Here is a 57,671-nt window from a genome sequence, read left to right on the forward strand (position 1 = left end):
GAAGCTATAATCCACGCCACCATCTGTCATTTCGACTATAACTTCTTGAATTGGGCGATCATAATCTGCAGGATTCACAAAATCAGTCGCTCCCATTTTTTTAGCGAGTTCCCATTTTTGGGGATTCAGGTCAACTGCAATAATTCGGCTTGCTTTTGCTTGAACCAATCCTTGAATAGCTGCTAATCCAATCGCTCCTAAACCAAATACAGCTGTTACAGCTCCTTCTTCAACTTTTGCAGTGTTGTGTACAGCACCAATACCTGTAGTCACACCACATCCTAATAAAGCAACTTTATCTAACGGAGCGTTTTCATCGATTTTCGCTAAGTTAATCTCATTAACAACTGTATATTCACTGAATGTACTAGTTCCCATGTAATGATAAAGGGGCTCTCCATTATAAGAGAAGCGAGTTGTTCCATCAGGCATTAAACCTTTACCTTGTGTTTCTCGTACAGCACTACATAGGTTTGTTTTACCAGAACGACAGAATTTACATTCTCCACATTCAGGTGTATATAGTGGAATAACATGATCCCCAGGTTTTACTGAAGTAACTTCATCACCTACTGAAACGACAACACCAGCACCTTCATGGCCTAATACAGCAGGAAATACTCCTTCTGGGTCGTCACCTGATAATGTAAAAGCATCTGTATGACAGACAGAAGTATATAGTATTTTTACTAATACCTCTTTTGCTTTTGGCTCTTCTACATCGATTTCTACGATTTGAAGTGGCTCCCCTGGCTTAAATGCAACAGCAGCTCTACTTTTCAATTGAATCCCTACTTTCTTTTTTTATTGTTTACACCACTATAATTACACTTTATAATTTTAATTACAATACTGACAAATTTGTCACTATAAACATTTTTTTCGCGAGAGGAAGGTCAAAAATTATGGTTATTCATTATAAGGACAAGGAATTTTTCACTGGAAAAGATTTAGCTTTATCTGTGATAGGAGGGCGTTGGAAAATAGCAATTATATGGTGTTTGTTACAACGTTCGCCATTAAGATTAAGTGAAATACAAAAAAAGCTGCCTGAAGTTAATCAACGTATGTTGATTAGACAATTAAGAGAATTAGAAGACGATAAAATAATTACTCGATGTGTATACCCCGTAGTGCCTCCTAAGGTTGAGTATGAACTTAGTGAAATTGGTCATCAACTAGAGAATGTTGTAACAGCCATCTGTGATTGGGGAGATGACTTTAGTGATTTTGTAGAAAAAGATTCGGACGAACTTAGTTGAAGAAACAAGTAAATATCGATTCATTAAAAATAGTGCGTAATTGTATGACTTAATCCATAAATTTGCATACAAAAAACCGATAACTTTGCATCGAATGCTGTAAAGTCATACGTAACGACTAGTTAAGATAATTAACGAAAATATACGCTAAGTAAATTTCGACATAAAATGAGCCGAATTTCCTACTCTAAGGAATATTCGGCCCATATGCTTTATTTAGGTTGTAATTTGTTCTCTTCATATTCTTTTAGTATTTTATAAAAAGTATTTTTCTTAAGTCCTAATAGTTCCATAAATATAACGCTCGTTATCTCTCTTTTTTTCCACTGTTCATAAGTTTCTTCAATTATAATTAGTTGCTTTTGACTTAATACTGAAAGGGTAAATGGAGGACGCCCTAAATGCTTACCTTGGGATTTAGCAACTGCAATCCCTTCTGCTTGTCGCTGATGGATTTTTTTACGCTCTTGATCTGCAACATAGGAAAGTAAAGATAAAAACTGATCTTCCATTAATCGACCCATATCACCCATCTCTCGAAATTTACGACTATCAAACAGTGTTTCATTTTCTAAAACAACAATATCAGCTTGTAATTTTCTTGTTATGTACTTCCATTCTGAAATTACCTCATCATAATTGCGGCCCATACGATCTAAAGCATCTATGTAAACAATATCACCTGTACTCAATATTTTTCGTAATAATTGATATTGAGGACGATCAAAATGTCGCCCACTTGCTTTATCGACAAAAATGCGCCGAGCCTCCACCCCACGTTCCATCATCTTATGTAATTGACGTTGTTCATTTTGATCTTTTGTACTTACGCGTATATATCCATAAATATTCGCCACGTTTGGTATTCTCCTTACATTTGTTACCTTAATTATACCATTTTCGTTTATAAAGGTATTCATTGAAAATAAACGTTTATAAAAATATTTCCATCACCTTTATAAACTTGATAATTCAATGTTTCATAGATGTTCTTTGGCTGTTTGTAAAGGTATACCTTTTTAAACGGTTAAAAAATCTCAACCTAATAAAGTAATTTTTTTAGACTATCTTTATGTTTTCGCATTCACCAATAATAAGTATTCTGTAGATTTTATCAATACCTAAATACCTCTAAAAAATATATATTTTAGTAAATGATGCTTATTGGAAAAGGGGCTAATGAACATGAAGATAAAAAAGAGGCAATTGGTAGCAACTATATATCCAGGTCAGTTATTTAGTACTGCAACTTTACCCGAAGGCACGAGTTTTTTGAAATGGGAATTAGCAGGTAGCGGTGATTTAGATGATATTCTTTTTGACGTAATGGAAGATAAATTCTGGGACATAGATGACCTTATTTTTAGTGATGTTTTACACGAAAATCGAACTGAAGTAGTACAAAATAAAGAACTCTACATTGATAATGTTCGGAATGCTACATCATTAGTTGGAATAAACATATATGCTTTAATTTATGAATAAAGACGCCGCAATATTTCTCAATACCCATTTTTTTCTACAAATTGTATATTTTAGTTAGGTTGCTGTAGTAACCTAACTAAAATATACAATTATTATGAAATGGGGAATGGAAATGGAAACAAAAGCGACAGTAGAGATTGCAAGAGTAAGATCAGGTAAAGAGCCACAACCAGGACAGAAAAATCGTTCAAGTGGCAACTTTAGTACTGAGAATCTTCCTGCAGGAACAAAATATTTGAAATGGGAGGTTATAGGAGGCGGAGATCCGGACTTTATTAGCTTTAATGTAATGGAAGATAAGTCCGCTGCAACGGACCCTACTCATTTCTCTGGTGTATTAAGTGGCAATCGGACAAGTGTTATATCAAAAAGATCTCTTTATATTGCCAACCCTAAGAATGCTACCTCTGAATTTACTGTAATCGTATCTGCCATGGTTCAATAAGTAAAATCAAAAAAGAGACTACGAAATATTTTTTTAGTCTCTTTTTTATCTGTTACTTCGTAGTTCTTTCTATTTAACTTGTTTAGAAAGAATAAGATTTTTTGATACTTGTGGGAATAAAGTTTCTTATGTAGACGGACACGGGAACCTATTACATAAAGAATACTCCTGTGCTTTTCTCAATATAAGTGTATCTTATGATTGATTAAGAAAATTCAAATTTATGTTACGCCTGTATGAGGAAAGTTTTTTGATTTAATAGGGAAAAATACTATAGGGAGGAATAAAACATGTCTTGGAAAAAGAAATTAGGTGTGGGAGTGGTTTCAGCCGCTCTTGGTTTATCTTTAATCGGTGGGGGGACATATGCTTATTTTAGTGATCAGGTTGTGACAAATAACGCATTAGCCGCGGGGACATTAGATCTTGCTATGCAGCCTACCACTTCTCTCAATTTAAATAATTTAAAACCTGGGGATAAAATTTTAAAAAAATTTAATGTAAAAAATAGTGGTACGTTAGATATTAAAGATGTTCTAATGAAGGTAGATTATACCGTGAACGATTTGAAACTAGATAATCAGGAAGATGATTTTGGTAAACATATTAAAGTACAATTTCTTTGGGATTGGGATCCAGCAAAAAGTCCTATATACGAAACAACTCTTGCAGAATTAAAATCACAAAATCCGGAAGTCGCGTCTCATAAAGTATTCCTTTCAAAATGGGCAGAGACGGGTGGATTAAAGGCAGGTAAGATGGATTGGTTCTGGATAAAGTTTATATTTGAAGATAATAAAATGGACCAGAATATGTTCCAGGGAGATAGTCTTGCGATAAAAATGGAATTCCAAGCGAATCAAACAGAAGGACAAGAAAGATAATATTGCAAGACCCACATCTGGAAAATCTAACACTTCTAAGATTTAACATTTTAGAAGTGTTACTTTCATATTTCAAATTGGGGCAAGACTTGTGAAAAAAGAGTAAACTGTAATCTTACTAATTTTTTATCTGTTAAAAAAATTTTGCAGCAGAACCCAGCACGTTATCTTGGTTCTCATTTTCTTTTACCTTAGGCTTTGTCTCATATAGATTGTTTAATACACGATTATACTCGTTCCTTGTAATTTCTTTATTATATAATTGAATTAATAAATCTTTATGTTCTTTTGAAAAGGCCATTTTATCAAAAAACTTAGGATACATAGTACCATTCTCTCCGCTTCATGTTGGGTTTTATATGATAAATCAGAAGTAGAAAAACCCATATCTATATAGAATAGGGATGGGTTTTTCAGTTACTGTTTTAGACGTCGTTGTATAGTATAAATATTGGCTGAGTCTTAAATTATAACATAAAAGTTATACTCCTAGTTATTTTTCTAAAGGTATCAGGTAACTACAAATGTGCGAAAGTCCCGTCCGTGGGCTTTAGAATCGAATCGTGGAGATTGCATGTTTATATACAAGCTGTTGCTTCCCCTCATATTCTATTAAAATAGAAAAAATATCATATCCTCTTATTATTCCTTTTATATGTAGTCCTTTTAACAGAATTAACATGATATTCTTCCTCTTTTGAAACGCTTCTTGTAATAAGTATTCCTGTGAAAATAGCATGTTCTTACTTCTATCCTTTTGAAATGATTGTAATTTCGTTTTCAATGAGTTCTCCCCCTATTCTCCTCATACAGTCGCTCTGTATGGTTCTAGTTCAGCTAACTGTTATTTTGCGCCGTTTGGAATTAGCGTTAGCCTTCCCCCTACTAGTTTTACATTCTTTGAAGTATTTCTCCTGTGGTAGGACAAGCGCCATGAGCTGTATATTTTTGTAGAATAATCGCATCTTTTTCTACAAAGATCTCTAGCGCATCCACTGTATCCACCTATGAATTTTTTCTTGTTTCTTTTGGTATTACAATTCGTCCTAAATTATCTACTTTTCGTTATTTTAAAACTATATACTAGGGGTCCCGTCAGGAAAATGCGGATTTACAACGCTAAGCCTATTTTCCTGACGATTCCCCCATTTTTACAACGTTAAGAAAGTTTTAATGGTCTTAAAGAATCTAACGAGACCACTTTCTCCGAATTAAAATGATATTCTCCTAGTAGATTAATATGTTCCCAACCTAGAGGCGACATATGGTGTAATAATTCTTCATTAAAACTACCAGACTGTTTTTGATATTCAACTGCTTTAGTTAGATGTAAGGTATTCCAAATACTAATAGCATTGATGATTATGTTTAAAGCACTGGCTCTTTGCAATTGATGTTGTATAGTCCGTTCCCTAAGCTCACCTTGTTTTCCGAAGAAAATAGCTCTTGCTAATCCGTTCATGGCTTCTCCTTTATTTAATCCCCTTTGTATTTTTCTTCTTAATGATTCATCCGATATATAATTCAAAATAAAAATTGTTTTTTCTATTCGACCCATCTCACGTAAGGCTATAGCCAAGCTGTTTTGTCTTGAATAAGATCCTAGTTTCCCCATAATAAGGGATGCTGAAACTGTTCCTTCTCTTATTGAGTGAGCTAATCGCAAAACATCCTCATAATTTTCTTTAATGACCTTTGTATTTATTTGTCCACGTAAAATGGCTTCTAATTTTGGATACTCACTTGCTTTATCTATTGTAAATAATTTTGAGTCTGCTAAATCTCTTATTCTTGGGGCAAATTTAAATCCTAATAAATGAGTCAGTCCGAATATTTGATCTGTGTAACCAGCTGTGTCTGTATAATGCTCTTCTATGTTTAAATCCGTTTCATGGTGCAACAAACCATCTAAAACATGAATCGCATCCCTTGAATTAGTATGAATAATCTTTGTGTAGTAGGAAGAGAATTGATCACTAGTAAAACGGTAGATGGTGGCTCCTTTTCCAGTTCCATAATGTGGGTTTGCATCTGCATGTAGTGATGAAACACCTAACTGCATTCTCATACCGTCTGATGAGGATGTTGTACCGTCTCCCCAATAGGAAGACAATTGTAATTTGTGATGAAAATTTACTAATACGGCTTGGGCTTTATTCATTGCATCTTCATACATGCGCCATTGAGATACATTGGCTAATTGCTTATATGTAAGTCCGGGTGTTGCTTCAGCCATCTTGCTTACACCTATATTCATTCCCATTCCTAAAAGGGCAGCCATAATAATAATCGTTTCTTCTTTATCCGGTTTTCGATTATTGGAAGCATGAGTAAATTGCTCATGAAATCCTGTTATATAAGCAATATCCATCAGTAAATCGGTTAATTTTATTCTTGGTAGCATCTGATAAAGGCTTGCACTAAACTTTTTTGCTTCTTCTGGTACATCTTTTTCTAAGCGTGCAAGTGACAGCTTTCCTTTATCAAGAGAAACTCCATCTAACTTGTTGGAATTGGCAGTTAACCACTTTAATCTTTCATTAAGGCTGCTGGTTCTCTCCGTTATATAATCTTCGAATGATAAACTAACTGATAATCTCGTATTCTCTTTCGTTTGATTCCATGTAAATTCGGAAAACAAATATTCCTCAAAATCTCTATATTGTCTGCTGCCAACAATGGAAACATCTCCTGCCCGAACATGCTCCCGAAGTTCTGTTAAAACAGCCATTTCATAGTAATGACGATTGATTGTTGTACCATCATTCTCGTATAAATGCTTTTTCCAACGTTTTGAAATAAAATCCACAGGTGAGTCATCAGGTACTTTTCGTTTTCCGGATTCGTTCATTCCTCGGATAATCTCTACAGCTTGTAAAAGTGGCTCATTTGCCTTTGTAGAATGAAATTCCAACACCCTTAATAGCGTTGGCGTATATTTTCTTAGTGAATAAAATCGTTTTTGCAGTAAGTCTAAATAATCATAGTCAGCAGGACGTGCAAGCTCCTGGGCTTCTTCGACCGAAGAGACAAAAGAATTCCATTCAATAACGGATTCTAAAACCTCAAAAACGTCTAATTTTTCCTGTTTTGCTTTGATCAAAGCTTGTCCGATGTTCGTAAAGTGTATAACTTTCTCATTCAGCTTTTTACCGTTCAGTTTCTGAATTTCCTCTTGAGCCTTACGACCTTTTGATAAGAGACTAAGTATTTGTCTGTCATGAATTTCAAAAGCTTTATCCGTCAAATCTTGATTAAGATGTAATAAATAGACGGTTAGTATTGAATATCGTTTATTTTCCTGAAAATCACGGAATGCATAAGGTTCATATCTTGAACCCAAGCGAGACAGCTGTAACAGGCGATTGCGGTGCAAATGATTAATTTGCACCGTTTCTAATTCCATTCCTCGTATGTATTCGAGTCGTTCTATTACTTTTAAAAAGGTTTCGGGTGAAGGATGTCCCGGTGGTTCTTTTAACCAACCCAATATCGTTTTATTGGAAATAATATCTTCAAGTTTTTCTTTTTGTTCATTTGTTAGGGATTGACTAACCGTGTTAAATAGCTTCTTTTCAGCCATTGCCCTTGCTTCCCACACTATTCTTTCAAGTGTAGTGATAGCAGGCAGTATGATTTTGTTTTTTCTTAGAAAATCTATGCATTCATGTAGTAGATGAATGGCATCACCATTTTCCAAAGCCAATTGATGTAGGTGCTTAAATGTCATTCTATATTCTTTCAGAGTAAAAGTTACTAGTTTATATTCAATTCGAATTTCTTTCAAATGATCCCAAAGTGTATTGTCTCTTTGAGGATAAAGCTTTAGCGAGGATGGACTAGCACCGATTTGTTTTGATATATAATGTATGACTGAATCCGGGATGTTTTTGATATGAGTGTATGGCCAACCGGGATATCGAAGAACAGCTAATTGAACGGCGAACCCTAAACGGTTTTCTTCTCTCCTTCGCTTATTGATAATTTCTAAATCCCGTTTGGAAAAAGTGTAGTAGGTTCCTAGCACCCACTCGTCTTCAGGAATTTGCATAAGGACCTGTCGCTGTTCCGATGTAAGCAATTCTCTACCTCTCGCAACTTTCATACAGTATCATCTCATTTCTGTAATTGTTCAGTTAATTAGTTCAATTATAAATCAATAGAGTGTACTCTATTGATACAATTATAGTAGACTGATAAAATCATAGTTAAGAGTGTCTCATAAGACTTATCTCAAAAATGAGGTGATATTTTGCGGAAAATTGGTTATATACGTGTCAGTTCGACTAACCAAAATCCTTCAAGGCAATTTCAGCAATTAAACGAAATCGGGATGGATATTATTTTTGAAGAAAAAGTTTCTGGTGCAACAAAGAATCGCGAGCAACTTCAAAAAATGTTGCAGGATTTACAGGAAGGCGACATTATTTATGTTACAGACTTAACTCGGATCACTCGGAGTACGCAGGATTTATTTGAATTGATTGATTTAATACGAAGGAAAAAGGCAAGCTTAAAATCACTCAAGGATACATGGCTAAATTTATCAGAGGATAATCCATACAGCCAATTCTTAATTACAGTAATGGCTGGTGTGAACCAATTAGAGCGCGACCTTATCCGTATGCGTCAACGTGAAGGGATTGAGTTAGCAAAGAAAGAAGGAAAGTTTAAGGGGCGTTTAAAGAAGTATCATAAAAATCACGCAGGGATGAATTATGCAGTAAAACTATATAAAGAAGGCGGCATGACTGTAAATCAAATTTGTGAAATTACTAATGTATCTAGGGCTTCATTATATAGAAATCTATCGGAAAGAAACAAATAGTTTGTCCTGATTCTATCAAAAGGTGTATTTTTTCACCAACATTTTTAGGCATGAAATGTCGGTAATTATTATCTATTTTGTTTTAAAGTAAATATTGAAAGGGAGTAAACTTATGGATTGGCTAGAAAGAATGAACAATGCGTTAAACTACATTGAAAATAGCCTGGATGAAGAAATAGACTACAAAGAGATTGCAAAAGCAGCTAACTGTTCTGAGTTTCATTTTTCAAGAATGTTCTCTTCAATCTCAGGTGTATCGCTATCAGAATATATTAGACGAAGACGGTTAACACTTGCAGCATTTGAAATTCAAAAAAGTGATATTCGGATCATCGATGTGGCAATTAAATATGGTTATATTTCTTCTGATACTTTCTCACGTGCTTTTCAAAAAATGCATGGGGTAACCCCTTCCAATGCTCGTAATAGAGGGGTACAGTTAAAAGCCTTTCCCAAAATTTCCTTTCAAATTTCTATTAAAGGAGATACCGAGATGGACTACAGAATTGAAAACCTTGATTTTGAATTAAGAATTGTCGGAAAAAGCAAGCCAGTAAAAACAAGCAGAGCATTTAAAACAATCCCTACGCTTTGGAACACTGCGAAAAAAGATGGATTTATGCAAGAACTAGTAGATATGTCATGGGAAAACCCAAAATGCACGCTTGAAAGCCTTCTGGGGGTTTGCGGAAAAGAAGCAGCCATCACAGATGAAAAGTTTTCCTATTTCATGGGCGTAAGATACGATGGTGACCCCCCCTCAAATATGGAGACGCTTATTCTTCCCGCAAGTACATGGGCAGTTTTTCCGAACATAGTAGATGCATGGAAACGATTATATTCCGAGTGGGTCCCTACCTCCGAGTACGAACTTGCAAATTTACCATGTATAGAATGTTATTACGGGCCGAATCATAAACCAAGACATGAACTCTGGGTTCCTGTCATCCCTAAGTAATTTACATATTCAATAATAGAACTCTGTTTATAGTGAACAAAAAAGCCTTATTTCTCGATTAAGTTGGCGAGAAATAAGGCTTTTTATATTGAAATTTCCTTATTGTTGTAATCACCATTTACCTGAAGCGCTTCCTTTAGGAGATTATCGCAAAAATATTCCAAACCGTGTGGGGATGGTTTGATGCTAATGAGTATAATATGAGGTGTTTTATGGATAATTAATTAATAAATGGAAAGAATACCTTTGAGTAACCTAGAAATAAATTTTATTTTATTTGCTCATTAATTATTAAATCCTAATCAGATAGTAGGTTTAACAATGCAATCACATAAAGCAAATTTTTCACAAGTATTTGTTTTGTTTATGATGAGTATTGGCTTAATGAATCACGTAATGGTAATTCCTATGTTATTAGCGATCTCAAAGAGGGATTCGTGGATTTCTGTCCTCTTATCTGGAGGATTCATTCTCGGTTGGTTACTTTTTATTCAATTTATTATGAAAAAATTAGACCATACACATCTGTATTCATGGTTAAATAACCATTTTGGCAAAATTATTGCAAGGGGATTATGTTTTTTAATATATATATTTATCCTCTTATTTATTGGAGTTACCTTAAAGGATATGATTGTATGGACCGTTACATCCTATTTCCCACAAAGTCCTGCGCCTATATTAGCAATGCTATTTTTAGTTATCTGCTTTTTTGCTGCAACTTCTACCTTTACAACCTTATCTATTCTCTCAGGTTTTTTATTAGTATTTGTTGTTGCATTAGGCTTTTTCGTTATGAGTCTTAATTTTCCTCATAAGGATTATTCTCAATTATTCCCTATCCTTGAGAATGGATTGACACCCGTTATCAAAGGAACCGTCTATAGTTTAGGTTCTCTGCTAGAAGTGACTTTAATATTTTTTATTCAACATAAATTAAAAATGAATATCAAGTCACGGAGTTTTATTATGCTCGGCTTAGTATTGATAGGCTTAACGCTTGGACCTTTATTGGGTTCTATTGCTATTTTTGGACCTGAAGAGGCTTCTAATCAGAGGTATCCTGCTTACGAAGAATGGAGATTATTGAAGATAGGAAAGTATATCGAACATGTAGATTTCTTTTCAATTTACCAATGGTTATCAGGTGGATTTATTAGGATTAGTTTTGGTTTATATATTATTGGACAATTATTTTCATTTAAAAACGAGAAAAAAAGGAATGTATTAATAGGAATCAGTTCACTAATTACATTTGTGGCTGTTCTTCTTCCTATAAGTGATATCGAATTTGTTCGTTTTTTACAAAATGTTTATTTTCATTTAACTTTTTTATTTTTACTTTCCTTTTCAATAGTATTAGGACTTTTAGTTTTTCTAAAAAGAGGAAAGGAGAGATAATCCTTGCGAAGATGGAATCAGAATACAAAAAAAGAGGGTAATGGAAAATTTTCTATCTATAAACCAAATCCAATATTAAATGAGGAAAAAATACGTTCAACATATCAAAATAGTGAGGATGTCAAAGTTGTTCTCCATAAAATTGGGAGTGAAGAAAAAGCTGTTGAGACCTTTTTCATTTATTGCGAAAGTTTAGTGGACAAAAAACAAATAAATCAGATTGTTATTCCTCAATTAGAAAAAATAGCTCAAAAACATCAATATCTTTTCTTAAAGGAAGAAATCCATAAGTATCAACAAGAGCTAGAGTGGACACCTTTAAAAGTGGGAGAAGGGTTAGAGTCTATCTCTTTGGAAATATTTAACGGAAATTTAGTTCTGTATTTTCCTAAGTCGCTTACCTTTTTTTCTGTCAATGCTTCAAATAAACCAAACCGTTCTACTGAACAGTCTAATTACGAAATATCCGTACGTGGGCCAAGAGACAATTTTATTGAAGATATTTCAACAAACGTGGCACTTATTCGTAAAAGATTAAGACATCCCACCTTGTCTTATCAAACGTTGACGTTAGGTAAACGGACCCAAACTCAAATAGGGATATTATATTTAAAAGATGTAGTTAATTTAGAGATTTTAGATAACATTCGAGAATGTCTAACTTTAATTGATATCGATGGCGTAATTAGTTCAACTCAAATTCAAGAGATGGTATCGAAACAATCTTTATCTATTTTTCCTCTTTGTGGTGATACAGCTAGACCAGATTTTGCAGTGGAATGCTTATTGCAAGGTAGAGTAGTGATTATAATTGATGGCTCCCCAATTGTTATTATCGCTCCTGTTACTATAACTTTTTTAATAAAAGCTGCAGAAGATTCCCACTTTAATTTTCTAACTGTATCATTTGCACGCTTTTATCGGTGGATAGGATTTCTTTTAGCTGTCTTCCTACCCGGATTTTGGATGGCATTACTTGCTTATCACCAAGATCAAATTCCTTTCCCTCTTCTTGCGACTGTGACTGTTGCAAGATCAGGTCTACCATTTCCAGCACCACTTGAGCTTATAATTGTTTTGTTCCTTTTTGAGATGTTCCGTGAAGCCGGTCAAAGATTACCCTCCCCCCTTGGTCAAACCCTTTCAGTGGTAGGCGGACTAATCATTGGGGATGCTGCAATCCGTTCGGGTTTTATCTCCCCTTCTGTCATTGTTATTACTGCTTTATCTGCTATTGCGGGATATACCTTAGTAAACCAAATATTAGCAGGAGCAGTATCCATACTCAGAGGGTTTGTACTATTATGTTCAATTTTGATGGGGTTATATGGATTTATGCTTGCCGGATTCGTAATCGTTCTTTATATCTCAAGATTACGTTCCTTTGGAATCCCTTACTTAGCTTTAGTTTTCCCAAAATCTAGTTCAGATTTTTTCAAGGGATTGTTTCGTTTACCGTGGAGAAGTTATAGACATAGAGTTGATTATCTCCGAACCAATGATAGTTCTAAAACGGACGAAGGAGAAGGAAAACAGTGAAGCTGCACAAAATAAAACTAATAATTATGATGCTTATCACTAGTGCAATGTTATCTGGATGTTGGAATATTAAAGAAGTTCAAGATATTTATTATGTTGCAGCTCTTGGTATAGATTTTAAAGAAGGAAAATATATAGCTTATGCTCAGTTACTTGACTTTTCTAACGTTGCTAAGTTAGAGGGGGCTAGACCTGATAAACAACCACCAGTGTGGATAGGAAGAGGTGAAGGTTTTACCATTACGGAAGCATTAAATCAATTATATAAGGATGCTCAACAAAGACTTTTTTGGGGACATGTATCTACAATAATATTAAGCGAAAGACTGCTCAGACAAGATATTAAAGACTCTATTGATTTTATTAATCGGTACCGAGAAATACGCTATAATATTCTCTTATACGCTACAAAGGAACCCATTGATGATATACTTAAAACAAAAGCCTTTTTTACATTATCGGGGTTGTCTACCATTCTCCATGAACCAAAGGAAAGGTATAAACAACGGTCTTACATACAACCTAAACAATTTTATCAATTTATTAGAGATAGTGATCCGATGGGGCAAACTGCTTATATCCCATCACTTAAAATTTCAACAGAAAATTGGAAAGAAGAATCCAAAAAAGCACCATTATTAAGAAATGATGGAGCGTTCTTTGTAAGGAATAATCGCTTAGAAGGATGGCTTTCTGAGACTGATTTAAACGGTCTAAGATGGATGGATGAAAAAAACGTTCGATCTCCTGTGTGGATTATTGAGAATGATAGCGCTGTTGTTTCCGTAGTGATAGAGAAACCTAAGATTACAATTTCCCCTATTATGAGTAGTAAGCCCATACTTTTTAATATTCGAGTTGAAGTTCAAGCTGGAATAAATGAGAAGATCAAGGAAATTAGTGATAACGAGTTGATTACAAAAACTGAAGATATTATCAAATTAGAAATTCTAAAATCCTTTGAAAAAGGAATAGAAATAAATGCAGATATCTACAAATTAGGTGAATCATTATACCGTCAGAATCCAAGAAAATGGAAAGAAGAAGTAAAAACAGACTCGTTTTACTTAAATGAACACAGTACAAAGAATTTAAAAGTTAAAGTTAATTTAGTTAACTCCGGAAAGTTGAAGTACCAAGATGGATCCTAATATTAATTCAAACGGTATTTATAGTTTTTTAAAAAGGCCTAAGCTCTTGCAACACCGAGAAATTAGGCTTTTTTATATTGAATTCCTTAACGTTGTAAATCCGCATTTTCCTGACGCTACCCCTACTATAGAAATAAGGAGATTTTTCATATCTTCTTACGTCCACTGTTGCAAACATTCTAATCCCTTCATACTCTCAATCACTTTTTCGTCACTCACTATATAATAAATCTCATTTCCTTTTCGGTCATAGGAAACCATCTTAAACTGTTTTAACTTTATTAATTGCTGTGACATTGTAGATTGTGGAACACGTAGTAGCTTCTGTAACTGGGATACATTTAATGGACCTTTTAAAATTAATTCTCGAACTATCATCAAACGCATGGGATGTCCAAGCATCCGCAATATATCTGCAGGTCTCTCGTAATCATTAATATTCATATAGAAAGCTTTTGGCATAATCACTTCTCCTTGTTAGTGTACCTTTTCTACATCCTAACATCATTTATTTGTTTGGCAAATGTTTAGATACACAAGGGATCCCTTCAAGTGCTTATGTTTTTATAACCATATCATTCCCAAAGAATTTCCCTATGTTCTCTTGGTATCTCTCATTGCTTCCGATGTTATTATAATATATAACCCATTTAGTTCTCTTTGCTGTATATTTCCTGGTACTTCTAATTTACGTCCAAGCGTTTTCCTTCAAGTAATTTTTACTACTTTAATCTGCTGCGTAGAGACCGGGATTTGAAGCTTTTCATCTTTCTAGCCTAGTGACAGGGTAGTTTTAAGCTATTAAAGGTTCCTTTTTGTATCTAAAATCCAAAAATAAAAAGATAAGATCAGGGAACATAATCTTATCTTTAGCACAAGGAGTAAACAAAAGGATAACTATCATATTTATATCATAACCTACTTTTTGTTAATTTTGAATATTATACCCGTAATTAGGCAGTATATCTGTATTGAGAAATTCATTACAAATTTAGTTAAAATCCAATTGAATTTTACCCAAAGGTTTACTTTCATTTAATTAAATACGATGAAGTATCCACGAAAGTAGATGATTTTTTCTTTGTTATATAAAACTTATAGAAGGGGACATCACTTCTGAAAACCCCCACGTTAAAATCCTGACATGAAAATAAGTGATTTGAACAACGATAAGGTCGTTTAATGCGACACAATGTCATTTGTGTTGCATTAAAGTGAGGAAAACTATTCAAATTAAGTTGCTAACGCAACATAACTTACTTAAAACAACCTATTTTTATATAGTTCATAGAAAACCTAAACTTAGCCTGATAAGCATGTATGACAAGTCAAATTAGTTTTACTGACTGCTCTATTATAGAAACTTTTTAACAGGAGTATATAAGATGAAAGTAACATTTACGATACTTAAAAATCTTTTATTTATAACTGGTACTTTTTTAAGATTAGGGTGGTATAAACTGGTATTTACACATACTTTGTGAAGTGGTCCTTTGTTGCAGTGTTTGTGGGAGCATTTAGGTTTCGCTAGCTGCATTTTTTATTTCTTACTTCAAATCATGATTTTTAAAATCAGATTATACATCCTTCTCTTGAAGTATATTTGAATTATTATTTTTTGATTGTAAGTCTGTTGGGTTATCTGATAGTATATTTTGATTTGAAAATTGGGGTTAAATTAATCCTTTTAAGACTCATACTGTTAACGGCTTAGCATCCGCTTCTAATTCATACTCTAATTGACCATTGGGTTCTAGTGTTGCTGTTTTTACATCTCTAACCTTTGAAATTCCTTAGTTACGTAACGTCATTTCTAATTGACCTACTGTTAAACGCATTTTCTTCAAGTTAGAAACATTTAAAATACCATTTTTAATCACTGTTTTACGCTTACCAGTAATAAACTCCTGGAATGCATTAGATTTTAATTGTAGATATTCTATAATAACCACTGAAATGACAAATATAAATGAACTTACAATTGCCTTTAATACACTTTTTTCTACTATAGGTCGTACAATAACTGTACCAATAGAAATCATTACTACAGCTTGTGCTAATGTCATCTGCGAAGTAAACTCTCTACATGCTATTCGTAATAAAAGAATACCACTCAAGATTAAAATAAATGATTCTCAAATAAAATTCATATAATCTCCCTCTAACAACGAATCTTCATTTTACATTTCCTTTTTGTACTTGAAATACTACTTTACTTAATATTTTGCAAGATGTGCTTTTAGTAACGGGTATTGCCTTTGTAATGGATGTTGATAGGTCTGCGCCTATTACTATCTCAGTTGTTTCTGTCATGGAAAGTTAATCTGTTCGAGCGACACTGTTTGTTTATAATTATATAATTCAACAGCTTCTACTACCCTTTGGGATATTTTTTCCCATTATTGTCTTCCCACTAATAACATTGTGCAGTTAATGTCTAATACGTAAAGGCAGAAATCACTTTATTTTACTCTCTTGGGTAAAGCTGAACCTGAATGTTCAATAGTCGGATGAACATGAACAGTAATTTCGGCATCACTAAAATAATTTTTTCCTTGATCCCAATTCTTACTGATTTTTTTCCATTCTTTATAATTATGCCGCTTATACACTTCTCCTAGTTCTAATACATCTACCTTATATTTTTTTTGAACAAGCTTAATTGATTTTTGGATGCGCTTCTCCATTTCCCTCGAAATATCCTTCTCTAAACGCTTTTCATTCAGACCCCTTTTATGATCATTAAAGTGCAACTCAGCCAATGTACCCTCCAAGGATAAATGAATATCAAATTTCGGTTTTAAGGTATTTTCAGTAAATATCTTTATTTTTCGGTGCAACTTATGAATTTCATATGTAATAAGCTGATTTTTTTTACGTATGGTAAAGAAACCTCCTATTTTTCTGCCTATTATATAATTAATTCCCATTGTTTGTTCCCCGCTTAACGTTCCAATATACTTGTTATCTTTTCCACGAAACAGTGCAGCCCCTCCCATTTGTATCCCCTGTTCTGTTAACTTTAAGATAGGTAATACAAAACTTCGTTTTGAAATAATCTTTTCCTGCACATCACCAATTCTTGCAGCCCCAACCATTTGAGCGTTTTTCGGAGGATGTTCAGCTAACATATCAATATACTGTGCCGGTAAATTTTCAGGTTTTGCACTTTGATTCAATACAGCTTCTGCATTTTCCTCAGTAACGAATAGACGGATATTTCGTCTCATTTCATGATCTCGAATATATACATCTAACGTATTCTGTAAAATATATGGATTCGAGAGTAACTCTTCAGAAAAAATAATTACTTGTATATGCGGGAAGAACAATGTACGACTGATTTTTTTAGCGATAATTTGTATTTGTTCAAAAACGCTATCTGCCTTTGCACTCACATTAATAAAATTACCACTATCTCCATCACCCTGTCCACCTTGTTGTGCCACATGAGGGAGTACCACTTGATAGGTCCCTTTCATAATTGGATTTGATTGCTTTTCCTTCACAATATCATAAGCAGCTCCTACTACAAATCCCCTTTCTTCTATTTCTACTAACTCGGAGCAACCGCTGATAGATCCAACTAAAAGCGTAACTATAATAATTTTAAAAAGGTATTTCACTCCAACGATTCCTCCATTTTATATAAAATAAAAAACTGGAAAGGTACTAGCTCAACAAACTTCATATCAACCCAACCTTTTAAAAATAAAGTTTGCATTGCACTATCTTGTTCCCTTGAACGTATTTTAGAATCTATTATTTGCAAACTTCTCGTCTTTCTTTCAACGTCGATTTTGGGAGACGAATAATTTCTTCCTTCCTATCCCTTTAAGGTGAAGAAGCAATAGGTGTTGTAAAAAAACACTAACAATCTTAAATTTATAAAATGAATCATATGTACAATAAGAGCTAAAATAATCCCATGTAATCCTACATCATTCACTATTAGCAAAAACACAAAAATTAAAATCCGATACCGAATTACGATGCTATATATGAGGAAGTGAAAATACAGTAACTGCAGCAACTGAAATATTAATCACTACGAGGTGGCACTATATAAAAGCGGATTTATAATCATTGCATTCACTACCAATTCCCAAATTATATGACCACCTACAATACCAATTGTTTGTCCCATCAATTTGAGTAGCCTAACCCTAGCTTTAACAAATTCACCCATTAAACTTCCTTTTCAGTAAGTTTTTAGTTAGATTACACTAATACAAAGAAATATATACGAGAAAAGAGCTATCCCTCTTTAAGGGGTACCGCCAGCATTTTTGAAAAAAACCACGCTAAGCAAATTTATATGCGAAAAGAGCCGTATTTTACCCCGTTAAGAGTAAATTGGCTCTTGGATATGTAAAGGGAGCATCGAAAAACTTAGAGGTTGATTAATTGCTCGATAAAAAGAACCTTGTGATACACCAGTTCCTTCTACAATTTCTTTAATAGAGTATTCTTTACTGTCATACATGCGTAATGCAATTGAGAGTTTTTCTTTTTCTAATTTAGGCCTACCTAATCTTTTTCCACGTTTCTTACTTGCTTCTAATCCTTCTTTTAGGGGGAGAAGGAGCAACTGTGCCGGGAAGTGCAAAGTAGTTTCCAATAAATATAACAATAAAAAAGAAACGCAAAGTTTTTTACTGTTGCGTTTCTTCTGTAGGTTTAGGATAAAGTTTGATTAAAAATTACTTTAAGCTATATAAAAAGCTATCGATTAGTCCTTCCTACATAAGCGTTGGACATTTCACATGTTTGTCCTAGTTGAAGAGAGTTCATTAAAATCTCCATATCTATCTGTATATACTCTATACCTTTTTTGATTCTTCCATCTTGAAAATAATTAAGGTTAGGATTTTTTGATAAATACGTGTATTCGTTTACTTTTTACATAATTGCTATTATTGGTAGTTTTAATAAAAACATACATATAATGGTGATTATTATGGGAAAATATCATAAATAATCAAATCCTATAATTTAATAATTAATACAATATAATCCAAAACTTACAACGAGTTACTTTTCAATTTGATTTGTGACTGGATGGAGGGAATATGAAAAAAATTACACAAAACAAATTATACTATTTGGTATTTCATTAATATTTATGACAGGATGCTTGCAAAAGTCTCTTATTGATGATGTTCAATTAATTCAAGGCGTTGTATACGATACAACAAAAGATAAAATAAAAGCAACAATTGTCTGTCCTATTCAACAAAAAGGTCATAAAGTTCAAGTATTTGAGAATATTGCAAACACAGTAAAACAAGGAAGAGAAAATGCCTTTTTCGAATCTGCACAGCCGTTTGCCATTGGCCAATTACGTGTTGCTCTTTTTACAGAAAAATTAGCTAAAAAAGATATAGCGGTAGCGTATGATACACTTCTACGAGATAGTAGTATAGGACACTCAATATATCTAGGGATACTGGAAGGTAATGGATATGATCTATTCTCTGGAAAATATCAAAATAACTTTAATGTTGCAATTTATATAAAAAATCTGTTGGAACACAATATGGAAACAGGTTCATTACCGTATGATAATTTACATCATAACTCTAATCGCTATTACACAGTAGGACAAGATAATTTTCTGCCAATATTAAAAAAACAAAAAGATAAAATAAAAATTCAAGGTTTAGCTCTTTTCAATGAAGAAACATATGTAGGGAAATTGGAACCAAAAGAGATGTTTGTTTTTAGAGGATTGCTTGAAAAACATAGATTGAACTCTCAAGAATTTAAAAGCCACGGCGGTTATGTATTAATTAACAACATCCGTTCCACTCCTTCCTATCATGTTCGGATTAAAAATGGAAAACCATCTTTTTATATTCAAGTTAAAGTGGATGCTCGTCTGCAAGAAGTCTCAAAAAGAATAAGTCTAGAAAATAAAAAGAATTTCGAGATAATAACAAAGAACATAGAAAAACAACTTAATACAGATAGTAAAAAGCTACTAAAAAAACTACAAAATCTAAATGTAGATCCACTTGGTTTAGGCTCTAAATTTAAACAGCATTATAAATCATTTAAGTTAAAAGAATGGAACAAAATATATAAAACAGTACCAGTAAAAGTGAAATACATTGTAAATATTGAAAATTCAGGAGTCGTTGAGTAAGAAAATTGAAATGGTTTACCATGAGTTTTATGAAAACCATCTATATGTTTGCCGAGGCTTGTAATACTTTCAAATATAAAAACAAATTAGTTTTTCCAAAAATTATATGCTAAACAAATCTAAGTTTCCCTTTATGTCTAATTGTGCTATTATCTATTCAATGCAATTTTCATTGCTTATATATGACAAAAATACGCTACTCATTCAATACAAAAATGTCAATTCCATAATAGAATTGACATTTTTGTATTGAATTAAAGACTTGAACCCACTTTTATTTCACCAATATGGGGGTAGTGACAGGGTTGCAGTCATAGACCGCAAAGTAAAAACACAGAGATTTGTCACCTCTGTGTTTCTTCGAGTTTTCGTTGATTAATTGCTCGATAAAGAGAACCTTGTGATACACCAGTTCCTTCTACAATTTCTTTAATAGAGTATTCTTTACTGTCATACATGCGTAATGCAATTGAGAGTTTTTCTTTTTCTAATTTGGGTCTACCTAATTTTTTTCCACGTTTCTTACTTGCTTCTAATCCTTCTTTCACTCGTTCCGCAATTAAATTTCTTTCTAATTCTGCAATGACACACATCATTTGCAACATAGCCTTACCTGTAGGCGTTCTTGTATCCATATTCTCTTTCAATGATACAAATTGAACTCCTATTTCTTCGAACTGTTGGATAATACTTAGGATATCTAATGTTTTCCGTCCTAAACGTGAGATACTTTCAACTACAACAGTATCTCCTTTTCTTATCACATCAAACAAATTTATAAGACCTTGTCTTTCTCGAATCGTTCCAGTGAATTTCTCTTGTATGACTTTTTCACATCCGTATTCAGTAAGTGAATGGATTTGCCGATCTAAATTTTGATCGATAGTAGATACGCGTGCATAACCAATAATCATTTGCTTCCTCCTGTACAATCATATATTTACATTGTACCGAAGGTTCATTTATTGTAAAGGTATTTGGTAATACTTTTGGTAACTATTTTTTGCAACTCAAAAAACCTTATAAATATAGAAATAGAAGCAAGATGAGAAATGTTACAAAAATATTGGTTTTTGGTAAGAGTTCTTTTAATGGATTTGTTTATAAAATACAAATGAGATTAACCTTGATTAATAATAAATAAATCTTTGAAAATCCAAAGAATATTTTCAATTATTTTAGAAAAGACTGTTTCTTTTATAATTTATAGTATGTACAAGCCCTACATTAAATAAATTTTTTAAAGAGAAAGGAGGTATATAATGTCAGATGAGAATGAAAAAAAGTATTCAAACGAATTAGCCCAAGCTGATTTCATATCTGCTGCAGCGTTTGATCCTAGTCTTGTAGGCCCTACATTGCCGCCAACTCCACCATTTACACTACCGACCGGTCCGACCGGAGCTACTGGTCCCACTGGAGCTACTGGTCCTACTGGAGCCACTGGTTCTACCGGAGTTACAGGTCCTACTGGAGTTACAGGTCCTACTGGAGCTACTGGTCCTACGGGAGCCACTGGTTCTACCGGAGTTACAGGTCCTACTGGAGCCACCGGTCCTAGCGGAGCCACTGGTTCTACGGGAACTACAGGACCTACCGGAGATACAGGTCCTACGGGAATTACAGGACCTACCGGAGTTACAGGTCCTACGGGAATTACAGGACCTACTGGAGCTACCGGAACAACTGGTTCTACAGGACCTACTGGAGTTACAGGTCCTACGGGAGCTACTGGTCCTACGGGAGCCACTGGTCCTACAGGAGCCACTGGTTCTACCGGAGTTACAGGTCCTACTGGAGTTACAGGTCCTACGGGAGCTACTGGTCCTACGGGAGTTACAGGACCTACCGGAGCTACAGGACCTACCGGAGCTACAGGACCTACCGGAGCTACAGGACCTACCGGAGCTACAGGACCTACCGGAGCTACAGGACCTACCGGAGCTACTGGCGCTACAGCAACAACTTCTACAAAGGCTATCCTTTTTGGTGGTACTAATGCGGGATTTCAGCGCATAGCAGGATCACCTGGTGCAGATTCACAAACGCTCCCTTATGTAACAGCAGGAGCTGGTAGTGTTGTTGCGTTTTCTGCTTCTATAAATGTAAATAACTTAGGTACAGGTGTATATTTGTTGCGAGTATGTGATAATGTACCTACTAATCTAGCTTCACCGGGTGCTGGTCAAATAGTCTCTACAATTACGCTTACACTTACAGCCAATATTACTGGAACTATAGTGTTTTCGATTAAACCAACTGATATTGGAGCACAACCTGTAAAGGTATTTAATCCTAATCCAGTGGTAGCCCCTGCAACAGTTACATGGACTAGTACAATACCTGGTAATCCAGTTGCAAGGACAGATGCTATCTCACTTTTTATAACTCCAGGAATTACTCAAAGTGCTGTATACTCTGTATTTATATCTACTGCAGTTTAAAAAAATTAATACTATATACATACAATACTAGTTTTGAAGGACTACTATTGTATACGAATTTATGGTAGAGCCCAAGGGATATAGGGCTCTTTTTTTATGGATTAAGACTGGGATTTTACATTTGATATATACTAATCAAATTATACTTAGTTAAATGCTATAATTTGTATAATAAAGGCTATTCTCATGTCCCCTTATAGCATCTGCAGAGATCTTTATTAACCGTATATACAACATTGCGCTCCATAACTTTAAACAATTTAAACTAAAAAATAAAAATAAATTCTTAAAGAGAGGAAAAAAGAAAGAATGGGAGTTAAACAATTACTGTCGGAGGCACAACGAAATGAATTAATGGATTTATCACGTTTAACAGAATGGGATTTGGTAACATTTCATACCTTTTCTAAACATGACTTACATTTAATCTTCAAGCATCGTAGAGGATATAATCGTTTAGGTTTCGCTCTTCAACTGGCATTAATTCGTTATCCTGGATGGGCTTTAACTGAGTATAACGATATTCCTATGTCAGTAATCAAGCATATCGCAAGACAGCTACAGATTCCTGCAGAAGGGTTTTCTAAATATGCCAATCGTAATAACACATTATGGGAGCATCTTAGTGAAATTCGTGAGGAGTATAATTTCACTAATTTTTCTTCTAGCCATGAAGAAAATCTGTTGAAACATCTCACACAACAAGCTATGGAAAACAGCAATTCACTTCATTTAATTGAAATAGCACTGTCCATGTTACGGAAATCAAAAGTTATTCTTCCTGCCATGTATGTAATTGAAAATATAGTTTGGGAAGCCAAACAGCAAGCAGATCAAAAAGTATACAGTATTTTGTATGATGACTTAACATCTGAGCAAAAGAAAAGAATAGATGCTTTACTTCTACCCACAAATAATGGAATTTCGCCATTGGCTTGGTTAAAACAACTTCCCTCTCAACCATCACCAGAGTCTTTCCTCAAGGTTGTGGAGCGATTTGAATATGTAAAAGATATAGGGCTTGTAGTTGATACGAGCAAGATTAATTCCAACCGCCTTCGGCAGCTTGCAAGATTAGGATCAAAATATGAACCATATGCCTTTAGAAGGTTTGATGAAGTGAGAAGATACAGTATTTTAGTTGCTTTTATGCTAGAAATTACACAAGATTTAATCGATTATGCAATTGAAATACACGACCGTATTATGATGAATCTTCAATTAAAAGGAAAAAAAGCACAAGATGAGATGCAAAAAGTAAATGGTAAAAAACTGAATGAAAAACTTGTACAATTTATCAAGATATGTGGAGCACTTATTGAAGCGAAAGAAGTAGGAAAAGATGCTTTTACAGCTCTAGATGACGTTATGCCGTGGGATAAAATGGTGGAATCGGTTGAGGAAGCCAAACAGTTATCAAGACCTATAAGCTATGATTATTTAGATTTGTTGGAGACTAGATATTCTTATATCAGGCGGTATGCGCCTACCCTATTAAGGGTCTTCCAGTTTGGATCAACTAAATCGGCAGAGCCAGTACTTCAAGCGCTTCATACTATACATGATTTAAACATAAACGGAAAGCGAAAAGTACCGATGAGTGCACCTTTGAATTTTGTATCAAATCGCTGGCAAAAACATGTGTATGACGACGAAGGGAATGTTAACCGACATTATTACGAACTTGCAGCATTAACAGAGTTGCGAAATTACATAAGATCAGGAGATGTATTTGTTTCAGGAAGTAGACAGCATAAGGCATTTGATGATTACTTAATATCTGAAGAGGATTGGAGAAACATAATAAATGCGGAAAATTACTTGGCAGTTCCTTTAACGGTCGAGGAGTACTTAACAGAAAGGATTACTTCGCTAAACCAACGTTTGGACTGGTTATCAAAAAATAGTGAAAAATTAGAAGGTGTTGATATCAGCCAAGGAAAGCTATATGTGGAGAGGTTAGATAAAGGGACACCAGAAGAAGCAAAAGCATTTAGTATCCGTCTACATAATATGTTACCAAGAATAAAGCTCACAGATTTACTATTAGAAGTTTCCAGCTGGACTGGATTTCATGAGCAATTTATTCATGCTTCAACGAACAAATCTCCTGATAAAGAAGAGAAGAATGTAGTATTAGCAACTCTGATGGCAATGGGTACAAATATTGGTCTTACAAAAATGGCAGAGGCTACTCCTGGAATCTCTTATAGACAAATGGCAAACACTGCACAATGGAGAATGTATGATGATGCTATGGTTCGAGCTCAGTCTGTTCTAGTTAACTTTCAACACAGGCGACAATTAGCAACATATTGGGGAGACGGTAATACATCGTCTTCAGATGGAATGCGGGTACCTATTGGCGTTCGCTCTTTACATGCTGATTCAAACCCGCATTATGGAACAGGAAGAGGAGCAACTATCTATAGGTTTATAAGTGATCAATTTGCTTCCTTCTATTTAAAAGTAATTAATACAAATGCCCGAGATGCACTATACGTCCTTGACGGTTTACTTCATCATGAAACAGACCTCATGATTGAAGAACATTATACAGATACCGCCGGATATACAGATCAAGTTTTCGGATTAACACATCTTCTAGGCTTCCGCTTTGCACCACGTATTCGTGACTTAATGGATACAAAACTTTTTACTATTAACGGTGTGCAAGAATATCCAAATGTTCAGTCACTATTAAAAGGGAAAATTAATTTAAAGGTTATTCAAGAAAATTACAATGATGTTTTACGGTTAGCATACTCCGTAAGAACAGGTAAAGTATCTAGCTCACTTATAATGGGGAAACTTGGATCTTATGCAAGACAAAATAAATTAGCGACCGCCCTTGGTGAAATGGGTCGAATAGAAAAAACGATCTTTACCTTAGATTATATTTCGAGTAAATCAGTGAGGAGAAAAATACAAAAAGGCTTAAATAAAGGCGAAGCCACAAATGCCTTAGCCAGAGCTATATTTTTCGGAAAGAGCGGAGAGTTTAGAGAAAGAGCCCTCCAAGATCAATTGCAACGGGCCAGTGCACTTAATATTATTATTAATGCGATAAGTGTATGGAATACGGTCTATATGGAAAAAGCCGTAGAAGAATTAAAAGATACAGGCGAATTTCGAGAGGATTTAATGCCGTATATATGGCCTTTAGGTTGGGAACACATCAATTTCTTGGGTGAATATAAGTTTGAGGGATTACATGCAACAAGTTTACAATCCTTACGCCCTTTGAATATAAAAGAGCCGATTTACTCTTAACGGAGTAAAATACGGCTCTTTTTTCATATAAATTTGCTTAGCGTGGTTTTTTTCCGAAATGCTGGCTGTACCCCTTGTAGGATTGTATCGAATGATTCAGCAATCAAGTCAATTACCTTACATGCGTACTCGATTGTTTCATCAGTTACCGAATAGGGTAGATTTGCAATTAAGGCAAGTGCGGTTGCTTGCTGAGATCGGTATGAGCTTTCACCCTTCCAAGCTCTGTACAATTGTTTAGGTTGGATACCCGAGATGAAGCACAAGTTTTGGATTGGCATCTTGGCAAACAAGTGAACGTACATGAGGAACTTTAATTCTTTCTCGCAACGCTTGTCTACGTCAGGAATGTTTATCGAAATGGTCATTCTCATAAGGGGAATCATCTTCTTTCTTTGTGGGATATGTCCGTTTTGGGACACTATGGGTATAGATTAAGCAAAACTCTCAAGTTTACTGGAAAGGAGGATGAAACCAGTAGCGTACCTTAAGAGCTTTGCTTAATGGAGAGTTTTCCGTGCTCTCCTATAAGTTTATAAGGGGTGATTGAATTGAATAATGAAGTCACAATATAATTGAGAAAGGGAGGATATGAGAGTACTTGAAGGGAGATAGAAGTACTTTATTGAAGCACCATTGCGGGTAGATGCTCCAAAGCAAGGACTCCTACTATGTAGTAGTCGCAAAACTCCACCAATGGGAAAATAGAAATAGTCACAATTCAGAAGTAGTGATTGGGCTTGAGGTGAGACTTTCCGTATTGACGATGATTGTATCAGTTACGGATGTAACCTCATAGAAACATCTCGAGGGGGTGAAGATATCTCTATGAGACCACCATCAGTGGGCTTGTACTTTTTAGGGGTACATACGTTGATGGAGTCTCTGCAGTTGTAATTGTAATCCCAATAGGGAAACTGGGAGATTCTCTAATTGTGGGAATTACTCATTTACGTATCTCACTAGGTAAACGATTGTAGAGGTATTTCCTCTATATTTATAATGATAGCAGAATGTCCCATAAATGTCAATAGTTTAGATAAACTTTTTATTATAACATTAAATATAATTATCCGTCAATGATACAATTGTATCAACCAGATTCCTCCCTGTGAGGTTTTGTACGTTTAGGGTAATTTGTATTGTGAATCTCTGTAGAATCTCTTTTGAGACAATCTGAGAGTTCGCAATTGCCCAATCACATGTAGGGAAACTTTCGGGGGCATGGGGCAATCACACACGGATACCTTTTAAGAGACGACTCCCGACTGCACCTCCACTCTTTCCTTGATACCCCCCACGGTCTCGTCCCCTCTTCGAAGTTTTCTTTCGCTCTCTGATTCTCTTCGGTGATGAGCACAGGAGGAGACACAGTATGTATCTGTGGTGGTTGACTCTTTCTCTTCTCTCTCCGTCTTCTTCCCTTTCCTCTCCTCATTCGATTTCTTTTTCTTTCCGTCTCTCTCCTTCTCTGTTGTCTCTCTCATCGCCGTCTCTGTTGTTGTATCATCGTCGGTGTCGTCCTCTCCATTGTCTCCCTCATTGGTGTCTCACATCCTCTGTAGTTGTATCACAATGAGTGGTCTGTGTGGTGTCTCTGTGTGGTGGTGCTCTCATACTTATATGTACCTGTGTGGATACTACTTACTGTATGATGTACTCTCTTCATTGTATGTACTGTGATAGATAGTACTGTATGTATAGCTGTAGCATATGAGGGTAGCTATCTAGTGTAGCTTTAAGTGGCATACTTTAGAGGAGTGTATCCGTACAGTGTATGACTATGGAGTGTGCCTGTGTGTATGTACCTGATGAGGACGGGAACATCTAAGGTAAGTATTCTATCTGGATATGATGGGACTACTTTAGAGGATAGTCTCAGGAGGATGTAGCTATTGTATCTGGTGAGGACGGGACTACTTTAGAGTGTATGAGAGTATGTAGCTATTTAGTTTTATCATTTCGATCCATGTTGAAATAATGAATACGTGATGTATTGCACATTCAGGGGACATAATTAAGATTATAAGAAGTAATCATTACAGTTACATCTCTTCAATGGCTCAACGGTGGTATTCTTCAATGATATCAATACTTACGAGTACTTCCACACATGGTTGCAACTTGATTATTTCGGCACACTTTAATGTATAAACGATGTCGACTCCATACCTCTCCCCTTGAGAGGGGTGATTTCTACGAGATGTACGGTTGAGATATGCAAAATAGTGTATACTTTAGAGGGCATTTCCCGAGAGTATTTCCCATCAGCGAGTGATACAGAATGTACCATATTTCCTTTGATGATTATTCCGTTGAAGATTCTCTTTGAGGTGTCTGGTGTCCTCTGTATGGTGCGAATTTGCTCCAGAAGGCTCTAAACATATAGGTTAATATCGTTTGAGCATCGGCACTCTCTTAAGAGTTTTACATACCCCATAGTGTATCTATGTTGCATACTGTATCGCAAGAGTTTTACCTACATGCAATGGCTACACCTACCCGTCAAGCGTAGCTATACAAGTGTTTTTACTTTACAGCATAAATCACCACGGTAGGTTCAATCCTTTACAGTTTCATCCGTCAATTATGGTATGTAGCTATCTAGTTTAGCTATAAAGGTAGGTATCTATCAAGGTATATATCTTGACTGATTCAGTCATGTGTGTATCTATAGAGATTGTGTCACTACGTTCCCCTGTGTTCCGCTAAAGCTACACACTATCCGTCTATTCATTATATCTATGGGTGTGTATCATAGTATTGACGGTAGGATGTAGCGTAGCGGAATCATACAGAGTGAGCGTAGCGATCTCCTTATCTCTAGAGAGTAGGCATTTACTTTGATATTTATCACATAGTGAACGGCTATGGTTTTAAAACTTAGAAGATAATAACTAATAAGGATTAAATGGTTAAAAAGTGTCTTCAGCCTTACTCTCCCAAGGGATTATCCCTGTTTGAACATAGTCCGAAATATGAACGTATATGTCTAACATAGTCCGAAATATGAACGTTTTTGAAGTGGAAACCAAAATATGAACATGTTATAATCATTATAGAAACAAAAAAGCCACCGAAACTGTAGGAGGAGACGGTGACTTTCGAGCGATTAATTAAAATAGTTCTTTCTTGTGAGGTTGCCTTTCTCTCGATTGGCGACCTCTTTTAGTTTGTCCATATCAATCTTGAGTTTCTGACGGGAGAACATTTCAGGATTCAATATAATAGTTTTAATCCTGTATGCTTTCATTTCTACGATGATACCTTCATTGTTAAACTTGCGGAGTGTACGTCTAACTGCTTGTATATCTAATAGCAACTTGTCCGCCATGTTCTGTGGTCGCCAAACTTTCATTTCACTGTAGAGAGGGCTTGTAGGGTCTTCACAGATGATATGACTCTCATAGTGCATATGATTAAGCAATACAGATAAGATACCCAAGTCTGTAAAGTTCAGCTTCTTATCTTGTGCAATTACTAGCATCTTAGTTTGAAATACTTTTATGAAGTCTTCAGCTTCTTTGGATTTTCCACATTGATAGTATTCCGTCTCTATAAAGTAATTGTTTTCTTTCCCCACTTTTACGCTATATATCAGCCCATACAATTCAGCTTCTTGCAACAGTGGACGGACAGTCTTTACATTACGATTAAGCTTCTCAACTATATCGTCTAGTGATAATCCATTCAGTCCTCTATCAGCTAACTTCCCTTTTGATCTAGGCTTCAATAGACTACTAAGTGCCAATACTATCCCTTTAACTTCTAAGGGAACATGGTCAAGCTGTAGATGTCCGCTTGCAAGCTGAATACTCCAATGTCTTGTATCGTAGTTAGCTTCTTGTTGTCGCTCAATGGCTCTCTTCTTATCAAGTCCTCCACGTTGCTTAGCCTTGGCTTCTTTGTTGGTGAATTCCATTCCTAACTCTTCAGCTAATCTCTTAAACTCCTGATACTTTTCATCGTTGTCGATATTATGATACACTTCTTTCTCGTATCCATCCCTATATGAGTTGTATACTTGTTCATTCATATGCTTCTACCTTCTTTCTTGGTTAAATTTACCTTGGTTGCCAACGTCTTGACATGATACTACACATCAACTCTACTTTCAAGTGTTTTCATCAAGTTGTTTCACTTGTAAGGTCACCCCCTCTATTCCGTTTCATTTGTAAGGTGTATTCCATAATAGGCTTTTCATATGATGTCCGTACAATAGGTTTCCCCATACAACCGAAGGATGAAGAAACGGTGGGAGGAATGCATACTTGTCCCCTATGCTGACACAAAAGAGATTGTATCAACGTAGAGGAAAAGCAACTCTTTAAGATACAACCTCGGAAGGGTCACGTATGGTATGATATTAGCCCCCTATCAACTTTCTGAATTTCTTCAGCTTGCAAGCCATTACAGTGCTTCCCATAATGAATACACTCACAAGTCCCGTTCTCGCAAGAACAAGCACTTCCACTCCTGACCGCTTATGTGCGTCACCCACTAGTCTGTATCTCCGTGGATAGGGTACACGGGATTATAGATACACGCCTTACTTTCCGACATCGGCTAGGCTCACCTGTCAAGTGTTTAGCGTGGTGGTAGGTCATTCCCACGTTCGGAAATCCCTTAACTCAGTACCTAAAAATGGCAATACTTAAGAGACCTTGCATTCCTCAAATTTTTTCGATAGAATGAAGGTACTGAATGTACAGGATTGTCCGTATTTAATTGTTGATACGGCATGAATGTGTGAATGTTTTGAGTCTCTAGTTGGCGCTAGGGACTTTTTATTTTGTTTAAATATCGATAAAGTTTAAATCTCAACGAAGTTCAATGGGTTATACTTATCGTTTACACTGTGCAAGGCGTGACCATATAGTTTTACATAGCGATCTGTCATCTGTAGAGTTTCATGTCTCATAAGCCTCTGTAATGTTAAAGAGTCCATTCCCATCTTCAGACACTTAGAAGCAAAATACCTTCTAAACGCATGACAGTTAAGCCCGTCCATCTTCAAGTCCCTTTTAAGCCTCTTAAATAGTGTAGATATTGCTTCTGTAGACAACTGACGGTTCATCTTGTCAGGGAACACATATGTTATAACGTCACCTTCAAAGTAAAACTCTAGGAATAGTTTATACTCCGCTAGTTCCTTTTGAAGCTTTCTTGTATACGGGATAGTTGCGACACTTCTTTTCTTCCCGTAGGTAGTGATTGTCCTGTTCTTCATATCAACATCAGACCACTTCAAGTTGACCAGTTCTTCCCTTCTAAGCCCAGTAGATACCAATAGGATTATCACTGTACGGTTACGCATGAGAGCAAAGTTAGAACCTTTAAAGTAGCCCCTATCAAAGTAGTCCAATACTTTCTTTACTTGCGTGTCAGTCAAGACATCCAGTATGACATCTTCTTTACTAAACTTAATTTTCTTAAGCGGACTCTCTTCGATGATATCCTCATCTTCCAAGTATCTGAAGAACACTTTAAGCACCCGTATTTTCCCGTTAAGGGTAGATGTAGAGTTTTTCAATTCACACTTACAGTACATAAGAAACTCTTTAGCTACCTTTGAGGTGATCCCTTGAGAATCAAAGACACTATTTTGTATACAGAAAGTTTCAAACTGAAGGAGAATCCCCTTATATGATTTAAGCGTATGAAAGCTCAAGTTGTTTAGTTCTCTGTCCTCTATAAACTCCTTAATTGCAAATTTAAGCAACAAAAAAAATCCCCACCCTTTCTTCCGTAAAGAAAAAAGAATGAGGATTTACCTCGGGCAAATATTTACTAATAAGTTCTAAGTGAACAAATTAGTTAAAAACCTCTTAAAAGCCTAACTAGTCTCGATTACGAGGTGGACGTTTTCCGAAGTATTGGTAATAATCTGTACGGATAAATCCGTTAAACAGTTTACGTTTCTTCGATGCATCTTTTCCGTAGCACTTCTCAAATGCTTCGTAACTTGTTAATACATACGCCGACCATGTGTCTAATGGACGGAATACTTGTCCCATTTCTTTATACAGTTGTTCAACAAGTGCTTTTTCACTTAAACGTTCTCCGTATGGAGGATTCGTTACAACATAGCCATAATCCTCTTTTGTTGTGAAATCTTTTACTTGCATTTGTTTAAATGTAATTAAATCGCCTAAACCGACTTCTTCTGCATTATCTTGAGCAACACGGATCATACGATGATCAATATCTGATCCAATGATTTGCAATGGTTGATCATAGTTCGCTAAATCTTCTGCTTCTTGACGAGCTTCACGCCAGTTTTGTTTACCAACCCAGCCCCACTCATCCGATGCAAAACCACGGTTAAAACCTGGTGCGATATTTTGTCCAATTAATGCTGCTTCAATCGGAATTGTACCTGATCCACAGAAAGGATCCACGAAAGGACGATCTGGCTTCCAGTTTGTTAATTTAATTAAAGACGCAGCTAATGTTTCTTTTAAAGGAGCTTCCCCTTGATCCACACGATATCCACGTTTATGAAGTCCAACACCGCTCGCATCGATTGTTAATGTTGCGATATCTTTTAACATTGCAATCTCAATACGGAATAACGGGCCATCTTCTTCAAACCAAGTTGTACGTTTATATGTTGTTTTTAATTTTTCAACAACAGCCTTCTTAACGATACGTTGGCAATCCGAAACACTGAATAACTCAGATTTTAAAGATTTACCGATAACAGGGAACTCACCGTTCTCTGGAATATAATCTCCCCAGTTTAATGCTTTCGTTTTCTCAAACAGCTCATCAAATGTTGTCGCTTTAAATTCGCCAACTTTAATTTTCACACGGTCCGCAGTACGTAACCATAAATTCGTGCGACAAATCGCCTTTTCATCTGCTTCAAATGTTACTTTGCTGTTTTCTACTTGGCATTCATAACCTAGATCACGAACTTCTCGGGCAACTAAAGCTTCAATACCCATTGCCGCTGTTGCGATTAAAGTAACTTTTCCCATTTGCATTCACCTCTTATGTATATTCAAACAATAATTAATAGCCATTTATCCTATTAATTATTACATTTTACGAAGAATTTTCTCATTAACCATTTTAACTCATAATTTATAACTTCATACAAATAAAAAGCCCTCCTCTAACAAAGGAGAGCTGAGTTATTTCATAGTTGGTTCATAACGTTCTGTAAGCCATGTTCTGTTCCTTTGTACTGCAAACGGCCCACGCCTCGTACTCCGGTGGCAATCATCTATCTACAGGTTATACAACCTGTCCTTTCCCATCGTTCATTTCCTTGGAAAAGATTCCCCTACCATTATTTGGGTTTCTCGCTCGTGGGGTTTACCTCGTTCCACTCCTATCATTTCTTCAAGGACTTCGTCACTGTGGCACTTTAAAGGTAGTCAAACCATATCCGAAAGGACTTAGGTTTTTTCCCTGCCGTTAAACCAGCCTTACAGCCAGAATACCCTAGCTTATGAATTGGCTAGGCACGAACACTACAGCCATCTCAGGCCGTGCGAGCATGGACTTTCCTCTACAACGTTGGCGTTGCAGCGATTACCCAAACGTTATGACATCCATTAGTATAGTGGAAACAAAAAGATTTTGCAATGTTTTTTTCTATGTAAAATGCTGTAACCTTTTTATCACCAGAAATTATTCGTATAACTTACTTCCAAATACAGCTTTTTCTAAATTCGATAGACGTTTTAAAATGTCCGTATTCGTGTTGTTATATACTGGTTGTGCAACTGGTGTTTGTACAACTGGTTGTTGTGGAACTTGCGTTGCTGCTAGCTTTTGTTCTTCTAGTTCACGCTTTAAACGAGCATTTTGTTGCTTTAATTGCTCAAATTCCTTGTGAAAAGCTTCGTAATCTTTAATGATCATATCAAGAAACTTGTCTACTTCTTCTTGTTGATAACCTCTCATACCTGTTTTAAATTCTTTTTCTAAAATATCTTTTGCCGTTAATTTAATTTTATCCGAAATCATTTTCTTCACCTCAAATTTTTGCCAAAACTTTCATTAACTAAATTTTTTCAGAAACAATGCTTTTTGTCAATCATATATACGAGTACTATATTACATATTACTCAGCATTATTCCACTGTTCCTCTTCTATTATATCTTGTAAATCGGAAAAAAGAATGAAATAACTGTGATAATTTTCTATTTCTCCTTTTTTCTTTGCCTCTTCTACAATATATTTAGGACTCCCTGGTTTTTCTTCATCATATACAGCTAAAAGTGCATCACTTTTTTCAATAAAAAATTGATTTTTTAATTTAAATTGCTCTGGGCTTTCGTACTTTCGTTTTGTGATACTATCAACATGGTCTGCTTGAGAGAGAATAAATTCGTAATATTCACGGTTATCTTCCTTCCAACCTTCTTCTTGTTCTAAAAATGGAGTAAATACCGCTAATTTTAAATCTGGATATTCTACTTGTATTTCAAAAACAACTTCAGCAGCCCATAATTCTACACCTAACTGGCCACTTATTATAACCCACTCTAACCCATCTTCTACAAAAGCAATTAATTTACGACACAACGCCTTTTTTATACATTCTACTCCTGGATGATCATTTTTAAATATTCCAAGTTCAAAGGGCTTATAGCCTGTTACTGCAATAACTTTCATATCAACACTCCAATTACAAAAAAGAACTAGCATTTCGCTAGTTCTAACATATCATTTACTTTTTAAATATTCCACCAACGTTTGGTCCAATATTCGGACCTACTGGTGATACATTGTTTGGTAAAAATGGTGATACATTTGGTCCTGGTCCAAACGGCGATACATTCGGTCCTGGTCCGAATGGGGATATTTGATGACCGTGGTGGTGGTGATGATGACCATGGCCACATGGTCCACATCCGCCGAATCCTGGATCGATTGGGTCCACAACATTTACATTTGAATTTGTTTGCGGGAAGAAGTTTTGGTTTTTAATTTGTTGATGATGTACATGTGTTGTATGCGTCGGGAAAATGTGTGGCACCACCGTTGTTGAAAAAGAATGTGTTACGCATTGTTTCGTCGGATGAATGACAGGAGCAGTTGTACAAATAGGTCCTGTAGGCTTATGCCCTCCAAAGCAAGGATGACAATGATGCATAGTTTTTCTCTCCTCTCTCATAAAAAAATCTGATTACACTTTACAGTATGAGAAAAGAGGGTAAGCCGCTTGTTATATATACCCATTTATTCTAAGGAAATTTGTCTAGTCTTTGATTTTCTATCCAATGCTTTTTATAGACAAACCTTCGACATTACTTACCAAAAAAGCCTCCCACTTGCTTTACAATACCTGTCACTTGATTCATCGCATTCATCATTTGTCCAGCTGTATTCATCATTTTATTTACATCATAGTTACCATCTGAATTTTTAAATTGGGAAACAAAACTAGAAAATTGACTTGGTTGCTGCTGTTGCTTTTGTTTATTTTGTGTCGGATACGGTTGTTTTGGTGGATAAAACATCGCTTGTTGATTGCCATAGGGAGATGGTGGTGGCATATAGTATTGTGAATTTATATAAGGTTGCGGTTGTTGATTCATATACGGTTGCTGCGGTTGATTCATAAACGATACTTCAAATGGCTGGTAATAATTTTGATTTCCATAATGAGGCTCGAAAGGATACATATTATAACGTAAATATGTATCCGTATTATATTGGTACATATTTTGCTGTGCATATGGATTAGATTGCTGATATACGTTAGATTGTTGAAACATGCATTCTCTCCTCCTTCACATAAGTTTCTACATATATAATATGTACTTGTAAAATAATTTGTGTGACGGAGTATCTGTCTATTTTTGTCGGAAGTTTAAATTTTTAAAAAATTATAAAAGAAAACCCTTCCATGCTATGATAAAAAAGAAGAAGATTCTCATGGGGGAGGAATCAACATGGTATTAGGGGATTTAAAACAAGCGTTTTCTCAAAAAAAGGGGTATTACACAGAGAATGTAAATGAATTGTTAGACTTTGCGAGACATTGGTATCTCGAAGGGAAAATATGTATTTCAGATTACCGAACAGTAATAAAAGAACTAGAAATAAACGGGGCAACAAAACCTACAACAGTGACAGAAGCATAAAAAACAAGAGGGTTTTCCCTCTTGTTACTTACATTGCTCAATTATATTTTGCAAAGTATACGAAATGGCTTGATGCGTTTCAAAGAATCGCTTACCTTTACCTTTATTTACAAAGCATTGCAACACATTTGTTTGTAAATTATCGTACACTTGATCAATTTGCTGTACATGTATATACTTCGGTTTTTCTTCCTTAATCCATTCATAAGCTAATTCTTTCCACACTTTTAATTCCTCATCTACCATATCTACAAACGGTTTCATATCCTTGTAAAAATCGTATTCAATCATTTCTCTTTTTTTCACATTCGCTTCATTATTATGTTGCATAAGTTTTTCCGAAGACTGTATTAATGCTTCATACTTCATTTTATTCCCACCTTATTATGCACTCACTACGACGTTTTGAAATGCCTTCACCCAATTCCCTTTTTCTTCGTGATGCACTAATTTATTTTCCATATGCTCAATATGCATTTCTGTTATTTCTATCTTGTTGCGTATTTTTTCACTCTTATCCTTTAATGCATGATTCATTCTAATCCCTATATTCATTTCCAGCAAATCGAGAGAACTTAACATTTGATCCATTGTTTTCATTACATCTTCCTTCTGAACCATCGCCATATACAAAACGCCTCCTTCTTTGCTTTTCCTTTGTCATGTAATTTCGCCGAATGATTCTTCACTCCTGCCCACATGACAAAACTAGTTGTTATTCGTCAAAGAAATCATTTTGTATGTCATTTATAGAAATGGTAACAATACAAAAAGGAGGTGCATGAAAATGGCAAAGAACAAAAACGAAAAAAAGAAAAAACAAAATAAACAAAATAAACCCGAAACTGGAAATCCAAAATTAGATGGTCCAAACTTCCCTGCTACATAAAGTGAAACTTCTTTAATCTCTTATATTCATTACGTTTTGAGATTAAATGTTTACCACGCATAGTAGGGTTACTTCACATTAAGAAGTCCCGTCTTCATTTATGAAGACGGGACTTCTTTTTTATTATATCACGAACTCATCCATCCTTTTAACAAAACGATTTACGGTGGAAGCAATATAGATTTGCTCCCTCTTTCTTTTATACCATTCTGTTATATCAACTTCACCCGTATACTCTTCTCGTAAAAATAGTTCATTTATTTCCGTATCTCTACAAAACCAATCTCTCATACTTATTTCATCATGTGCAACAGCAGGATAAACTTCTCTAAGAGCTGGTGTACATGATTTTCTAGCTTCACTTACATAACATTCATAATCTGTTCTTGATCCTGTGTGTATCGTTTGCGATGCAAATCTATGGAATAAACTTTTGTAATTCGGATGGAACAGTAACGCTGCTAATTTCTTTCCTAGTTCTATACGCTTCTGTAACGTTTCAAATTGATAAACTGAAAAACCATACACCTTCCCTTCAACAGTTGGGAATATAACGGCACTAATATGAAGCATTTCTTGTAATTTAAAAAGGGCTGTATGGAATACATGTTTTTTAAAGTATGCATTCTCAATAACTGGTTTTTGAATTTTATTTTGTTCATTTATAATAAGCGCTGTCATCAGTCTATTTATATCTTTTTTCTCCCAAAAATATATCCATTCTTTTTCCATAAAAATGGATACGTTAAAATATTGTAACAAATGGAATAGTGGGATCTGCCTCCTCTTACTTTCTTCGTATAACAACAGCTGAGGAAATGCATCTAAAAAAATAATCCAATTTGCTTCTTCGTAAGTTAAAAACAAATGTTTTTTTACTGTTTGAGGTAAAACAGTAGTATAATATCTCCCTTCTAAATCAGTCATATTCCATCCTGCATTTCTTGAGACCATACTTGCTAAAAAAGCCCACCTAATCTCACTATTTCTTACATAATATTCTTGATAACACTCTGTTCGAGAAATGTTGTCCATATTAGCTATTTCTATTTCCCTCTTAATGTTGTAAACGATTGTTTTTTCCTCTTCTGTACAGACCATCATCTTTTTACGATATTGCTTAATTTTTTCATAATCATTCCATGTAAACATAAAGAAGTCCTCATACCTTTCTTGAAAAAGGTCACATCTTTTTTCATTTTTTGTTATAATCACCTTTGTAAGTAATTCTTAGCAAGTTGGGAGTGGACACACTATGACCATTCGTTACCCAAATGGAAAACGGTACAATCAAGCTTCACAACCTCATAAAACACCAATTAAAAAACATACTTATAGTAACAGAGGTATGTCCCTTGAAGAGGAATTGAATGAAACGAATGAATATTACTTAACCCATAATATTGCATGCGTACATAAAAAACCTACACCTCTTCAAATTGTAAAAGTAGATTACCCCGCTCGAAGTGCTGCAGTGGTAAAAGAAGCGTATTTTAAACAACCTTCTACAACAGATTACAACGGTGTATATAAAGGGAAATACATCGATTTTGAAGCGAAAGAAACAAAAAATAAAACGAGTTTTCCACTTCAAAACTTCCACCTTCATCAAATTGAGCATATGAAGCAAGTAATCGCTCATAATGGAATTGCATTTGTTATTATTAAATTTACACTTTTTGATGAACTTTATTTATTAGATGCAAAACATATTATTGCATTTTGGAATCGTCAAAATACAGGTGGAAGAAAATCGATTACGAAAGAAGAAATAGAAGAGCATGGATCTTTATTATCATGCGGTTATCACCCTCGGATTGATTATATCCGTGTACTAGACACGGTTTATTTTTCGTGATAGAGTCATCACTAAGGCTCTTTTTTCGACTTTTGGGGAGAGAATGAAAGGTAGGAGAAAGTATAATGTCAGATAATTATCGTTCTCGTACAGAACGAAATCATGTAAAAAATCAAAAGCAAGAAACAAATACAGAGAAAAAACCAAAGAAAAAAGGCTCCTTTTTTAAAAAATTCCTTATAGGTTGTCTACTTCTTGGTATCGTTGGTCTTGTAGCTGGCGTGTCCGCTTTCTTTGTTATGGTGAAGGATGCTCCAAAATTAGACAAATCAAAACTTGTCAACCCTTTATCAACAAAGTTTCTTGATAAGAACGGGAACTTTTTCTATGAATACGGTGCTGAAAAACGAACCCACGTTACGTATGATCAAATTCCAAAAGTAGTTGAAAATGCATTCCTTGCAACTGAGGATTCACGTTTCTATGATCATAATGGAATTGATTTTAAACGAACTACAAAAGCAGTTATGGAAAATGTCACTGGGGGATTCGGATCTCAAGGTGGTAGTACGATTACACAACAAGTAGTCAAAAACTATTTTCTAACGATGGACAAAACTGCAAAGAGAAAAGTGCAAGAATGGTACCTATCTTACAAATTAGAGCAACAATACTCTAAACATGAAATTTTAGAAATGTATTTAAATAAGATTAACTTAGGTAACCGTTCGTACGGTATTGCAACAGCAGCAAAAAAATATTATGACAAAGATTTAAAAGACTTACAATTACATGAAGCTGCAATGCTTGCAGGTTTACCCCAAGGTCCTAATATTTATGATCCTACAAAAAAAGACAACGTTGAAAGAGCTACACAACGTCGAAACGTCGTATTATCATTAATGAATCGACATGGTTATATAACAAAAGCTGAGATGGATAACGCAACGAAAATCCCTGTAACTGAAGGTCTTCAACCATCTTCAGAAGTAACGGAGATGAAGTATCAAGCATTTTTAGATGCTGTTGTAAAAGAAGTTGAAAAAGAATATCCCGATGTAAATATCGGTTCAGATGGTTTAACGATTCATACAACACTTGATCAAGATGCGCAAGATTATGCTGATAAAATTATGGATGGCAATCTTATTAAGTATCCGAACGATCAATTCCAAGGATCATTCGTATTTATGGATACACAATCTGGAGAAGTTCGAGCAATTGGAGCTGGGCGTAAAGAAAGTAAGTCTACTTTCAAAGGTCATAATATGGCCACTGATTTAAAACGCCAAGTTGGTTCAACAATGAAACCAATTTTCGACTACGGTCCAGCAATTGAGAATTTACAATGGTCTACATACCATCAATTAAATGACTCAGAATATACGTATTCCGATGGTAAAAAAATACGAAATGCAACAAATAGTTACAAAGGTGACGTTTCACTACGTGAAGCTTTGAAAAAATCATTAAACATTCCCGCTTTAAAGACAGCTCAAGCGGTTGGTCTTCCTAAGTCACAAGCGTTTGCTGAAGGTTTAGGTATGACATTTAAAGACGGCAAAACATATGAATCAACAGCAATTGGTAGTAACGATAGTTCTCCATTACAAGTAGCAGGTGCATATGCAGCCTTTGGTAACGGTGGGAACTACAATAAACCGCACTTCGTAAAAGAAGTTATCTTCCCAGATGGGAAAAAGAAAAGTTTTAAACCGAAAGAACAACGTGCGATGCAAGACTACACAGCTTACATGGTGACTGACGTTCTTCGTGACGTAGTAAAACCTGGTTCTGGTGGTACGGGTCCAACAGCATACGTTTCAGGTGTTGATGTTGCCGGTAAAACAGGAACACAAAACTTTGATGCAGACGTTATAAAAGAATATGGTATTCCAGCTGATGCAAACAGAGATAGCTGGTTCGCTGGATATACACCGCAATATACAATGGCAGTATGGACTGGGTACGAAAAAAATGGCCCAGAAAACTACATTAGTGATCGTTATACTAGAATTGCACAGCAAATGTTCCAAGTAATGATGAGTAAATTCGCTACAGATAAAACTCGTTTCGAACGCCCTTCTTCTGTACAAGAATTAAATGGTGAATTGTACGTAAAAGGCGCTAAAAAGGATGCAGTGAAACAAATTAAAGTAGATGCACCTAGTGGTCTTAATGTCACTTTCGATGGCGCTAGCACAGTTACACTAAACTGGTCTGGACCAGCAGAAGTTGATGCGTATGCCGCAAGCTATAAAGCGACTGACGGTTCAAGTGGTAGTTTATCAATAAAAGGTACGACAGCTACTCTTGGTGGTATTAAACCAGGCGTTACTTACAGCTTCTCTGTAGTAGCGAAAAAAGGTACTGGAACAAGCCCTGCCGTTGGTGCATCCTTCACTGCGCCTGGAGGAACTCCAGACGCGAAGAAAGCTGAAGATGAGGCTGCTAAGAAGAAGGCTGAAGAAGAAGCTAAGAAAAAAGCTGATGAGGAAGCTCAGAAAAAGGCCAATGAAGACAAATTAAAACAAGAAGAAGCTACTAAAAAAGCTGAAGAAGAAGCTCAGAAACAACAAGAACAACAACGTAAACAACAAGAAGAAGCTCAAAAGAAAGCTGAAGAGGAAGCTAAAAAACAACAAGAACAACAACGTAAACAGCAAGAAGAGGCTCAAAAGAAAGCTGAAGAGGAAGCTAGAAAAAAAGCTGAAGAAGAAGCTCAGAAACAACAAGAGCAACAACAACAACAACAAAATACCGGCGAAGATACACCTCACGCAGACGGAAATGTTGTTACAACAGAGTCTTAATACAAAAAAAGAAGTCCTTTCTCTTAACGAGAATAGGACTTCTTTTTTGTTATCATTTTCTTTACATATAGTTTTTCTATTTCAATATACAACTGCGCTAACTGAATATAAGAATGATAATTATTCGGTTTCTTTATAATGAACGAATATCGCTCTATAAAATTAACTGGTTGCACTTCCAATTCACTCGTAAAATCTTCTATTTTATTCAAACTATGAACAGGTTGCTCATTTAGCCAATATACAATTGATAATAAATGTGCTGCAAAAAGAATCATCGGACCTTCAGCTTCTTGTTTCTTTCTGTTTCGAAATAAAGTAGCAATGTCCTCATGCTTATTTTTCCATACATTCAACATTACCGGAATACTGTTTTCAATTTCATTCCACGGCTCATATTGTCTTTCCATATCATATATAAAATAAGTCTTTTGTATTGTTTCTTCAAATGACTGTTCTGTATAATACGCAATCGAATTTATACTTTCTTTAAAAAATGGTAAGCACCGAAATTCTCTCGGTATTTCTATCACTCGCTCCATCCTTTATTTCCCCTTCATTCGCTTCTTTCCTTCTCGGCATACTTCTAGTAAAGGGCACTCTTCACATTGTGGTCGCTGCGCTTTACAGTGATAACGTCCAAAGAAAATCATACGGTGATGTGTAACGCTCCATTCATCCATCGGAATTTTCTTCATTAATGTCTTTTCTACTTCTAACACCGAATCTTTCCATCTACAAATCGCTAACCGTTTACTCACTCTCTCTACATGCGTATCAACAGCAATTGCCGGAATACCAAACGCTACCGAAACAACTACGTTTGCTGTTTTCCGACCTACACCTGGTAACTTCGTAAGCTCATCTCGATCTTTCGGCACTTCCCCATTGTAATCATCTAATAACATTCTGCACAATTTTTGAATGTTTTTTGCTTTATTTCTATACAAACCAATAGAACGTATATCTTGTTGTAATTCTTCTAGCGAAACACTTAAATAATCTTCTGGTGTTTTATATTTTTGAAATAAATTTTTCGTCACTTTATTTACAAGTGCATCTGTACATTGTGCAGATAATGCTACCGCGATTACTAGTTCAAATGGATTATCATGAATTAATTCACAATGTGCTTCTGGGTACATATCCGCCATTGTGTCTAAACAATAGCGAATTTGCGTTTTATTTAACATATACTTCCTCCTACATTACTGCTCCAACCAATTATAAAAAGGCACTTTTCCAGTAAATTTCGTCTCTTGTTTTGTCGTTTGCTGCGTTCGTTGTTGATTTGCTCTAAATTTCCGTCCTTGGTTTTGGGCTTGATCTACTGTTTTAATACCATTCTTTTTCCATTCAAATAAAATACGATCAATATATCGGAAATTAAGCTTACCACTCATTACAGCTTCCCTGAGGGCCGCTTGAATTAAATTCGGATGATGTTGATCTTGATCTTCCCACATTCCCAACGTTTCACATTCAAATGGAGAAAGTGGTCTTCCAAATTCTTTTTCAAATACTGTATATAAATTTACTTGCAATTGCTTTATTTCTTTTTGTTCTTCCTCTATTGATTCATTCATTAAGAAATGCAATATTTTTTCCCATAGCGGTTGTAAAGAATAACTTTCACACATCATCGCTTCTGATTTTTGTCCACCTTCTAGTGATAAAAAACCTTTTTGAATCAATGCCTGAATTACTTCCATACATTTCATTTCGGTAATCGTCATCCGTTCTGAAATCTCTGACGGAGTCGGAAATGAATTGCCCGATTCTAAAAATGTATGTACATGAAGTACAACCATAAATTCTGTTTCATTTAACCCTAATTTTTTATAATGCATCATAAGTAATTTTGGAATTGCAATGCTTCCCTGCTCAAACCACTGTAACATCATTTTCTTTTTCATCACCAAACACCTCGCTCTCTAGTATAACACACCTTTCGCTATTTCTTTTTGCCACAATTCGTCAAAAAAACCTCCCTATTATGTAGGAAGGTTTTTGTATTACATTAATAAAATATACAATTAAGCTTGCACTTTACTTTTCATAAACGTGTGAATACGTTCTAATGCTTTCTCCACTTGTTCAAGAGATGTCGCATATGATAAACGAACGTTATTTGGAGCACCAAATCCTGTACCTGGTACAAGAGCTACTTTTTCCTCTTCTAATAGAGCTTTTGCCCAATCATCAACAGTTTCGTATCCTGATAAAGCTACTGCTTCTTTTACATTAGGGAATAAGTAAAATGCACCTTGTGGTTTAATGCAAGTAAAGCCAGGGATTTGAATTAATTTATCATAAATAATGTTTAATCTCTCTTCAAATGCTTGACGCATTGTTTCTACAGGTTCTTGTGAGCCTGCATATGCCGCGATTGCGCCGTATTGAGCGATTGAAGTAGGGTTTGACGTACTATGACTCGCTAAGTTCGTCATCGCTTTAATAAGCTGCTTATTTCCTGCTGCATATCCAATACGCCATCCTGTCATAGAATGAGATTTAGATACACCATTAATAATAAGTGTTTGTTCTTTTAATGCATTAGAAAGCTGGGCAACCGAAGTATATTCTGCTCCACCATAAATTAATTTCTCATAAATTTCATCTGAAACGATTAAAATATTGTGTTCTAAACATACTTCTCCAAGCTGTTGTAATTCTTCTTTGCTGTAAATCATTCCTGTTGGATTGCTCGGTGAATTAATAATAACTGCTTTCGTTTTCTCTGTAATTGCCTCACGCAGCTGCTTCGCTGTAATTTTGTATTCATTATCTTCAAGGCCTTCTACATAAACTGGCTTACCACCAGCAAGCTTTACTTGTTCCGGATAACTTACCCAGTATGGCGTAGGGATGATAACTTCATCACCTTCATCAAGTAGCACTTGGAATAATGTATATAATGCATGCTTTGCGCCGTTACATACAATAATTTCAGACGGATCATACGCAATTCCTTGATCGCGAGTAAACTTCTTCACAATTTCTTGTTTTAACGCTTGTAACCCACCTGTTGGTGTATATTTCGTATGTCCTTCTAACATCGCTTTATGTGCAGCATCCATAATATGTTCTGGCGTATTAAAGTCAGGTTCTCCTGCTCCTAATCCAATTACATCATGACCTTCTGCTTTTAATGCTTGTGCCTTTGCTGTAATTTCTAAAGTTGCAGATGGTGTTAAAGCAGCTACTCGCTTTGCTAATTTCATTTGTAGTTCCCCCTACATCTATTTTTCAATGCTGTAGTGACCAGCATAATCCCCATTTTGAAACTCTAAATAATAATACGTATAACGATCTTCCTGATCAATATATGTAATTTCCCACAACGGAATATCGTTTTGAGCACCTAATTTTACTTTTGTAATTTCTTTTGGCTTTGGCTTCGGCTCATCGCCTTTTCCTGTAGCTTGTTCAGCCAACTTTTGCAAAGCTTCTTTTTCAGAAATACCTTCACTCTTTTTCTTCACAAGGACATTCCCTTTTTTATTAGGCACCCAAACAATAATTTGTTCTCCTTTTTCGTCTGCACCTTGTACGACTGTATATGAAGAATTTCCGTTATAATAATCAACAGATTTTACTTTTGTAAGCTTTGCCTTTTCTTTCGCAATTTCTACAGATTTTTCCTCTTTATGGATTTTCTTTTCCATTGCTTTATTATAAACATACGCCCCATATATTCCGCTAGCAACGATTACGATAACGATTGCAAAGATCCACTTTTTCATTGTATCACTACGTTCTGTAAATCGTAAATACAGCTGTTTCTTTATCTTTTTCGTCTAATGCTAATCCGAACATGAGGTCCTGCTCTTTTAACGTACGATTCAAACTATCAACGATTTTATACAAGTCAGACGAATATTTAATACGCGTCGTTGATAGGACTTCGATTTTCTTATCCATGAAAAAACTCCTCCGTTACACAAAAATTTCTAATTATAGAAGAACGCAATGCGGTTACAATAAGAGTACATTCTTTACAACCCCTGCTTCATCACCCATCTATTATAGCAGGACATGTACAGCAAAAAAAGGTTTCAAGTCGAAAACCGATACATTTTGTATACAAGAAGTAAGAAAAATAAAATTCCTCCTACCCACATTTTTTACGCCTGAAGTTTACACGCACTTCAGGCGTATTTTTCCTTCCAATTTTATTCAATTGGCCGTTCCTTTAATTGTTCTAACAATTCTTCTAGAGGGCCTTCATAAAGCGGAACAGTTGGAATTGATTGTAAAAAACGTTTTCCATAGGAAGCGCTTGTCAAACGACGATCTAGTACAAACACCGTTCCGGTATCTGTACTTGTTCTAATAAGACGACCAAATCCTTGTTTGAAACGCAGTATTGCTTGCGGGAGTGCTAACTTAGCGAATACGTCCTCTCCTTGATTTTTTAACCACTCTCCTTTTGCTTCCATCATCGGTTGATGAGGAGGCGTAAAGGGAAGGCGGACAATAACAAGACAACTAAGGGCATCTCCAGGTATATCTATCCCTTCCCAAAAACTACTTGTTCCTAATAAAATTGATTTATCGAACTCTTGAAACTTACGAATGAGACGACTTCTGCTCTTATTATTCACACTTTGCGTTAATAATAAATAGCCTTCTAATTCCTCATCATTTTTCAAATTCGTATACGCTTCTTTCAACATTTCATACGAAGTGAACAAAACAAGCATTCTACCTTCTGTAGCTTTCGCTATTTTTGCAATATGAGCCGACACAGATTCAATATATTCTTCATTACTTGCTTGCTTAATAAAGGGCACATCCGTTGAAACCATTAATTTCATCTGTTCTTCAAAATGGAATGGTGATGGGACCTGTAATGTATTTGGAGCAAAATCATGTAAGCCTAGCTCTTCTTTTATATAGTCAAATGAATCGTTTACTGTTAGCGTTGCTGATGTGAAAATAACACTCTTTTTCTCTGTTAAAAATTCATCAGCAAATCTTTCACCAATATGAACAGGTTGCCCATATAAAACAGTTGAATGAATGGTTCCCTTCGTTTCAGTTTCCATCCATGTCACATATGAATTTTTTTCTAAAATGAGTACTTGTAAAGATTGCGCCATCTTTCTCAACAACTCAATTAAATGCATAAATTCACCTGTAACAACATGCATTTCCCATTCTAATTTACTTTGCAATATATCAACTTGCTTCTCAAGTGTAGAGAGTAATTTTCTTACATCATATACAAAGCGATTTGTTAACTCGGTAATACTATCCCATAACTTACCTTTCTCTACTTCCGTGTTATATCGATAAATGAGTGGCATATTGCTGATCCCTTGTTCCTGCTTTGTTTGTTTAAAGATGAATGCACGTAACATTTGGAATAGCTCATCCGCATCAAATTTCAATTCCTTCAAACTATGACTTACCATGCGGAAAGTAGAACGGGAGGCTTGCTCTGATTTTTTCATCATTTTATATACTTTAGAAAGTACATCATCTGTTTCTAGCGTACCAAGACGAGATAAAACTAGCTGGAAATACATACAGGAGAACTGTTCACCTAATGTTCTACTCGCTGCTTCCTCGATATGATGAGCCTCATCAAAAATAATATGTTCACATGAAGCAAACAGTGGTTCTTCACTTGAAAAATCTTGAAATAATAACGCATGATTTGTAATAACGATATCTGCAAATAATGCTCTATTCTTTGCTCGTTGATAAAAACAACGACTAAACCAGTTGCTTTGCATCCCACCCGGACTATGTACATCACTACAAATCCGGTTCCAAAGTAACTTTCCGCCCTCAGGAATATTTAATTCATCACGATCGCCCGTTTCCGTTTGCAATAACCACACTAAAATTTTTGCCTTCGTGAGCGCCATATCATAATTCTTCTCTTCTTCTTGCAAAGCATATTCAAATTTATGTAGACAAAGATAATGCTTTCTTCCTTTCAGAAGAGCTACTTCAAATGAAAATGGCATTATTTTCTGTAATAATGGAATTTCTTTTTCTAGTATTTGTTGCTGCAGTTGTACAGTTTGGGTACTTATGATGACAGGTTCTTCTTTTTTCTTTGCAAAATAAATACTTGGAAGCAAATATGCAAGAGTCTTTCCTGTTCCTGTTCCTGCTTCAATTAGTGAAAACCTAGAATCTCTTAGCGCTGTATATATTTCCTTCATCATACTCTGTTGGCTTTCTCTTTTTTCAAACTTTGGCATATTCGACTCAAGTTTATCAATTGTCTTATGCAAGAAAGCATCAAATTTAAATGCACATGTTTCACTTAAGTTTAAAGAATAATTCCGTTTTCGAAGGGCAATATTTCGATACACTTCATATCCCTCTGCTCCTTTTTTACCATGCATCATTTTCTTTAAAATATTTTCAGAAAGCACATCCGCTATATCACTTTGAAACACATCACTCAATTCATAAAGCGATTGCAAGGTGACGAGGGGTAACTTCTCAATTTCATTTAAAAATTGTAAAAACAATTCCGCTGTTGCAAGAGCATCACTATCCGCACGATGCGGTTGATCATGCTCTAATTCGTGTTGTTTAGCTAAATCACGTAATTTATAACTATCAGCCGTTGGCAAAAGAATTTGCGCCAACTCAACTGTATCAACTTTTGGACAATGTATTTCTGTATATCCAGCCTGCCTTAATTCTTCCGTTAAAAAATTCCAATCAAAGTGAACGTTATGTGCAACGAAAGCTGCACCTTGTAATAGCTCAACAACCATTGGGGCTACATCTTCAAATAACGGGGCTTGCTTAACCATACTCTCATCAATCCCTGTTAACTCTGTAATAAATGGTGGAATCTCTCTCTTCGGATTAATAAAAGATGAAAAAATCTCTAATATCTCTCCATCTTCCACTACAACAGCTGCAATTTGGGTAATTTTATCTTTCCCATCCTTCCAGGAGTTCCCTGTCGTCTCTAAATCCACAACGACATAACGCTTACTCATATATGTAACACCTCAATTTCTTACCTATCAAACAGAAAATTATATAATGTTACTATACCACGTTTTATCTCATCTTAATGAAAAGATGCACAAAAAAGGCTATCTCCATAATAGAGATAGCCTTCTTACTTATAATATCGTACCCGCTTTTTCAGCACCTAACATTTCAATAATTTGATTATCATCGTCTAATACTGCAATTTTCGGCTCTTGTTTATGAATATTTTCTTCTGCCACTAAACCGTAGCAAATAATAATAACTTTATCTCCTGGCTGTACAAGCCTTGCAGCTGCACCATTCAAACAAACAACACCGCTACCACGTTCTCCTTTAATAACATATGTCTCTAAGCGAGCACCATTATTATTATTTACAATTTGGACTTTTTCGTTTTCTACAATATTTACTGCATCCATTAAATCTTCATCAATTGTAATACTACCTACATAATTTAAATTTGCTTCTGTTACTGTTGCGCGATGTAGCTTCGCTCTCATCATTGTGCGAAACATAGATGCTCCCCCTTATTTAACCGTTAATGTTATATTGTCAATTAATCGTACATTGTCAAATTTAACTGCAATTGCTAAAATGATTCGTCCTTCAATTTTATCCACTACTTGTAGTGAAGGATACGCATATAAATCAGCATAATCTACAGTGCCTTTCGTATACGTCTCAATATACTCCTTCACAAGAGTTGTAATGATTTCTGCATTACGTTCTCCTGTCTCAATTCTTTCTTTCGCTATACATAGACTGCGGTATAAATGAGGAGCCTCTTCACGCTCTTCTGGTGATAAATACACGTTACGAGAACTTTTGGCTAATCCATCTTCTTCCCTTACAATATCCACCGGTACGATTGTAACCGGAATATTAAAATCAGCGACAAATCCTTCAATGACAGCAACTTGCTGTGCATCTTTCATACCGAAATAAGCACGTGTTGGCAATGTAATATTAAATAGTTTCATTAGTACAATCGCAACACCAGCGAAATGACCAGGTCTTTGTTTTCCGCATAACACATCGGTACGCTTCACAACTTCTACTGTTGTCGTTTGTTCTGCTGGATACATTTCTTCTACGCTCGGATAAAATAAATAATCTACACCGTTTTCTTTTGCTACATTTTCATCTCTATCAATATCACGAGGGTATCGATCTAAATCTTCATTTGGTCCAAACTGTAGCGGATTAACAAACACGCTTAAAACTACAATTTCATTTTCTTCTCTTGCCTTACGTAATAAAGTCGCATGACCTTCATGTAAATAACCCATCGTTGGGACAAAACCAATACTTTTTCCACTTGCACGTAGTTCGTTTGTAATTTGCTGCATCTCTTGCACTGTATTTATGATTTTCATTATTGTTTTCCTCCGTATAACGCTAAACATTCTTCCTCTTTCATTGTGAATGAATGTTTTTCTTCCGGAAATTGACCTGTCTTTACTTCAGTTACGTATTGTGAAATCCCTCGCACAATCTCCTCTTGAACAGACGTATATTGCTTCACAAATTTCGGAACACGATTTACGCCATATGAGATAAGATCATGATAAACGAGTACTTGCCCATCCACTTTTTGTCCTGCTCCAATTCCAATCGTTGGAATTGTTAGTTGCTTCGAAATAAATTCTGCTAGCTGCATTGGCACACATTCTAATACAAGTGCTATCGCACCAGCTTCCTCACATCTCTTCGCATCTTCTATTAATTTTTTTGCACTTTCAGCATCTTTTCCTTGTACTTTATAGCCACCTAACACTCCTACAGATTGAGGAGTTAAGCCTAAGTGTGCCACGACAGGAATTCCCGCACTCGTCAAGTAATGAATAGTTGATATCACTTCTCCTGCACCTTCTACCTTCAGTGCATGAGCACCACTCTCTTGAACGATGCGGCGTGCATTTACCATCGTATCTTGAGGCGACACATGATACGACATAAATGGCATATCAGTTACAATAAACGTCTCTTTCGCTCCTCGGCGTACAGCTTTCGTATGATGAATCATATCCTCTACTGTTACAGGTACTGTTGAATCATAGCCGAGCACAACCATCCCAAGGGAATCTCCAACTAAAATCATATCAACTTCCGCTTCTTCTGCTAACTTAGCAGATGGATAATCATACGCCGTTAGCATTGTAATCGGCTCACCTTGCTCTTTCATTTTCAAAAAATCTGTTTTTGTTTTCAAAAACTACTCCTCCTTTATACAGGAGAGAGGAGATGGCCGAAATCATATAAAAAACCCCTCTGGCCATAAAAGGGCAGAAGGGTTGTGTGTTAGTCGGCATTATTCATCCCTCTGTCCCAGTCCGTTATTGGATCAAGGCAGAATCCAAGTTATTATTTTTCGTATTGCTTCGAATCATGGTGCAGTTCGCTCTGATACTGCCCACATTCGAACTAATTATAGCAAACTCCAAAAAGGAATTACTACATTTTTTTGAAAAAATAATTTTTATTCTTATTACGGTATGTGAAATTTATAAGTGAACGATTCAATCATAGAAAGATAAACTTTTTAAATACATGGTATAACTCATAAAATAATGATGCAGGTTAATTGAAGAGATATACTTACAAAAGGAGAATTGCGAATGTCTATAAACAAATGGTTATTTCGATTCATCGGTTTTCTTGTGATGCTTGTGGTAATAACAACTTTAAATTCCCTCAATGTATTTGCCTCAGTTAACGACTTGGCACAACCTATTGCGTCAGCGAAAGTGATTGAAGTTGAGCTAAACGATGATTACTTTAATCCAAACGTCATCACGATTCCAATTAACGAATCAACAACATTACTGTTGAAAAATAAAGGTAAGAGTGAGCATACCTTTACAATCAAAAAACTCGGTATTGATGTCGTCGTCGATTCAGGAAAAGAAAAAAACATTACCGTGAAACCTAACAGTGCCGGTACATATGAATTAATATGTCGATACCATCTCCTCAAAGGAATGGAAGGTAAAGTAATCGTCAAATAAGAAGCAAACTCAACTGGACGATCTTTTAAAATAAAACTTAAATATTAAAAGATTTTATTAATATGGAAATAAAAAAGAAGTTCCAAAAGAGGAACTTCTTTTACTTAATTTCGATATCCGCAGAATGAATATGATGTACTTTTCCTTCATGGTCTTCTAGGAGCAATACACCATCCTCTGTAATTCCTTTTGCTATCCCTGTAATTGTCTCTCTCATCGTTCGAGCGTTAATTTCTTTCCCTATGCTTACAGCGTAACTTTCCCAAAGAATTTTAATGACAGAGAAACCATTTTGTAAATACTCTTCATATAATTTTTCTAGTTGTAAAAAGATTTGTTGCATAAGCTCCGCACGAACAATTGGCTTACCAGATTCAATCGCTAAAGAAGTAGCAATATGCTGAATTTCCTCATCAAAATGTTCTTGCTTTTGATTCGCATTAATACCAATACCCATAATGACAGCATTAATTTTATCAGGATCAGCTTGCATTTCTGTTAATATTCCTACAGCCTTTTTCCCTTGAATTAAAATATCATTCGGCCATTTTATTCCTACGTTTACACCTGTGCACTTTTCAATTGCTTGCGCAACGCTAACAGCGGCTAACAAAGTAAGTTGTGGTGCATGTTGAACCGGGATTGATGGACGTAAAATAATACTCATCCAAATTCCTGTTCCTTTTGGTGAATGCCATTTTCTGCTTAAACGACCTCTACCCGCTGTTTGTTCTTCTGCCACAACAATTGTTCCTTCTTCTGCACCTTCATAAGCAAGCTTTGCTGCAATATGTTGCGTCGATTCAACGGACTCTTCAAAATACACTGTTCTACCAATATGTTTCGTTTGTAACCCTAACTGTATTTCATTCGCAGTCACTTTGTCTGGCTTACTTGCAATTCGATAACCTAATCGACGCACAGCTTCAAGTTCATATCCCTCATTCCGAAGGTCCTCCATATGTTTCCACACAGCAGTTCTTGAGCAACCAAGTTTATCACTAATCGTTTGACCAGATACAAACTCGCCATCCGCTTCCGAAAAAACTTGCAATAACTGCTTTCTTATAGTAGATTGCATTCTTGCAGCCACTCCCTTATACACTCTTTCTCATTTACTACGTTTCCTTGTACAATTGCTTCTTCAATTTTTTGAATCATTTCAGCAACCCACGGACCTGGCTTTTTATTTGCCCAGTTTAACAAATCATTCCCAGTCACATTCATCTCTTGTCGACTCTTAATTGGCAATGCTTGAAACAACGTTTGTACCCGGTTAACAGCTGTATGATCATAGCTTTCAATCATCGCTTCATATACTCTTTCTGCCATTTCAGCTATATGAATTCCCGTTTTATAAAGAAGAACTGTATCCCAATCCTTCTCCTTTCTCTTACGGATTGTTAATAAAACTGCGACGATATCTTTTATTTTTTTATTCGAAAACTTCCATTGACGTAAAAAGACAGCTGGATGTTCTTCCCCGATACAATATAAGAAAAACGCCCACGCCTCAATGTCTGCTTCAAAAGAATCCCATTTATACTGCGTAGCTTTTAACAATTTCTCTTCTGACATCTGTAAATATGGCAGATAAGAAAATAGTTTCGTTTCTACTAATTCTTTGAGAGCCTTCACACAATATGTGCCAGTTAACAGTTTTTCAAACTCCACTGTAATTCTCTCAATTGCTATATGTTCCAGCAAATGTCCATATGTTTCAATTGCTTGCTTCGTTTTCGTCTCTAAAGAAAAACCTAACGTACTTACGAACCGAATACCACGCATCATTCGCAGGGCATCTTCTTGAAACCGATCCGCAGCATTTCCCACTGTCACAATTTCTCTCTTTTGAATCGCTTCCTGTCCAGCAAATAAATCAACCATTTTTCCTTCTTCTGTCATTGCAATTGCATTCATTGTGAAATCACGACGTTTTAAATCCTCTTCTAATGAACGAACAAATTGAACACTACTAGGTCTTCGAAAGTCTTCATATTCACTCTCTGTTCGAAAAGTGGTTACCTCATAAGGCTCACCATTTTCTACGACAATTACAGTTCCATGTTCAAGACCAACAGGAACATGTCTTGGAAATATAGCCATCACTTCTTCTGGTAAAGCAGATGTCGCAATATCAATATCTCCAATCGGCCTATCGATAATAAGGTCTCTTACGCTTCCACCGACAAAGTAAGCCTCATGCCCTTGTTGCTTTAAAGTCTCAATAATAGAACTAGCTTTTTTAAATCTTTCCATTTTTGTCATCCCTTAGTACATCATAGTAAATCGTTTCATATTGTGAGACGATTTTTTCAGAGCGAAACTGCTCGTAAACACTTTCTCTTGCTCGCTCTCCCATATTACGGTGAAGTTCTTCATCCTTTAATAGCTGAATGGCTTGATCTGCCACTCCTGTTGTATCGCCAACTTCACATAAATATCCTGTATCACCATGTTGAATGACTTCTGGAATACCTCCAACCCTTGTTCCGATACAAGGTACACCACACGCCATCGCTTCTAATAAAACAAGACCAAAACTCTCCTTCTCTGATAAAAGCAACATTAAATCACTCATCGCAAGTAGTTCTGCAACATTATCTTGCTTCCCTAAGAATAAGACGCGATCTTCAATATGTAAATTTTTCACCAACTGTAAAATCGTGCAAAATTCTGGTCCATCTCCAACAAGAAGCAACTTCGCATCTACTTCTGTAACAATTTTAGCAAATGCCTGCACAACATCTTGCACACGTTTCACTTTACGGAAGTTTGAAATGTGAATGAGTATCTTTTCACTCTCACTTATACCGTATTCTTTCTTTAATTGGGTCATATCACGTTTGAAATATACACGTTCGTCTATAAAGTTATATACCGTTTGAATGTCTTTATTTGGTTTTACAAGCTCATGCGTTTCGTTAATTAATGAATGCGAGACAGCCGTCACAACATCAGATTGCTCAATACCAAAACGAATTAAATTATTTAGCGAAGGGTCGGATCCTAACACAGTAATATCTGTTCCATGCAAGGTTGTAACAATTTTAATACGCTCTCCAATCATTTGTTTTGCTAAATAAGCACAAATGGCATGTGGTATTGCGTAATGCACATGTAAAATGTCTAGGTTTTCTCTTTGTGCAACCTCTGCCATTTTACTCGCTAACGCTAAATCGTATGGTGGATATTGAAATACAGAGTATTGATTTACCGTCACTTCATGAAAATAAATGTTTGGATACACTTTATTTAACCGGAATGGTAAACCCGATGTAATAAAATGAATTTCATGCCCGCGTTCCGCTAATTGCTTTCCTAATTCTGTTCCAACAACTCCAGAACCACCTACAGAAGGATAACATGTAATACCTATTTTTAATTTCATTTACATCCCCCTATTAAATCAGCATGTAATAAAACCGGTTTCTTACTCATAAACCCTTCGGCATATAAAACTCCAACTTCTTTTCCAAACATTTTCTCACGGGCGACTACAGTTTCAACGTAACCTTCTGTTAACGGCGTTTTCACACCATCACTCCCTGTTGAAAACTGACTTTCATACGCTTCTAATGCTTCCACCTTTTGCGATACGTATTCACTAATATCTATACAAAAATTCGGTTTATGAAAACCATTAATCATATAATGATAAAAAGACTCCACACGATGTGGTGGAACCTCTGGCATATATTTGCGAATTCCCGCTGAAAAAATAGCTTCTTCCACAAGTTTTGCACAATTTGCATGATCTGGATGACGATCTTCATAATACGGCGCAAAAACTAGTTTTGGTTTATATGTACGAATTACCTTTACAATTTCACGTATATACTCTTCTTTCATATACAAACCACGGTCTGGCATCGCTAAATTTAGTCTCGTTTTTACTCCCATTATACGAGCTGCCGCCTTCGCTTCTTCTTTTCTTAACTCTATCGTTCCGTTAGAAGAAAGATCAGCTTCTGTTAAATCACAAATACCTACTTCATACCCTTGCTTCGTATATTTAGCAATGGTACCCGCCATGCCGATTTCAACATCATCGGCATGGGCACCAAACGCTAATATATGTAATCCACTCATAATTGTTCCCCTCATTTTCTTAACTTGCGGTAATCTAAATCTCCTCGCTCTAATGCGTGCATTAACATTTCAGCACTTGCCATATTCGTCGCAAGTGGAATTGCATATACATCACATAAACGAAGCAATGCATTCACATCCGGTTCATGCGGTTGTGCTGTTAATGGATCGCGGAAGAAAATTACCATGTCTAAATCATTTTTTGCAATCATTGCACCAATTTCTTGATCGCCGCCAAGAGGACCAGATTGATATCTTGTTACAACTAAGCCGGTCGCTTCCATAATACGAAGTCCTGTCGTTCCTGTTGCAAATAATTCATGTTGTTCAAAAATTGGTTTATATGCGTATGCAAACGAAACCATGTCGTCTTTCTTTTTGTCATGTGCGATTAAGGCAATTTTCATCCGTTGTCTCCCCTTTAGTCGATAATATTTTCTAAACCGTACACAAGATGATCTAGATTCATTACTGTCTCAATTGATAGTTTTACACCAGACATAAATGATGCACGATTGAATGAATCATGACGAACTGTTAACATTTGTCCGTCTCCACCAAACATTACTTCTTGGTGTGCAATAAGTCCTGGTAAACGTACACTATGAATATGAATGCCGTCTACATTTGCACCACGAGCCCCTTCTAGTTGCTCTACTTCATTTGGATGACCTTGCTGCTTTGATTCACGATTTTGGCGAATCAATTCTACTGTTTTTACCGCTGTACCAGATGGTGCATCTAGTTTTTGATCATGATGCAATTCAATTACTTCAACATCTTGGAAGTATTTCGCTGCCATTTGTGAGAATTTCATCATAAGAACTGCACCAATTGCAAAGTTTGGAGCGATAATTGTTCCTACTGCTTTTTCTTTCGCAGTCTCGGTTAATTGTTTTAGCTCTTCTTCTGTAAATCCAGTTGTACCAATAACAGAACGAAGTCCACGCTCAACTGCTAGTGTAACGTGTTGTTTCCCAACTTCTGGCGTTGTTAAATCTAACAACACATCTGCTTCTACTTCCTCTAAACAAGTATGTAAATCTGCGTAAATAGGTGCATCTAGCGCTGGCATTCCCGGTAAATCAGAGATTTTCTCTCCACCATGCTTATAATCCACTGCTGCTACTAAATTAAAATGTTCCGTTCTTTCCATAAGAAGAACTGCTTCATGTCCCATACGTCCTCTTGGTCCAGCGATAATTACTTTAATTTCTTTCATTATTCTTTCTCTCCCTCATCAATACGTGTCCAGCGATCTTTATCGCGAGTATTAAATTTATTCATTACAATGTTATGTGCTGTTTCTAAATCAATATTTAAACTATTTGCCATACAAATCATAACAAATAATACATCTCCAAGCTCTTCTTCAATACTACGTTCTTTTTCAGTTGTTTTCTTCGGTTTCTCACCATAATAATGATTCACCTCTCTTGCAAGCTCCCCCATTTCTTCCGTTAAACGAGCCATCATTGCAAGTGGACTGAAATAACCTTCTTTAAACTGACCAATATATGCATCAACTTCTTTCTGCATATCCTTCATCGTTTTCGCTTCCATACAATTCACCTCTAATCCTTCCTCTTTCATGTTAGCCAATTCATCGCGATTTGACAAATATTATTCCCCGCCAAACACCTATTTGCGACCCTTTTTGGGAAAGATTATAATAAAGTGAAACTTCTTTTGCGTTTTTGGCAAAAAATTAGCCTAAACCAATCATTTTTTATAGCCTTCACTATTTTCACTAGCAACTAGAAATTACTTATCATTATGTTTTACCGTTTCAGCGGAGCAATGCCATTTACATAATTAGGGGGATTTCTATATGACATCAAATTTGAAGATTCGAAATATCATTTTTATTTTAATCGGTTCCGCTATTTTTTCTTTCGGTATTGTGAATATCAATATTGAAAATCACCTTGCAGAAGGTGGATTTACCGGTATTACACTATTATTGTATTTTCTATTTAAGTTTGACCCTTCTTATTCAAACTTAATTTTAAATATCCCTATATTTTTTATTGGTTGGAAGTTACTTGGAAGAGCGACATTTATATATACACTAATCGGCACCTTTAGCGTATCTTTATTTCTATGGATTTTTCAGCGTTACGAAGTTCTCAACTTACATGTAAACTTACAAAATGATATGACACTCG

At 35.6% G+C, this 57,671-nt stretch carries 55 protein-coding genes, 1 other RNA gene and 4 pseudogenes (2 of these 60 running past the window's edge); 18 read left to right on the top strand and 42 right to left on the bottom strand.

The annotated features are described in order from the left end of the window. Window positions 1–783, bottom strand: the 5' portion of a protein-coding gene (locus QCI47_RS20100) for an S-(hydroxymethyl)glutathione dehydrogenase/class III alcohol dehydrogenase (RefSeq protein WP_000842153.1). The gene continues 333 nt to the left of window position 1, outside the view; the window shows 783 of its 1,116 coding nt (coding positions 1–783); it begins with the start codon at window positions 781–783; its stop codon lies beyond the left edge, outside the window. A 122-nt stretch (window positions 784–905) separates the two neighbouring features. Here QCI47_RS20100 and QCI47_RS20105 point away from each other — a divergent pair, with 122 nt between their 5' ends. Continuing rightward, a complete protein-coding gene (locus tag QCI47_RS20105) occupies window positions 906–1,262 on the top strand; it encodes a winged helix-turn-helix transcriptional regulator (RefSeq protein WP_000234699.1) in 357 nt (118 codons plus the stop codon). 212 nt (window positions 1,263–1,474) lie between these two features. Here the strand turns inward: QCI47_RS20105 and QCI47_RS20110 are convergent, their stop codons facing one another. After that, the gene (locus QCI47_RS20110) at window positions 1,475–2,119 is read right to left on the bottom strand and encodes a recombinase family protein (protein ID WP_001284335.1); all 645 of its coding nucleotides are present in this window, start codon (window positions 2,117–2,119) and stop codon (window positions 1,475–1,477) included. 328 nt (window positions 2,120–2,447) lie between these two features. Between QCI47_RS20110 and QCI47_RS20115 the strand changes: the two genes are divergently transcribed. From QCI47_RS20115 to QCI47_RS20125, 3 genes are all read left to right on the top strand, one after another. Beyond that, complete coding sequence (locus QCI47_RS20115; RefSeq protein WP_000694314.1) at window positions 2,448–2,747, top strand: hypothetical protein; 300 nt, start codon at window positions 2,448–2,450, stop codon at window positions 2,745–2,747. Window positions 2,748–2,859: 112 nt separating this feature from the next. Continuing rightward, window positions 2,860–3,192: a hypothetical protein gene (locus QCI47_RS20120; protein WP_000448097.1), complete on the top strand. Its 333-nt coding sequence runs from the start codon at window positions 2,860–2,862 to the stop codon at window positions 3,190–3,192. Window positions 3,193–3,482: 290 nt separating this feature from the next. Then, window positions 3,483–4,076 (top strand): TasA family protein, encoded by a 594-nt coding sequence (locus QCI47_RS20125; protein WP_000118547.1) that lies wholly within the window; start codon window positions 3,483–3,485, stop codon window positions 4,074–4,076. A gap of 133 nt (window positions 4,077–4,209) precedes the next feature. Here the strand turns inward: QCI47_RS20125 and QCI47_RS20130 are convergent, their stop codons facing one another. From QCI47_RS20130 to QCI47_RS20145, 4 genes and pseudogenes are all read right to left on the bottom strand, one after another. Beyond that, on the bottom strand, window positions 4,210–4,401 hold the full coding sequence (locus QCI47_RS20130; protein ID WP_000283264.1) for a hypothetical protein: 192 nt from the start codon (window positions 4,399–4,401) through the stop codon (window positions 4,210–4,212). A gap of 225 nt (window positions 4,402–4,626) precedes the next feature. Continuing rightward, window positions 4,627–4,860, bottom strand: coding sequence for an RNA chaperone Hfq (hfq, locus tag QCI47_RS20135; protein WP_000850601.1), 234 nt, complete (start codon window positions 4,858–4,860; stop codon window positions 4,627–4,629). Between the two features lie 60 nt (window positions 4,861–4,920). Next, a pseudogene (locus QCI47_RS20140) lies at window positions 4,921–5,117 on the bottom strand (AbrB family transcriptional regulator). A 118-nt stretch (window positions 5,118–5,235) separates the two neighbouring features. Further along, window positions 5,236–8,181: a Tn3 family transposase gene (locus QCI47_RS20145; protein WP_353811934.1), complete on the bottom strand. Its 2,946-nt coding sequence runs from the start codon at window positions 8,179–8,181 to the stop codon at window positions 5,236–5,238. Window positions 8,182–8,328: 147 nt separating this feature from the next. Here QCI47_RS20145 and QCI47_RS20150 point away from each other — a divergent pair, with 147 nt between their 5' ends. The 5 genes from QCI47_RS20150 (at window position 8,329) to QCI47_RS20170 (ending at window position 13,953) form a co-directional block, all read left to right on the top strand. After that, window positions 8,329–8,904, top strand: coding sequence for a recombinase family protein (locus QCI47_RS20150; protein ID WP_001226074.1), 576 nt, complete (start codon window positions 8,329–8,331; stop codon window positions 8,902–8,904). 112 nt (window positions 8,905–9,016) lie between these two features. Next, window positions 9,017–9,862, top strand: a complete 846-nt coding sequence (locus tag QCI47_RS20155) for an AraC family transcriptional regulator (RefSeq protein ID WP_000383879.1) — start codon at window positions 9,017–9,019, stop codon at window positions 9,860–9,862. Window positions 9,863–10,183: 321 nt separating this feature from the next. Beyond that, the gene (locus QCI47_RS20160; RefSeq protein WP_001190587.1) at window positions 10,184–11,263 is read left to right on the top strand and encodes a GerAB/ArcD/ProY family transporter; all 1,080 of its coding nucleotides are present in this window, start codon (window positions 10,184–10,186) and stop codon (window positions 11,261–11,263) included. Between the two features lie 3 nt (window positions 11,264–11,266). Continuing rightward, complete coding sequence (locus tag QCI47_RS20165; RefSeq protein ID WP_001255449.1) at window positions 11,267–12,802, top strand: spore germination protein; 1,536 nt, start codon at window positions 11,267–11,269, stop codon at window positions 12,800–12,802. After that, window positions 12,799–13,953 carry a Ger(x)C family spore germination protein gene (locus QCI47_RS20170; RefSeq protein ID WP_353811935.1) on the top strand — a complete coding sequence of 385 codons (1,155 nt, stop codon included), beginning with the start codon at window positions 12,799–12,801 and terminating at the stop codon, window positions 13,951–13,953. The genes QCI47_RS20165 and QCI47_RS20170 overlap by 4 nt, the downstream gene beginning before the upstream one ends. A 156-nt stretch (window positions 13,954–14,109) precedes the next feature. On the opposite strand, the gene QCI47_RS20175 is transcribed toward QCI47_RS20170, so the two are convergent. The 6 genes and pseudogenes from QCI47_RS20175 to QCI47_RS20200 form a co-directional block, all read right to left on the bottom strand. After that, window positions 14,110–14,415 (bottom strand): ArsR/SmtB family transcription factor, encoded by a 306-nt coding sequence (locus QCI47_RS20175; RefSeq protein WP_001123520.1) that lies wholly within the window; start codon window positions 14,413–14,415, stop codon window positions 14,110–14,112. 1,232 nt (window positions 14,416–15,647) lie between these two features. Next, window positions 15,648–16,019 (bottom strand): annotated as a pseudogene (locus QCI47_RS20180) (DUF421 domain-containing protein). 109 nt (window positions 16,020–16,128) lie between these two features. Beyond that, window positions 16,129–16,266, bottom strand: coding sequence for a hypothetical protein (locus QCI47_RS20185; protein ID WP_012614910.1), 138 nt, complete (start codon window positions 16,264–16,266; stop codon window positions 16,129–16,131). A 149-nt stretch (window positions 16,267–16,415) separates the two neighbouring features. Continuing rightward, window positions 16,416–17,579: a Ger(x)C family spore germination protein gene (locus QCI47_RS20190; RefSeq protein ID WP_000876124.1), complete on the bottom strand. Its 1,164-nt coding sequence runs from the start codon at window positions 17,577–17,579 to the stop codon at window positions 16,416–16,418. Window positions 17,580–18,298: 719 nt separating this feature from the next. Then, a pseudogene (locus QCI47_RS20195) lies at window positions 18,299–18,529 on the bottom strand (helix-turn-helix domain-containing protein); the annotation flags it as partial. A 152-nt stretch (window positions 18,530–18,681) separates the two neighbouring features. Beyond that, window positions 18,682–18,848 (bottom strand): annotated as a pseudogene (locus QCI47_RS20200) (IS4 family transposase); the annotation flags it as partial. 230 nt (window positions 18,849–19,078) lie between these two features. Here QCI47_RS20200 and QCI47_RS20205 point away from each other — a divergent pair. Further along, complete coding sequence (locus QCI47_RS20205) at window positions 19,079–20,101, top strand: Ger(x)C family spore germination protein (RefSeq protein WP_483299105.1); 1,023 nt, start codon at window positions 19,079–19,081, stop codon at window positions 20,099–20,101. Window positions 20,102–20,445: 344 nt separating this feature from the next. Here QCI47_RS20205 and QCI47_RS20210 read toward each other — a convergent pair whose 3' ends face one another. Beyond that, the gene (locus QCI47_RS20210; RefSeq protein ID WP_000583544.1) at window positions 20,446–21,015 is read right to left on the bottom strand and encodes a recombinase family protein; all 570 of its coding nucleotides are present in this window, start codon (window positions 21,013–21,015) and stop codon (window positions 20,446–20,448) included. Between the two features lie 348 nt (window positions 21,016–21,363). On the opposite strand from QCI47_RS20210, the gene QCI47_RS20215 reads away from it, so the two are divergent. After that, window positions 21,364–22,545 carry an exosporium leader peptide-containing protein gene (locus QCI47_RS20215; protein WP_001278806.1) on the top strand — a complete coding sequence of 394 codons (1,182 nt, stop codon included), beginning with the start codon at window positions 21,364–21,366 and terminating at the stop codon, window positions 22,543–22,545. A 309-nt stretch (window positions 22,546–22,854) separates the two neighbouring features. Continuing rightward, window positions 22,855–25,818 (top strand): Tn3 family transposase, encoded by a 2,964-nt coding sequence (locus QCI47_RS20220; protein WP_000538374.1) that lies wholly within the window; start codon window positions 22,855–22,857, stop codon window positions 25,816–25,818. Between the two features lie 1,250 nt (window positions 25,819–27,068). On the opposite strand, the gene QCI47_RS20225 is transcribed toward QCI47_RS20220, so the two are convergent. The 9 genes from QCI47_RS20225 to QCI47_RS20265 all read right to left on the bottom strand — a co-directional run bounded on the left by QCI47_RS20225 (window position 27,069) and on the right by QCI47_RS20265 (window position 35,556). Beyond that, a complete protein-coding gene (locus tag QCI47_RS20225) occupies window positions 27,069–27,305 on the bottom strand; it encodes a hypothetical protein (RefSeq protein WP_062821241.1) in 237 nt (78 codons plus the stop codon). 1,625 nt (window positions 27,306–28,930) lie between these two features. Next, window positions 28,931–29,854: a hypothetical protein gene (locus QCI47_RS20230; RefSeq protein WP_353811937.1), complete on the bottom strand. Its 924-nt coding sequence runs from the start codon at window positions 29,852–29,854 to the stop codon at window positions 28,931–28,933. A gap of 777 nt (window positions 29,855–30,631) precedes the next feature. Then, window positions 30,632–31,540: a tyrosine-type recombinase/integrase gene (locus QCI47_RS20235; RefSeq protein ID WP_353811938.1), complete on the bottom strand. Its 909-nt coding sequence runs from the start codon at window positions 31,538–31,540 to the stop codon at window positions 30,632–30,634. Between the two features lie 118 nt (window positions 31,541–31,658). Further along, window positions 31,659–32,801 (bottom strand): THUMP domain-containing class I SAM-dependent RNA methyltransferase, encoded by a 1,143-nt coding sequence (locus QCI47_RS20240; RefSeq protein ID WP_327911866.1) that lies wholly within the window; start codon window positions 32,799–32,801, stop codon window positions 31,659–31,661. A 180-nt stretch (window positions 32,802–32,981) separates the two neighbouring features. Beyond that, an RNA gene (rnpB, locus tag QCI47_RS20245) (RNase P RNA component class B) lies at window positions 32,982–33,372 on the bottom strand. 87 nt (window positions 33,373–33,459) lie between these two features. Beyond that, window positions 33,460–33,798, bottom strand: coding sequence for a cell division regulator GpsB (gpsB, locus tag QCI47_RS20250; protein WP_000622430.1), 339 nt, complete (start codon window positions 33,796–33,798; stop codon window positions 33,460–33,462). A gap of 97 nt (window positions 33,799–33,895) precedes the next feature. Next, complete coding sequence (locus QCI47_RS20255) at window positions 33,896–34,450, bottom strand: SLOG family protein (protein WP_309422603.1); 555 nt, start codon at window positions 34,448–34,450, stop codon at window positions 33,896–33,898. A gap of 55 nt (window positions 34,451–34,505) precedes the next feature. Next, window positions 34,506–34,931: a CotD family spore coat protein gene (locus QCI47_RS20260; RefSeq protein ID WP_000546265.1), complete on the bottom strand. Its 426-nt coding sequence runs from the start codon at window positions 34,929–34,931 to the stop codon at window positions 34,506–34,508. Between the two features lie 154 nt (window positions 34,932–35,085). Further along, window positions 35,086–35,556: a YppG family protein gene (locus QCI47_RS20265; RefSeq protein ID WP_000487707.1), complete on the bottom strand. Its 471-nt coding sequence runs from the start codon at window positions 35,554–35,556 to the stop codon at window positions 35,086–35,088. Window positions 35,557–35,733: 177 nt separating this feature from the next. On the opposite strand from QCI47_RS20265, the gene QCI47_RS20270 reads away from it, so the two are divergent. After that, window positions 35,734–35,925: a YppF family protein gene (locus QCI47_RS20270; RefSeq protein WP_000242664.1), complete on the top strand. Its 192-nt coding sequence runs from the start codon at window positions 35,734–35,736 to the stop codon at window positions 35,923–35,925. A 24-nt stretch (window positions 35,926–35,949) separates the two neighbouring features. Here the strand turns inward: QCI47_RS20270 and QCI47_RS20275 are convergent, their stop codons facing one another. Beyond that, the gene (locus tag QCI47_RS20275; protein WP_000872959.1) at window positions 35,950–36,294 is read right to left on the bottom strand and encodes a YppE family protein; all 345 of its coding nucleotides are present in this window, start codon (window positions 36,292–36,294) and stop codon (window positions 35,950–35,952) included. Window positions 36,295–36,309: 15 nt separating this feature from the next. Then, window positions 36,310–36,552, bottom strand: coding sequence for a hypothetical protein (locus QCI47_RS20280; protein WP_001252040.1), 243 nt, complete (start codon window positions 36,550–36,552; stop codon window positions 36,310–36,312). 85 nt (window positions 36,553–36,637) lie between these two features. Between QCI47_RS20280 and QCI47_RS20285 the strand changes: the two genes are divergently transcribed. After that, complete coding sequence (locus QCI47_RS20285) at window positions 36,638–36,814, top strand: hypothetical protein (RefSeq protein ID WP_001982922.1); 177 nt, start codon at window positions 36,638–36,640, stop codon at window positions 36,812–36,814. Window positions 36,815–36,937: 123 nt separating this feature from the next. On the opposite strand, the gene QCI47_RS20290 is transcribed toward QCI47_RS20285, so the two are convergent. After that, the gene (locus tag QCI47_RS20290; RefSeq protein ID WP_309422601.1) at window positions 36,938–37,966 is read right to left on the bottom strand and encodes a DUF2515 domain-containing protein; all 1,029 of its coding nucleotides are present in this window, start codon (window positions 37,964–37,966) and stop codon (window positions 36,938–36,940) included. Window positions 37,967–38,069: 103 nt separating this feature from the next. On the opposite strand from QCI47_RS20290, the gene recU reads away from it, so the two are divergent. Both recU and QCI47_RS20300 read left to right on the top strand, forming a co-directional pair. Continuing rightward, a complete protein-coding gene (gene recU, locus QCI47_RS20295; protein WP_000155592.1) occupies window positions 38,070–38,672 on the top strand; it encodes a Holliday junction resolvase RecU in 603 nt (200 codons plus the stop codon). Window positions 38,673–38,737: 65 nt separating this feature from the next. Next, a complete protein-coding gene (locus QCI47_RS20300; RefSeq protein ID WP_270392558.1) occupies window positions 38,738–41,425 on the top strand; it encodes a PBP1A family penicillin-binding protein in 2,688 nt (895 codons plus the stop codon). Window positions 41,426–41,448: 23 nt separating this feature from the next. Here the strand turns inward: QCI47_RS20300 and QCI47_RS20305 are convergent, their stop codons facing one another. From QCI47_RS20305 to panB, 10 genes are all read right to left on the bottom strand, one after another. Further along, complete coding sequence (locus tag QCI47_RS20305; protein ID WP_000442682.1) at window positions 41,449–41,967, bottom strand: YpoC family protein; 519 nt, start codon at window positions 41,965–41,967, stop codon at window positions 41,449–41,451. 3 nt (window positions 41,968–41,970) lie between these two features. Beyond that, window positions 41,971–42,618, bottom strand: a complete 648-nt coding sequence (nth, locus tag QCI47_RS20310) for an endonuclease III (protein ID WP_000933025.1) — start codon at window positions 42,616–42,618, stop codon at window positions 41,971–41,973. Between the two features lie 15 nt (window positions 42,619–42,633). Further along, window positions 42,634–43,341: a DNA replication protein DnaD gene (gene dnaD / locus QCI47_RS20315; protein WP_000728540.1), complete on the bottom strand. Its 708-nt coding sequence runs from the start codon at window positions 43,339–43,341 to the stop codon at window positions 42,634–42,636. 120 nt (window positions 43,342–43,461) lie between these two features. Then, window positions 43,462–44,649: an aspartate transaminase AspB gene (gene aspB / locus QCI47_RS20320; RefSeq protein WP_000761548.1), complete on the bottom strand. Its 1,188-nt coding sequence runs from the start codon at window positions 44,647–44,649 to the stop codon at window positions 43,462–43,464. Window positions 44,650–44,667: 18 nt separating this feature from the next. Then, window positions 44,668–45,171, bottom strand: a complete 504-nt coding sequence (locus QCI47_RS20325) for a cell wall elongation regulator TseB-like domain-containing protein (protein ID WP_061130703.1) — start codon at window positions 45,169–45,171, stop codon at window positions 44,668–44,670. Window positions 45,172–45,178: 7 nt separating this feature from the next. Further along, window positions 45,179–45,349 carry a YpmA family protein gene (locus QCI47_RS20330; protein WP_000358352.1) on the bottom strand — a complete coding sequence of 57 codons (171 nt, stop codon included), beginning with the start codon at window positions 45,347–45,349 and terminating at the stop codon, window positions 45,179–45,181. Between the two features lie 251 nt (window positions 45,350–45,600). Continuing rightward, window positions 45,601–48,405: an ATP-dependent DNA helicase DinG gene (gene dinG / locus QCI47_RS20335; protein WP_000044928.1), complete on the bottom strand. Its 2,805-nt coding sequence runs from the start codon at window positions 48,403–48,405 to the stop codon at window positions 45,601–45,603. Window positions 48,406–48,534: 129 nt separating this feature from the next. Next, entirely contained in the window at window positions 48,535–48,918 is a 384-nt protein-coding gene (panD, locus tag QCI47_RS20340; protein ID WP_000490176.1) for an aspartate 1-decarboxylase, read from the bottom strand. A gap of 12 nt (window positions 48,919–48,930) precedes the next feature. Continuing rightward, window positions 48,931–49,779 carry a pantoate--beta-alanine ligase gene (panC, locus tag QCI47_RS20345; protein ID WP_000691778.1) on the bottom strand — a complete coding sequence of 283 codons (849 nt, stop codon included), beginning with the start codon at window positions 49,777–49,779 and terminating at the stop codon, window positions 48,931–48,933. Further along, entirely contained in the window at window positions 49,779–50,615 is an 837-nt protein-coding gene (gene panB / locus QCI47_RS20350; RefSeq protein WP_000853114.1) for a 3-methyl-2-oxobutanoate hydroxymethyltransferase, read from the bottom strand. The genes panC and panB overlap by 1 nt, the downstream gene beginning before the upstream one ends. Window positions 50,616–51,021: 406 nt before the next feature. On the opposite strand from panB, the gene QCI47_RS20355 reads away from it, so the two are divergent. Further along, entirely contained in the window at window positions 51,022–51,411 is a 390-nt protein-coding gene (locus QCI47_RS20355; protein WP_061130705.1) for a cupredoxin domain-containing protein, read from the top strand. A 100-nt stretch (window positions 51,412–51,511) separates the two neighbouring features. On the opposite strand, the gene QCI47_RS20360 is transcribed toward QCI47_RS20355, so the two are convergent. Genes QCI47_RS20360 through QCI47_RS20390 form a run of 7 tightly spaced genes read right to left on the bottom strand, consistent with a single transcriptional unit; the run spans window position 51,512 to window position 57,066 of the window. Next, the gene (locus QCI47_RS20360) at window positions 51,512–52,492 is read right to left on the bottom strand and encodes a biotin--[acetyl-CoA-carboxylase] ligase (RefSeq protein WP_001192048.1); all 981 of its coding nucleotides are present in this window, start codon (window positions 52,490–52,492) and stop codon (window positions 51,512–51,514) included. Beyond that, window positions 52,477–53,670 (bottom strand): CCA tRNA nucleotidyltransferase, encoded by a 1,194-nt coding sequence (locus tag QCI47_RS20365; RefSeq protein ID WP_061130707.1) that lies wholly within the window; start codon window positions 53,668–53,670, stop codon window positions 52,477–52,479. Before QCI47_RS20365 ends, QCI47_RS20360 begins: the two co-directional genes overlap by 16 nt. Then, complete coding sequence (gene bshA, locus QCI47_RS20370; RefSeq protein ID WP_000768296.1) at window positions 53,657–54,802, bottom strand: N-acetyl-alpha-D-glucosaminyl L-malate synthase BshA; 1,146 nt, start codon at window positions 54,800–54,802, stop codon at window positions 53,657–53,659. Before bshA ends, QCI47_RS20365 begins: the two co-directional genes overlap by 14 nt. Continuing rightward, window positions 54,799–55,503, bottom strand: a complete 705-nt coding sequence (gene bshB1 / locus QCI47_RS20375) for a bacillithiol biosynthesis deacetylase BshB1 (RefSeq protein WP_000015666.1) — start codon at window positions 55,501–55,503, stop codon at window positions 54,799–54,801. Before bshB1 ends, bshA begins: the two co-directional genes overlap by 4 nt. A gap of 11 nt (window positions 55,504–55,514) precedes the next feature. Continuing rightward, on the bottom strand, window positions 55,515–55,910 hold the full coding sequence (mgsA, locus tag QCI47_RS20380; RefSeq protein ID WP_000684755.1) for a methylglyoxal synthase: 396 nt from the start codon (window positions 55,908–55,910) through the stop codon (window positions 55,515–55,517). A gap of 14 nt (window positions 55,911–55,924) precedes the next feature. After that, on the bottom strand, window positions 55,925–56,725 hold the full coding sequence (dapB, locus tag QCI47_RS20385; protein WP_000658802.1) for a dihydrodipicolinate reductase: 801 nt from the start codon (window positions 56,723–56,725) through the stop codon (window positions 55,925–55,927). Continuing rightward, window positions 56,725–57,066: a nucleotide pyrophosphohydrolase gene (locus tag QCI47_RS20390; RefSeq protein WP_002108639.1), complete on the bottom strand. Its 342-nt coding sequence runs from the start codon at window positions 57,064–57,066 to the stop codon at window positions 56,725–56,727. Before QCI47_RS20390 ends, dapB begins: the two co-directional genes overlap by 1 nt. 268 nt (window positions 57,067–57,334) lie before the next feature. On the opposite strand from QCI47_RS20390, the gene QCI47_RS20395 reads away from it, so the two are divergent. Further along, window positions 57,335–57,671, top strand: partial view of a YitT family protein gene (locus tag QCI47_RS20395; protein WP_000203301.1) — the start only. 545 nt of this gene lie beyond the right edge of the window; only the first 337 of its 882 coding nucleotides appear in the window; it begins with the start codon at window positions 57,335–57,337; its stop codon lies beyond the right edge, outside the window.

The organism is Bacillus cereus group sp. RP29 (assembly GCF_040459765.1).
Lineage (GTDB): Bacteria > Bacillota > Bacilli > Bacillales > Bacillaceae_G > Bacillus_A > Bacillus_A paranthracis.

Excerpts from the sequence above, each read along its gene's own strand:
- QCI47_RS20105 (WP_000234699.1), top strand. The coding sequence starts at position 906 with ATGGTTATTCATTATAAGGACAAGGAATTTTTCACTGGAAAAGATTTA.
- QCI47_RS20115 (WP_000694314.1), top strand. The coding sequence starts at position 2,448 with ATGAAGATAAAAAAGAGGCAATTGGTAGCAACTATATATCCAGGTCAG.
- QCI47_RS20120 (WP_000448097.1), top strand. The coding sequence starts at position 2,860 with ATGGAAACAAAAGCGACAGTAGAGATTGCAAGAGTAAGATCAGGTAAA.
- QCI47_RS20125 (WP_000118547.1), top strand. The coding sequence starts at position 3,483 with ATGTCTTGGAAAAAGAAATTAGGTGTGGGAGTGGTTTCAGCCGCTCTT.
- QCI47_RS20130 (WP_000283264.1), bottom strand. The coding sequence starts at position 4,401 with ATGTATCCTAAGTTTTTTGATAAAATGGCCTTTTCAAAAGAACATAAA.
- QCI47_RS20145 (WP_353811934.1), bottom strand. The coding sequence starts at position 8,181 with ATGAAAGTTGCGAGAGGTAGAGAATTGCTTACATCGGAACAGCGACAG.
- QCI47_RS20155 (WP_000383879.1), top strand. The coding sequence starts at position 9,017 with ATGGATTGGCTAGAAAGAATGAACAATGCGTTAAACTACATTGAAAAT.
- QCI47_RS20160 (WP_001190587.1), top strand. The coding sequence starts at position 10,184 with ATGCAATCACATAAAGCAAATTTTTCACAAGTATTTGTTTTGTTTATG.
- QCI47_RS20175 (WP_001123520.1), bottom strand. The coding sequence starts at position 14,415 with ATGCCAAAAGCTTTCTATATGAATATTAATGATTACGAGAGACCTGCA.
- QCI47_RS20185 (WP_012614910.1), bottom strand. The coding sequence starts at position 16,266 with ATGACAGAAACAACTGAGATAGTAATAGGCGCAGACCTATCAACATCC.
- QCI47_RS20205 (WP_483299105.1), top strand. The coding sequence starts at position 19,079 with ATGACAGGATGCTTGCAAAAGTCTCTTATTGATGATGTTCAATTAATT.
- QCI47_RS20210 (WP_000583544.1), bottom strand. The coding sequence starts at position 21,015 with ATGATTATTGGTTATGCACGCGTATCTACTATCGATCAAAATTTAGAT.
- QCI47_RS20215 (WP_001278806.1), top strand. The coding sequence starts at position 21,364 with ATGTCAGATGAGAATGAAAAAAAGTATTCAAACGAATTAGCCCAAGCT.
- QCI47_RS20220 (WP_000538374.1), top strand. The coding sequence starts at position 22,855 with ATGGGAGTTAAACAATTACTGTCGGAGGCACAACGAAATGAATTAATG.
- QCI47_RS20225 (WP_062821241.1), bottom strand. The coding sequence starts at position 27,305 with ATGAGAGAGACAACAGAGAAGGAGAGAGACGGAAAGAAAAAGAAATCG.
- QCI47_RS20230 (WP_353811937.1), bottom strand. The coding sequence starts at position 29,854 with ATGAATGAACAAGTATACAACTCATATAGGGATGGATACGAGAAAGAA.
- QCI47_RS20240 (WP_327911866.1), bottom strand. The coding sequence starts at position 32,801 with ATGGGAAAAGTTACTTTAATCGCAACAGCGGCAATGGGTATTGAAGCT.
- gpsB (WP_000622430.1), bottom strand. The coding sequence starts at position 33,798 with ATGATTTCGGATAAAATTAAATTAACGGCAAAAGATATTTTAGAAAAA.
- QCI47_RS20255 (WP_309422603.1), bottom strand. The coding sequence starts at position 34,450 with ATGAAAGTTATTGCAGTAACAGGCTATAAGCCCTTTGAACTTGGAATA.
- QCI47_RS20260 (WP_000546265.1), bottom strand. The coding sequence starts at position 34,931 with ATGCATCATTGTCATCCTTGCTTTGGAGGGCATAAGCCTACAGGACCT.
- QCI47_RS20265 (WP_000487707.1), bottom strand. The coding sequence starts at position 35,556 with ATGTTTCAACAATCTAACGTATATCAGCAATCTAATCCATATGCACAG.
- QCI47_RS20270 (WP_000242664.1), top strand. The coding sequence starts at position 35,734 with ATGGTATTAGGGGATTTAAAACAAGCGTTTTCTCAAAAAAAGGGGTAT.
- QCI47_RS20275 (WP_000872959.1), bottom strand. The coding sequence starts at position 36,294 with ATGAAGTATGAAGCATTAATACAGTCTTCGGAAAAACTTATGCAACAT.
- QCI47_RS20280 (WP_001252040.1), bottom strand. The coding sequence starts at position 36,552 with ATGGCGATGGTTCAGAAGGAAGATGTAATGAAAACAATGGATCAAATG.
- QCI47_RS20290 (WP_309422601.1), bottom strand. The coding sequence starts at position 37,966 with ATGTTTACATGGAATGATTATGAAAAAATTAAGCAATATCGTAAAAAG.
- recU (WP_000155592.1), top strand. The coding sequence starts at position 38,070 with ATGACCATTCGTTACCCAAATGGAAAACGGTACAATCAAGCTTCACAA.
- QCI47_RS20300 (WP_270392558.1), top strand. The coding sequence starts at position 38,738 with ATGTCAGATAATTATCGTTCTCGTACAGAACGAAATCATGTAAAAAAT.
- QCI47_RS20305 (WP_000442682.1), bottom strand. The coding sequence starts at position 41,967 with ATGGAGCGAGTGATAGAAATACCGAGAGAATTTCGGTGCTTACCATTT.
- nth (WP_000933025.1), bottom strand. The coding sequence starts at position 42,618 with ATGTTAAATAAAACGCAAATTCGCTATTGTTTAGACACAATGGCGGAT.
- dnaD (WP_000728540.1), bottom strand. The coding sequence starts at position 43,341 with ATGAAAAAGAAAATGATGTTACAGTGGTTTGAGCAGGGAAGCATTGCA.
- aspB (WP_000761548.1), bottom strand. The coding sequence starts at position 44,649 with ATGAAATTAGCAAAGCGAGTAGCTGCTTTAACACCATCTGCAACTTTA.
- QCI47_RS20325 (WP_061130703.1), bottom strand. The coding sequence starts at position 45,171 with ATGAAAAAGTGGATCTTTGCAATCGTTATCGTAATCGTTGCTAGCGGA.
- QCI47_RS20330 (WP_000358352.1), bottom strand. The coding sequence starts at position 45,349 with ATGGATAAGAAAATCGAAGTCCTATCAACGACGCGTATTAAATATTCG.
- dinG (WP_000044928.1), bottom strand. The coding sequence starts at position 48,405 with ATGAGTAAGCGTTATGTCGTTGTGGATTTAGAGACGACAGGGAACTCC.
- panD (WP_000490176.1), bottom strand. The coding sequence starts at position 48,918 with ATGTTTCGCACAATGATGAGAGCGAAGCTACATCGCGCAACAGTAACA.
- panC (WP_000691778.1), bottom strand. The coding sequence starts at position 49,779 with ATGAAAATCATAAATACAGTGCAAGAGATGCAGCAAATTACAAACGAA.
- QCI47_RS20355 (WP_061130705.1), top strand. The coding sequence starts at position 51,022 with ATGTCTATAAACAAATGGTTATTTCGATTCATCGGTTTTCTTGTGATG.
- QCI47_RS20360 (WP_001192048.1), bottom strand. The coding sequence starts at position 52,492 with ATGCAATCTACTATAAGAAAGCAGTTATTGCAAGTTTTTTCGGAAGCG.
- QCI47_RS20365 (WP_061130707.1), bottom strand. The coding sequence starts at position 53,670 with ATGGAAAGATTTAAAAAAGCTAGTTCTATTATTGAGACTTTAAAGCAA.
- bshA (WP_000768296.1), bottom strand. The coding sequence starts at position 54,802 with ATGAAATTAAAAATAGGTATTACATGTTATCCTTCTGTAGGTGGTTCT.
- bshB1 (WP_000015666.1), bottom strand. The coding sequence starts at position 55,503 with ATGAGTGGATTACATATATTAGCGTTTGGTGCCCATGCCGATGATGTT.
- mgsA (WP_000684755.1), bottom strand. The coding sequence starts at position 55,910 with ATGAAAATTGCCTTAATCGCACATGACAAAAAGAAAGACGACATGGTT.
- dapB (WP_000658802.1), bottom strand. The coding sequence starts at position 56,725 with ATGAAAGAAATTAAAGTAATTATCGCTGGACCAAGAGGACGTATGGGA.
- QCI47_RS20390 (WP_002108639.1), bottom strand. The coding sequence starts at position 57,066 with ATGGAAGCGAAAACGATGAAGGATATGCAGAAAGAAGTTGATGCATAT.